Source organism: Rhodococcus sp. AC861 (genome assembly GCF_979256035.1).
Genome location: NZ_CEEDMW010000002.1, coordinates 799,210 through 855,108, shown reverse-complemented (window position 1 = coordinate 855,108; position 55,899 = coordinate 799,210). Strand labels below are relative to the sequence as shown.

Below are 55,899 nucleotides of genomic sequence, written 5' to 3'. Positions count from 1 at the left end.
GTCGATGTGTCCGACACAGTCGATGTAGAAGCGGTAGGTACCCAGATGTGTTCGTAGCGGCCGTGATTCGATGAACGTCAGGTCGATGTCACGGGTGCTGAACTCGGCGAGCGCCGACACCAGGGTGCCCGGCCGGTCCGGCGGAGTGAGCACGACGGCGGTGCGGTCGGCGCCCGTCGGCGCCGGCGGCGGGCAGGGACGAGTGACGTAGACGAAGCGCGTGCGCGCGTTCTGCACATCGGCGACGTCGGCGGCCAGCACCTCGAGGCCGAAGCGTTTGCCTGCCAGACCGGTGGACACGGCGGCGTCCGCCAATCCCAGTGAGACATCCTCGGCAGCAGCGGCATTCGACGAGGCGAACTCGACCTGTGCGTCGGGCATCGCCGAGGCGATCCAGTGCTGCACCTGGGCGGCCGCGTGCGGGTAGGCCCGGACGGTCCGCACGTCGGCCAGCGACGTTCCCGCGCGAGCGACGATGGTGAAGGACACGTCGAGCTCGGTCTCCGCCATGATCTGCAGGCGGTCACCCGTCGCCAGCGCGTCGAGGGTGGGCGGAACGGACCCCTGTACCGAGTTCTCGATGGGCACGACGGCACCGTCGACATCGCCCGACCGCACGAGGTCCAGGGTCGCGGGCGGACTGGACGCACTGACGCGTTCGACGTCGTCGCCCAACACGCCGTCCCCCTCGAGCTTGGCCAGAGCCATCTCCGTGAACGTTCCCGACGGTCCGAAATAGGCGATACGCACGTGCGCCACGCTACGCGTTCCGTGTGGTGGGAGGCCCGTTCTCGACACTCCGCACGTGTCTAGCCTTCGTGCCGGGCGCCGGCGACGCGCTCGGTGAGAGTGGCGGCGATACCCGGTGCGTCGGGGACCAGGATGCCGAGCAGGACACCGCGGGTCGCTGCGGCGGCATCGGGATGGAGCGAGACGAGTTTCTGCAGGTCCGGTGCGCGCAACGCGGCGCGGACGTCGTCGCCGCGCAGAGCGGCGACCGTGCCTGCGAGAACAGCGAGCACTCCGGCCGCGTCGGATGCTGCGGCGAAGAACCCGTGCTCGGCATGGGCGACCACGGCCAGCGAATCTGCGACGACGTCCTCGTCGGCGCCGAAGTCGATGCCCGTGTGATGACCCGCGCGATCGATCGTCGCCGTCGTCTCCACGACGTCACCGCCCGAGCAGAACACGACGAGGGGTGATCCGGTGTCGAGCGCGATCGCATCGTCGAGTTGCTCACCGGTCGCATGCACCAGGTACGCACGGGCGGGCGGGGGTGAGAGCGACGGAGCGATGTCGAGAGTGACGACCTTGTCCGAGACGTCGTCCGATGCGCCGACCGCACTGGCCGCGATGCAGGTCGACCCGATCATGGAATGCGGCTCGGCCGGGACGTTCGGGGCGTTGGCGACGAGGAGCCCTGCGAACAGAGCCTCGGGGTCTCGGCGTGGGCGGACACCCAGGGTCAGCATCGTGGGCACGCAGTCAGTCTAGTTTCTTCGTCTTGCGCACTCGCGCCGTGGCTGCTTAGCTAACCCTTACCTAAGTACATCCGAGTTCGACCGCACAGACCGAGGGGGCCGTCATGAACGGTGTCGTCACCACCGTCCCGTCCACTGCCGAGCGCGTCCGAAGCGTGTGCCTGCGCGCCGAACACACGGTGCTCGCAGTGGAGGGAAGCGCCCCGGTCGCCACCACGATGCACTTCCTGCGCTCGCCCGGCGAGATCGTCATGGTCGTGCCCGCGGACAGCACCGTCGGCGCCGTGACGTTCCAGGCGGGTTCGGCCGGCGTTCCGGCCGTCCTCGAACTCACCGACCACGCGCCCCTCGACCTGCGGGAACCCGTGCGTTCGCTGGTCTGGCTGAGTGGCGAGCTCCGCCGGGTTCCCGACAACGCCGAGCGCGCCGTGGCAGCAGCCGTCGCCTCGCAGTACCCGCACGCGGGGCTTCTCGACGTCGGACACAGCGGAGTCCTGCTGCGCCTGATCCTGGAATCGGTCGTCGTCGCCGACGCCACGGGCGCCGAACCGCTGTCCGTCCGAGACCTGATGGCAGCCGAGCCCGACCCGTTCTGGGAGGTGGAAGGCGGATGGCTGCAGCATCTGGACAGCGACCACTCCGACATGGTGCACCAGATCGCGCGACGCCTCCCGCCGTCACTGCGCACGGGCCGGCCCCGCCCCCTCAGCATCGACCGCTACGGCGTCGGCATCCGAGTCGAAGGTCCGTCCGACGACCACGACGTCCGCATCCCCTTCGCCTCCCCCGTCGACGACGTCACCGAGTTGAGCAAGGCGCTCCGCGTGCTCGCAGGCTGCCCGTTCATGAACGGGCTCCGCGCGCGCGATCACCACTGACCCACCGACGGGCACAATCGACGGAGTGAATCCGGAGAAGCCACCTGTCACCGAGTCGCCCCGGTCGATCCGGATCGAGATCGTCGTCGTCCTGCTGTTCACGTTCGGACTCAGCGGCCTGTCCAGCATCCTGTCGCTGATCGAGAGCGCGATGGAACAGGGCGCTCTGTCCCAGCAGACCGTGGCGATCAACGTTCCACAGTCGACACTGGGGCCGATCGACTTCCTCCGGCAGATCCTCGGCGCCGTCCGGCTGTTCGCGTGGGGCGCGTTGGGCCTGTACCTGTTGTGGCGCAGCGGAATCGGGCCGCGGGCCATCGGATTCGCTCGACCGCGGCTACGGCCCCACATCCTGCACGGCGTCGGACTCGCCGCCCTGATCGGCATCCCCGGACTGCTGTTCTACCTCGCCGCCGTCGCACTGAACCTGAACGTGACCGTCCTGCCCAGCACCATCGACGACGTCTGGTGGCGTCCGATCACCCTGACGCTGTCGGCGGTGGCGAATTCCGTCGCCGAGGAGGTCCTGGTCGTCGCCTGGCTCATCTCACGGCTCCGCGCGCTGGGCTGGGGAGAGAACAGGTCGCTCATCGCATCGGCTCTGCTGCGGGGCAGTTATCACCTGTACCAGGGCTTCGGCGCCGGCGTCGGCAACCTCGTCATGGGACTGATCTTCGGCAAGTACTTCCAGCGCACGGGCCGACTGTGGCCGCTCGTCGTCGCGCACGCACTGATCGATGTCGTCGCCTTCGTGGGGTTCGCCGCGCTGCGCGACCACGTTTCATGGCTGCCGGGATGACGGACCGGCCGGTTAGAGTCGCCGGATGAGCCAGCAACCTCCGTACGACCCCCGGCGGCGGCCGCCACCGAGTCGTACGGGGCAGGGACGTCCGGGCCCGGAACAGCCTCCCGTCGTCCGACGTCGTGCCGGCACGCCCCCTTCCTGGGCGGACAACACCCGCCAGCAACGACCGGACCGGCACCATCCGCCCCAGCAGGATCCGCGCGCCTGGTCGGCCGTCCCGCAGCAGGGACGGACTGACGCTCCCCGCCAGGACCCGCGGGCATACGCACCGCCGCCGCCCCGGCGGACCGGTCCACCCGCGCCTCCACCCACTCCACCGCAGCAGCGCAGACGTCGTCCACGGTGGGGTCGACGCATCGGTATCGGGCTCCTGGTCGTCCTTCTTCTCCTCGTGGGCGGAGCCGTGTGGGCGGACACATCCCTCTCACGTGTCGACGCGTTGGCGAACTACGACGGCCGACCCGGCGACACACCAGGGACAAACTGGCTTCTCGTCGGATCGGACAGCCGTACGGGCCTGACGCCGGAACAGGAAGCGGCCCTCGCTACCGGCGGCGACATCGGCGCCGGCCGCACGGACACGATCCTGCTCATCCACATCCCGTCCAGCGGGCCCACGACGATGGTCAGCCTTCCGCGTGACTGGTACGTACCCATTCCCGGGAACGGCGAGGACAAGCTGAACGCGTCGTTCTCCCTCGGCGGGGCGCCACTACTGGTGCAGACGGTGGAAGGTGTCACCGGGCTGCACATCGACCACTACGCCGAGGTCGGGTTCGGCGGATTCGCGGACATGGTCGATGCGATCGGCGGCGTCGACATCTGCGTCCCGTACGACATCGTCGACCCGCTGGCGGGAATCGATCTCCGGCCGGGGTGCCAGGAATTGTCGGGACCGCAGGCTCTCGGATTCGTCCGGAGCCGGGCCACGGCGCTCGCCGACATCGACCGGATGAACAACCAGCGACTGTTCCTGTCGTCGCTGCTGTCGAAGGCGACCGGCCCGTCGACGTTCCTGAACCCGTTCCGCGCCGTGCCCCTGGTTCGCGGTGTGGTGCGGTCCCTGCAGGTCGACGACGGCGACCACATCTGGAATCTCGCGTCCCTCGGCTGGGCTCTGCGCGGAGAGATGGTGACCACGACCATCCCGGTCTCGGGTTTCGAGGACGTCGACGGCTCCGGCAACGTCCTGCTGTCCGATCGCGAGAAGGCGTCGCGGTTCTTCGACCTCCTGGCGAACGATCAGCAGTTGCCTCCGGATCTGATCGGCGGCGGCTGACCGCAGGTCACCGATCGGAGATGATCCTCTCGATGTTGCGCTCGGCGAGCGCGCTGATGGTCAACGACGGATTCACGCGGCCGGTGCTGCCCGGGACCAACGCACCGTCGACGACGTGGAGACGGTCGTAGCCGACGACGCGCCCGTGATCGTCGGTTGCACGTCCGATGACCGCGCCGCCCAGCGGGTGTGCGGTGAACGAGGTGTTCACGTCCGGTACCCGCAACAGCGGATAGCCGACACCGATACCCGAAGTCTGCGCGATCCTGTCGTGCACCGGGCGCAGTGCGTCCTCGACGGCTCGATTGCCGCTCTCGGGCCAGTCGAGCCGCACCGAACGGGTCGCCTCGTCCCAGGCGAACGATCCGCGCGTCGAGTCCATGACCATGCCCAGCGACCCGATCAGCGTCAGGTCCACGGGCGAGCCGGGCACGTACCAGTTCTCCAGGGTCACGGGCGCGCCGGAATCGTCGGAGATGCGCGATGCGGACGGTGAAGCCTGCACGATGCCGATCCCGTCCGGGGACATGCCGCGCACCAACGCGGCGTCACCGTTGGTCCCCCATCCTTGTCCGACATGTTCGTTGAGATCGGGCAGGCGGCCGGTGTCCCGTGCGTGGACCAGAAGCCTGGATGTGCCCATGGACCCGGCACCGAGGAAGAGGTCGTCACACGTGAGGGTCCTCGTCGACATCACCTGCGCCGACGGATCCAGCACGTCCACGGTCAGCACGTACCGCCCCCCGGAGTCGCGCTCGATCGCGGTCACCTCGTGGCGGGGGTGGACGGTGCAGCGGCCCGTGGCCCGCGCCGCGGCCAGATAGTTGCGGTTCAGGTCGAACTTGGCACCGTTGGAATTACCGAGGTTGGATTCCCCGATCACCGCGGACGGCCGCGAGCGCCCGGACAGTTCGGCTCGGACGACGTCCCAGTCCCAGATGCCGTCGATGCGCTCCGGGGTGTAGCCGGCGCGCCGCACCTGGCGGTCCCACACTCTCGAATGCGTGAACGGTGTCGACTCGTAGATGTCGTCCGGCATGGAGGACAGTCGCAGTTCCGATCGGACGCGCGGGTAGTACACCGAGTTCATCTCGTCGTACGACACCGTGCCACCGAAGATCGCCTCGAAGAACCGTCGCTCCGGTTCGATCATCACCCCGGTGAACACCATCGACCCGCCGCCGACGACGGCCCCGCACCAGACGTCGATCGTGCCGTGTTCGGTGACGTCGAAGACTCCACCGAACTGATCCGTCGGCACCATGGGCAGGCCGGTCATTGGCGCGAGACCGCCGCGCCGCCAGAACGCTCGGCCGTCCGGAGCGACGTCGTTGGCGAAGATCTGCCGCCGTGGGTCGGTCGGCCACTGGGATCCCCGCTCGAGAACGGTCACCTGCACCCCGGCGCGCGCGAGACGTGCGGCGGTGATGGCGGCGCCGAATCCGGACCCCACCACCAGCGCCTCGGAATGTTCAGGAGCGGGATCGACCGGCGCGAAGAGCTCGGGAACGAACGTGCGGTAGACACCGTCGAGTGCGGGCGCAGCCGCGGACGAACCCTGCGCCGCCGTCCCGGCGGCTCCCACGAGACCCGCCACACCCATCGCGCGGAGAAACTGCCTGCGGTCCAGCTCCATGACGTCTCTCCCCGCCCCGGCGCAGGTCACGCGGCATTCGCGTCGGGCAGCGGGGTCGGGGAGAGACTTTCTTACTCACCGGTAAGTTGTCCACCCGCCGGGGCTGGATGAGAGCAGATCGCGGACCGGGGCCGAGGGTGCCGCACGACACGCGACCCACGTCCGGCACCCGACCCAGTACCGTGTGTCGTCATGAGCCGCGACCGAGGGACCAGCGAATTCCACGAACTCCTGCGCCGACAGGTGCGCCACGAGTTCACGGCGTCGCAGCAGTACATCGCGATCGCGGTGTACTTCGACGGTGCTGATCTACCGCAGCTCGCCGCCAGGTTCTACGCGCAGGCGGACGAAGAGCGCGGCCACGCGATGATGATGATCCAGTACCTGCTCGACAACGACCTCGAGGTCCAGGTTCCCGGAGTGGACGACGTCGTCACGACCTTCGCCACGGTGCGCGAACCGGTGGAACTCGCCTTGCAGCAGGAGAAGAAGGTCACCGACCAGATCACGACGCTGGCCCGCACCGCCCGCGACACCGGGGACTACCTCGGCGAGCAGTTCATGCAGTGGTTCCTCGGCGAACAGATCGAAGAAGTGGCGTCGATGACGACACTGCTGACCATCGTCGATCGCGCGGCGCAGAACCTCTTCCACATCGAGGACTTCGTCGCCAGAGAGATGACCAGCGAGTCCCGCGGCGGCGGCAACGCGCCGAAGATCGCCGGGGGACTCGCCTGACGGTCAGCGCAGAGTGACCTGACGGCTGCGCAAGCCGTCCCGGGCGCGTCGCTGCTCGGAGGAGAGCTCCGACGTGTCGGCCAGTGTCTCGTCCAGTCGCTTACCCAGTTCTGCTGTGCCCGTTGCCCATTCGTCCGGGTGGACCTCCGGGTCGAGGTCGAACACCGGAACCAGCAGCCCGTGGGTGCGGAACGACCCGGCGAAGCGCGAGCCCTCGCCCACGTGGAGCGCGCCCTCGGACTGCAGGCGTGCGAGGGCGATCATCAGCTGGTCCTCGTCCTCGGGACGGACCCAGCGGATGTGCGCCTTGTCCCCGGCGTCGACCCACCATGCTGCGGACACACCGTCCGCGGTGATCCGTGCCGACGGGAGAATCGCACCGTTCGCGCGCTCGATGGTCGCGTCGACCTCGGGATCGGGGCTCGCCCCCTCGGGGATCCACCACGAGAAGTCCTTGTGCACCGTGATCTCCAGCGGCGACCCGGCATCGACCAGGTCGACCAGGCGCGCGGTGGTCTCCGACGGCGCGGACGCTGCCAACGACGTTCCCGGTGTCGCACCGGCGGTCCATTCGACGGCCGCGGCGAGATCGGCCGACAGGTCCTCGGAGAACGTCTGCACCTGCATCGCGACGAAGGCATCCTGCTTCTCGTCGTCACGCACCAAGGCGGCCACGGCACCCGGGAGAACGGTGGCCAGGGTGACCGGCCGCTCGCTCCCCGTCACGGGCAGCGTTGCCGTCGCGGAGGCTACGAACTCCCGCATGGCGACCATGTCGCATTCGAACGCCAGGCCTTCGAACGGCCGAACGGGAGCGGAGGACAACGCCTCACGCTCGACGCGGCGCTGTTCGAGCAGCTCGGCGCGTCGGCTGTCGGGCTTCGGACCACTGTTTCTCTTGCTCTTCTTACCCACGATGGTCGAACCTACCGGGTGAGGCTGTCGTCCAACCATGCAAGAGCCTGACCGGGGTGGTCCGTGGCGATCCACCGGACCCCGAGGTCGTGGCACAGATGCACGTCCTCCTCGGTGTTCACCGTCCAGCAGTACGTCGCGCGACCGGCTGCTGCAGCGTGATCGACCATCGCCGGTCGCTCGCGCAGAGTCTTGATGGACGGCCCCACCGCGGTGGCTCCGACCGTCGTCGCGGCTCCGCCGCCGATGTAGCGGGACGCAGTGCCCAACAGCACGGTCGGCAACATCGGGGCCGAGCGCCGGACACGCCACACCGCCGTCGGAGCGAAGGACATGACGACGGCTCGCGACATCGAGGCCGAGCCCGGACGCCCGATTCCGAACCTGTGGAGTTCCGCCAGCACGGCGTTCTCGATCAACCCGCCGTAGCGGACGGGGTGTTTGGTCTCGATGAAGATCTTGGCGGGTTTGGCCTTCCACGACATGACGACGTCGATGAGATCCGACAGCAGCAGCACCTGCGCCGGGTCGTCGGCCGTTCCGTAGTCGTGCCCGGCCAGGGCGTCGTAGGTCAGCGTGCTGACGATCCCCGACCCCGACGACGTCCGGTCGATCCGCCGGTCGTGCACGCAGACGACTCGGCCGTCGCGGGTCAACCGCACGTCGCACTCGACGCCGTCGGCACCCTCCCGCAGAGCTTGCTCGTACGCGACCAGGGTGTGCTCCGGCCGTGCACCCGACGCTCCCCGGTGTGCGACGACGAGCGGCAGGACGCTCATCGCGTGAGCTCCACCGGATCCGGTGCGATCGTCCACCGTGTGAGCGTTCTGTCGTCACCGCGCACGGTGCGGCCGTCGGATCGGCGGATCAGCACCAGTGTCAGAGCCGCGAGTCCGGCGGCGACCAGGTCGGTGAGCGCAGTTGCCAGCACACCGTTGGCACGGGCCTGGATACCGTCCGCGACGCGGAAGGCGAGCGTCGCCGCCAGCATGAGCCAGTTGACGATCCACGCGGTCCACCACCAGGGAAGCACCCGTTCGAGCGACCATCGCTGCGAGCTCACGCGTGCCAGTTCGGTGAGGAAGACACCGGGGGCGACGAGATTGACCAGCGGTATCAGCGATCCGGCGAACAGGGTGCGTGGTCGTCGAGGATCCACCTCGCCCCGATCTGCGTACGCGCTGCGCCGGGCACGGACGAGCCACGCCACGCTTGCGACGGCGGCCACCAGACCCACGCCCACGGACAGGAAGGACAGGCACCAGACAGCGGCGTCCGACAGAGCGAGGACGGCGGCCGGAATCAGCGAGTCACGGCTGACCAACAACACGGCGTACCGGGCGAACTCCGCGAGCGCCGCGGCCACGAACAGGAAGAACGCCACGCTCACCATCGACGTGACGCGGCCCGCGAGTCGGTCCCCAGCGCTCTCGGTAGGTTCGACCGTCGCTCGGCCGACGACCGGCAGGCCCCACGTCGGCATCGTGTCGTAGCGGGGTGTGGGCGACGGTGCCCGGACGACCCGCGTGCGGCGTGCGCGCACGGGACTCGAGGCGACCCAGCGGAAGTTGCGACGCACCCCGGTAGGAACCTGGCCCACGGGCACGGGCGAGAGCAACACCCCTCGGCAGACCGGACACCACTGTTGCGGACGCGGTCCGACGTCGATCCGCGTCGCGCAGCGCGCACAGATCTGGAAATAGTTCATTCGCGCTGCCGGCTCAGTAGACGGTGGCGGGTCTGCCGGCGTCGTCGACGACGGGGAGGCCTGCTTGTTGCCACGCGACCATTCCGCCGTCGACATTGACCGCTTCGACGCCCGCGTGCTGCAGGTATTCGACGACACGCGCCGAACGTCCCCCCACCCGGCAGACGACGTACAGGGGTCCCGAAACCTCGACCTCACCGATCCGGGCGGGCACATCACCCATCGGAATGTGGATCGCGCCGGGAGCATGGCCCTGCTCCCACTCGTCCTGCTCACGAACGTCGAGGAGGACGGCCTCCGAACTCTGTGCGGGCACGTCGGCCACGGACACGGACGGGACGGATCCGGAAGTCACGGCTCGATCCTGTCACGGCGTGCGGGACGGTGCCACCATCCGCTCTCCGTCGACCGGTTCGTCGTCGTTCCGCCATTTCGCCGATGGCCGCCGGGGCGCTCGCGCCACGATCCATGTCGACCCGACCTTCGTCGCCGCCAACGAGCCCGATGCGATCTGTTGCAGCACAGCTTGACGCGAGACAGAGGTACCGGCCGCGACCTCGGACACCGACGCCCAGCCCTCCGTCGGCGGCAGACCGGACACCAGGACGAAGTCGCGGGAGCGATGGATCGCCAGAGACACCAGTTCTCGACCGAGTGCAGACGACCGCAACACCGCACCGGCGACCGCCGTCGCCTGCGTCAGGTCGTCGGCCTGCACCGTCACCACCAACCTGGCGCGGCCGAGCAGGCTGCGGGTCACGCGCCCGCGGTAGGGGGTGACGGCGTCGGACATGTCGTCCAACTCGTCCTCCGTGAGCTGGTCGACGCGGCGGTCGATCTCGGCCTCGGCCGTGAATTCCATGCGCCGAGTATTGCTGATCGACAACTTCTTTGCGCCTATTACTTGTCGATCAGCAAGTTTACTCCCCACCATCCACAGAAACATCCACAGAAACCGAACTCGATCCCGTTTCCGGCGTGAGCGGGCCGGTGCGCTCTAAGGTCGAGTCATGGATCTCAGAATCTTCACCGAACCGCAGCAGGGTGCCACCTACGACGACCTGCTTCGCGTGGCTCGTGCCGCCGAGGACTTCGGTTACGACGCGTTCTTCCGCTCGGACCACTACCTGGCGATGAACGTCGACGGGTCACCCGGACCGACGGATGCGTGGATCACCCTCGCCGGACTGGCGCGGGAGACGTCGACCATCCGGCTCGGCACGCTGGTCACCTCCGCCACCTTCCGGTACCCCGGGCCGCTCGCCATCTCCGTCGCGCAGGTCGACGCGATGAGTTCCGGCAGAGTCGAACTGGGTCTGGGTGCGGGGTGGTACGCGGAGGAGCACGCCGCCAATGCCATTCCGTTCCCGCCGGTGGGCGAACGATTCGACCGGTTCGAGGACACCCTCGCCATCGTGACCGGCATGTGGGGCACGCCGGAAGGCGAGTCCTTCTCCTACGAGGGTCGGCATTTCAGCGTGACCGATTCACCGGCTCTGCCGAAGCCGGTGCAGAGCCCGCCTCCGATCATCATCGGCGGAATGGGCAAGAAGCGGACCCCCGAACTGGCGGCGCGATACGCGCAGGAATTCAACCTCCCCTTTGCCGACACCGATTCCACCGCAACACAATTCGAGCGCGTTCGCAGTGCGTGCGCGGACGCCGGGCGCGACGCCGACTCGATGATCTTCTCCAACGCACTGGTGCTCTGCTGCGGGCGTGACGACGCGGAACTGGCCCGCCGTGCCGGCGTCATCGGACGCGAGGTGGACGAACTGCGCGCAAACGGAGCCGCGGGTACGCCCGCCGAGATCGTCGACAAGCTGGGAACGTACGCCGAGCTGGGAGCGACCCGGTTCTACCTGCAGACCCTCGACCTGACGGATATCGACCACCTCGAGTTGGTCGCGAGCGAGGTCATGCGGCAGTTGAGTCGGTAGCGGGTGTCGCGCGCCCCGACCAGTGGCGCGCGATCCACCGCGCCGCCGGTGTCTCCACGTAGCGATAGACGACGTCGGACAGCGCTCCGGTGGCGAGTGCGAACACCAGCACGGCCATCGTCGGCCCGAGATGCGGTTCGACGAGCGAGTAGATGCGGTAGAGCACCAACGTGTGCACCAGGTAGATGGTGTAACTCCGAGTCGCCAACCAGTGGACGACGCGTGAACGACCGAAGGCTGTGTCCGTCGGTGCAACCAGGACCACCGCCACGATCAACACCAGCACCGTCCACAGATGCCCCTGCTGGCCGACGTGGAAGGCGTCGACGGTGATCGCGTACTGGATCACCGCGAACTGCGCCAGGGCGGCAGCGGTGAGTGCACGCCACGACGCCAGCCGCGCGAAGCCCATGTAGGCCAGTTGCCCCAGGAATACCGTCGGGAGGGTCGCCGCGACCTTGTCCACCATCGGCACGGTCCAGGAGTACGGGACCAGGTCGGTGTAGAGAAGCACTGCCCAACAGAGCGCAGCACCGATCACCGGGACCAGCACCGGACGGGACGCGAGGACACGGCGCATGGACACGGCATAGACGTAGAAGACGCCCTGGACGATGAGGGTCCACGTGACGCCGAGCACGACCACTTCGGGACGGACGAAGAATCCGCCCAGCACGAAGCTCATGGCAGCCTCGGCGTTGCTGATACCGACCGTCTGCGAGAACATCCCGTTCACGCCCAGGCGCACCAGGACGATCGCCGCGAGCACGGACAGCCAGAAGACGGGGAGGAGTCGCGCGGCCCGCCCCACCAGGAACTTCCGGGGTGAATGCCGGACGACCGACGCCGTCGCGACCAACCCGGTCAGCATCATGAAGAAGGCGACGCCCACGAAGGACAGGTGGTGGTTGAGTCCACCGTGCTCGACCATGACCACCGTGACCACGTCGATCAACCACCACGAGGTGCCGAGGTCGTCGACGAGGAAGTACGAGATGTGCGAGTACACGACGGTGAGCACGGCCAGCGCGCGGAGAATGTCGACGCCACCGAACCTGATTCGCGGCGGTTCGGACGGCGCCGCGACCGAGACCACCCCGTTGTCCGGGTTCGGCGTCGGGTGTGTCATCACCCCAGATCTTAAGGTTCCGTTCACCCGGAGGTCGAGTTCGCCGGTGTAAACAACAATCGTCGCCAAGAGGACCGCAGTCCGGAAGCGCCTCCACCACTGCACTCCGCGTGCGCCGAACTGTTGCGCGAGGTGTACGAATGATATTGGCTGGGTAGAGCCAGCCGTCAGCTATGACACGTCAGACAACACTGACGCAAGAGAAGGGAAACACGTGTCCGAGTACACACTGCCCGACCTCGACTACGATTACGCAGCTCTCGAGCCCCACATCTCCGGTGAGATCAACGAGCTGCACCATTCCAAGCACCACGCCACCTACGTGGCCGGCGTGAACACCGCGCTGGAGAAGCTGGCCGACGCCCGTGACAAGGACGATCACGGCTCGATCTTCCTGCAGGAGAAGAACCTCGCGTTCCACCTCGGTGGCCACGTGAACCACTCCATCTGGTGGAAGAACCTCTCCCCCAACGGTGGCGACAAGCCCGAAGGCGAGCTTGCCGCAGCTCTGGACGATCAGTTCGGATCGTTCGACAAGTTCCGCGCGCAGTTCACCGCCGCGGCCAACGGCCTGCAGGGATCCGGCTGGGCCGTCCTCGGCTACGACACGCTGGGCAAGAAGCTGCTCACCTTCCAGCTGTACGACCAGCAGGCGAACGTGCCCCTCGGCATCATCCCGCTGCTGCAGGTCGACATGTGGGAGCACGCCTTCTACCTGCAGTACAAGAACGTCAAGGCCGACTACGTCAAGGCATTCTGGAATGTCGTCAACTGGGCCGACGTGCAGCAGCGCTTCGCCGCCGCCACGTCGCAGACCTCGGGTCTGATCTTCCCGTAGTTCTCGCCAACACGTCGAGCGCCGCCGGACAGCGGGCGCACCCCAGCGGGTGCGCCCGCTTTCGTGTGCGGTAGGTGGGTCGGTGCGCGCTGGCCTGGCCTGCGACGGGTGCGCACACCCCTTCTGCGAACCGCACACCCCCAACAGCAGGCTAAAAAGGGGGTGCGGTCACCACCAGGGGTGTGCGCTTCCTCGGCCCGCCGTGCGGCACCTCGACTGTCACGGCAGGCAACACCTGGCACTCGCAACCACTTGTGTGCCAGGTGGGCGCTGGTGTTTCCTTCATTCACCCGACGATGTGTGCCGATGGTCCGCGCACGTTCCGCGCGGCCGTCTCCCCTACAGGGGAATGCATCTGCCGGCCAGTGCGAGGAGAACGCCGTGACCTTCCATCCCGATCGTCGTGTCATCGGAGTCGCCCCGTTCCACTCCGGAGGCACGCTGCGCGGCTTCGTCATCTCCGGCCGTTGGCCCGACACGACGAAGGAGTGGGCCCAGCTCCTGGCCTTCACCGTCCACGTCGCGTCGACACCCGGCCTGTTGGTCACCTCCACCGTCTTCGGTGTGCGGGAGGAACTTCCGGACGATCCGCACGAAGGCACCGTCGGGATCGTGTTGTCCGAGGGTCCCGTGATCGGTGACCACGCGGTGACCCCGGAACGGTTCGCCCTGCATCAGCCCGCTGCGCTGATGATGCTGCACCCACCGTCGGAAACCATGCCGACCTTGCCGGAGTGCGCGGGCGCCGCGTCCGGCTGCGTCCTGCTTCCCGGCCTGCCCCATCTCGGACTCGATCACCGCGCGGCATGGGTCGAAGCCGAAGCAGACGGGACTGTGACGTCGATGGTCAGTCGTGTGGGTCTCGACCCCATCAGCGACCCCGACACCGCGGTGCTGGCGATGCTGCTCGCCGCATGACCGTGGACGGGACGCGGAAGTCGAAAGTTCGGTCGACCTAACAGGAAAGTCGAAGTTGCAGAAGCCTGACCTGCGGTTTAGCGTGGAGAACAGCGAAGGGGAGTAGCCCCCAATCGCCGAGTCGACATACTGGCGCGGATCGCACGTCCATCCGTTCCCGGCCCGGTGAACCGACAGCCGTCTCGAGTGAGACCGCGAATCGGTGGGCGAGACCTTCGGTCCGATGACCGCACGGCGTACTTCCGAGTGCGCCGAGCGCCGGCCGTGAACTCCCCTCGCAACGGTCTGCGCGCCCTGCCCTGGAGGTTTCCCGTGTTCGCCGCGCTGCTGCTCAGCTTCGGTGTCATCTTCGTCGCCGAGCTCGGTGACAAGTCACAGCTGATGGCCATGACGTTCGCCTTGAAATACCGCTGGTGGGTCGTTATCGGCGGCATCACCGTCGCCACGACGCTGGTGCACCTGGTGTCCGTCGCCGTCGGTCACTACCTCGGTGTCGCCCTGCCCACGCATCTGATCGGCATCGTCGGCGGCATCGCGTTCCTCGTCTTCGGACTGTGGACGCTGCGCGGCGACAGCCTCGACGACGACGAGGCCTCCAAGGCCGACCGCGTCACCAAGTCCGCCTTCATCGCCGTCGCCTCCGCGTTCTTCCTCGCCGAACTGGGCGACAAGACGATGCTCGCGACCGTGACGCTGGCGTCGGACAACGACTGGGTGGGCGTCTGGATCGGATCGACGCTGGGAATGGTCGCCGCGGACGCCCTGGCCATCATCGTCGGCGCGACGCTGGGCAAGCACCTCCCCGAGCGCCTCATCACCCTGGGCGCGGCGACTCTGTTCTTCGTGTTCGGTGTCTGGCTGATCCTCGAAGGCGTCTTCCCCGGCTCACCGGTCGGCCTGATCGCTGCGGCCGTCGTGCTCGTCGCCGGCATCGCATTGACGACCTGGCGGCTCAGGCGCTCTCCGCAGGAAGACCGGCGTTCCGACGATGAAGCGATCGCATCTCCGCGCTGACCTCGTCCACCGGGCCGTGGACTCGGATCGACGGCGCGACCTGCTGGATCGGTAGCGCCGCCACCGGGCCCGCGTCTAACGACCATTCCTCCCGCCACGCCGTCAACTGTGCGCCGGTCACCGCGACGACGATGTCGCCGAGCCCCACCCACGCGTGCGCCGCCGAGCACATCGGGCAGTGCTCCCCCGACGTGTAGACCGTCGCCGACGATCGAGCCTGCGCATCGAGGTTGCGGACGGCCCACTCCACGATGGTGAACTCCGGATGCCGGGTCGCGTCGCCACCACCCGTCCGGTTGCGGTCCTCGAACAACACACGACCGTCCGAGTCGACCAGCACCGACCCGAACGGCTCGTCACCGGCCTCGAGGGCTTCGCGCGCGAGTTCGACGCAGCGGCGGACATGGTGCAGATCGATCGAACCGAGAGACGACATTAGTCCAGTGTGGACCACCGACTAGGGTTCCTTTTCAGTGAGCGGCCGGTAACCGACATGGTCGTCGAACGAGAGGACACGGCAGTGGAGATCGCAGGAACAGCAGCATTGGTCACCGGAGGCGCCTCGGGCCTCGGCGCAGCGACAGCGAAGCGCCTCGCCGACAACGGCGTCACCGTATTCGGCCTCGACCTGCAGCAATCCATCGACAAGGCCGGCGACTCCGTTCCCGATGGCGTCACGTTGATCGCCGCCGACGTCACCAGCGACGAGGAAGTCCGCGCAGCACTGACCCAGATCGGTGAGGCAGGCGTTCCCCTGCGCATCGTGGTCAACTGCGCCGGTGTCGGCTGGGCGGGTCGCATCCTGTCGAAGAAGGGCGTCCACGACCTCGAGCTCTTCCGCACCGTCATCACCATCAACCTGCTCGGCACCTTCAACGTCATGCGTCTGGCAGCGGACCACATGCAGTCGCTACCCACCGTCGACGAGGCCGGCCAGCGCGGCGTCATCATCAACACCGCCTCCGTCGCGGCCTTCGAAGGACAGATCGGTCAGATCGCGTACTCGGCATCCAAGGGTGGCGTGCACGGCATGACGGTTCCCGCGGCGCGCGACCTCGCGCAGTTCGGCATCCGCGTCAACACCATCGCCCCCGGCATCGTCGACACCCCGATGCTCGCCGGCGTCACCCCGGAGTACCGCGCCGGCCTCGAGGCGGGCGTCCCGTTCCCGTCGCGCCTGGCTCAGCCCACCGAATACGCGCAGCTCGCACAGATGATCGTCGAGCACGACTACCTCAACGGCGAGACCATCCGCATGGACGGCGCGCTCCGGATGGCGCCGCGCTGACCTCCGCGACAACCGCGGAGAAAATCTTTTCCGACTCGACCCATCCGTCACCGGTACTGGGACGAATCACATCTCGAGACGCTCGTCGTCGCTGCCAACCCCCGACTGGTAGCGATGGCGAGCGTTTCACTATACGGAGGTCGCCGCCTCACGGGACCGACGCAGGGCATCGACCGTCGGAATGTCACCCGCCGCGCCGTTCTCCATCCACACCCGCAAGGCGCGCGTCGCCTGGACGTCGTCCTCGTTGTACTCGAGCAATCGGGTGCGCTGCGTGTCGTCCACAGGTCCCTCGTACCCGACCGCTTGCCGGTACCAGACCATCGACGCTTCGCCGCCGGCCTCGTCGTCTCGCCAGGAGAAGCCGGCCACCGGAGCAACCTTCTTGAGCCCCTTGCCCGACGGACACACGAAGTTGTCGGACACCGCGATGTACATGTCCACCCAGTCCGGGCCGTCGATGAACGCCCGGACCTCCGCTTCCGTGGGTACACCCGGCATGCCGACGAACCTGCGTGCCGAGTTCAGCAGCCACTTGTCCTCGGCCGCACGCGAGTAGCAGTACGCGGCAAATGTCAGGCCTCGGGCATGGGCGTCGTCACGCACGGACTGCAGCCATGTCCAGAACTCGGCGAACGAGCGACCCTCGTCCATGGTCGGCACGGGCTCCCAGGTGACGAAGGCCCGATACTCCGGGTCGGTGCCGTCCCGCCTGTCCAGCAGCGTGCCCCACATGTAGGCACCGTGTTCCTGGTAACTCTCCATGTCGACATCGACCTCGACGTCGGCGCGATGGACGGTGACCTCGTCATGGCGCCGGACCAACGGGAGATCCGAGAGCCACGCCTCCGCGATGACGACGGTGTCGGCGAATTCCCCGTGCGGCCACTCCTCCGGCGGTCCGGCGGTCCAGGTCGCGAGGTCGTCGATGGTTCGGATCCCGGCCGAGCGCAGGGCGTCGGCTCGAGACCCGGTCGCCACCAGACTGACGTCGTGGCTCTGGCGGAGTGCCTCCCCGCACTCGTCCCACCAGGGACAGGAGCGGCACTCGGACACCTTGGACGGCACCGTCACCGCCTCGCCCGCGGCGATGGCGGCGCGATCGGCGAAACGAGTGTCGTACTCGCGCGACACGGCCGCCAGATCGTGCACCAGCACGACCTCGGCGCCGAAGCCGATGACCCCTGCCGTGGCGGACGCGCCCGCGTGCCCGATACGTGCGAGCAGCCGGTGGATGTGCACGCCGCCGAGCTGGTCACGCAGCTGGGCACGGACCTTCCGAGTGGCGTCGACGGCGGGAGCCCACGTGTCGAACGGCGTGGTCACGGCCCCGCTACCCGGATCCGTCACCTTGTGGTTGACGACGAGGACCGGGATGTATCCACCGGCCGGGTCTTTGACGAGCATGTCGCAGCGACCACGACGTCCTGCGTCCTCGTCGTCCGCGAACACCGCGTTCCAGATGCGCTCGGCTCCCTCGTCGCACGCGCGCCGAGTCGCACGGACCTGCAGGTGGCGCGGCATGGACGGCGACACCACGACCCATGCGTCGGGGTCGGCGGAGACCAGGGACTCGCGAACTGCGGCTCGGTAGACAGTGGCCGCTTCCCGACGCATCTGCACCCCCGCGTTCTCCGCGGTGCCCGTGAGCAGCGACCGGTAGGCCGTGTCCAGGTACACCCGATGGCGGCACCGCGTGAGAGACGACGCGTCGACCATCGAGCGGCCGAGGGCCGGTCGGGATTCACCGGGAAGGCCGGAGGCCGGTCGAGAGGGACCGGGTGAGCCAGGCGTGGACATATCTGCAGCGTAGATCCAGGGGGTGACACCTCACGCGGATGCAGACATCCCGAGTGGGACCGATAGGCTGGCGGCAAGTATCGCGACGCCTGTTGTTCGATCGAACGGGGCGTCCTTCTCGGACACGAAGGGGCACGTTCACCATGGCTCTGCGCAAGAAGCGTTCTCGCCGTGCGACCCGGAAGGCCGAGGCCAAGGCACTCCGCCACAAGGCGGGTCTCGAGGCGAAGTACGGCGCTCGCAACGACCGTAAGCACCTGAAGAAGCTGGCGAAGAACGACGCGAAGGCGCTCGCCAGCCAGCAGAAGGTCGATCAGGCCCACATCAAGACTCTCGCGGCTCGCGAGAAGGCGGCGCGCGAGGGCAAGGTCAACGCGGCGAAGGTGCGCAAGTACATCGGTATCGGCCGCGTTCTGGCGCCGGTTCTGGTTCCGATCGCCTACCGCGCGGCCACGCTCCTGCGTGGGCAGCTGGATCAGTACCGCGCCGGTCGTATCGGCGTGCCGGTCCAGGAACTGGGCCAGTACACCGGGCACGGTGCGAAGCTCAGCGCCCGGATCGTCGGCGCGGAGAAGTCCGTGGCCGAGGTGTCGGCGGCGAACAAGGACAGCGAGACCGCGGCGTTCGCCGACGCGATCCGTGGACGTCTGACGCAGCTCACCACGGCGGTTCATGCGGCCGAGCAGATGCCGCCGTCGCGTCGCAAGCTCGCTCACGGTGCGATCGCGGACGAGCTGGACGGCATCGAGGCCGACATCCTCGCGCGCCTCGGCGTCCGCTGACCCGACCGGCGTCGAAGGAATGAGCACCGGCCGCGGGAGTGGTTTCCGCGGCGGAGCTGTGGGCGCACTCACCGCGGCCCTCGCTGTCGCTGCTCACGGGGCCGGCGGCGGTGAGATTCCGGGATCCGACTCACTGACGTTCCTTGTCGTCGCGTCCCTCGGGGTCGGCGTTCTCGCCGGCAGTGTCGGCACGGGACGCTCCGGCCGTCTCGCGCTACTGCCCTGGCTCGCCGGAGGACAAGTCGTCGCGCACCAGGCACTCGCACTGGCTGCCGACCACTCGCACCCGGTGGGCCCGTCGATGCTGACTGCCCACGCCGTCGCGGTCGGTGTGTGCGCTCTGCTGCTGGGCGCGGCCGAACGGCTGCTGCGAGCCATCACATCGGTCCTCCGCACACCCACCCGGTCCGTCACTCCCCCACCGCGTCGGGCGACGATCTCCGCCACCGCGCCGCTGGGGATGCCCACACCCGTCCCCGCCCTGACTGCCGTATCGAGACGAGGCCCGCCGTCGGTGTCCACACCCTGACGTCGATTCAGCCGGTGCTCGGCGCCGGTTCACCTCTCTTCTCTAGGACACAACCACATGAGTAGTTTCTCCACGCGCGCCCTCGGAACGGGCGCCCTCACCGCGGCAACCCTGATGGCAACGGCCGGCATCGCGTCGGCGCACGTCGTCGTCTCCGCACCCGACGCAGCGCAGGGCGGGTACACCGTCCTGTCCTTCCGCGTTCCCACCGAGTCCGACACGGCGTCGACCACCGCGGTCACGGTCGAGCTTCCCGCCCTGACGTCCGCCCGGACGCAGCCCATGCCCGGCTGGACGTCCGTCGTCCAGAAGGGCGTCGACGAGAAGGCCACCTCGGTCACCTGGACCGCCGATCCCGGGAATCCGGGAGTCGGGCCCGGACAGTTCCAGCAGTTCCTGCTCTCGGCGGGGCCCCTGCCCGAGGAGGAGAGCGTGTCCTTCCCGGCAGCCCAGACCTACAGCGACGGTGAGGTGGTCCGCTGGGACCAGCCCACTCCCGAGGACGGCACCGAGCCCGAGCTGCCCGCGCCCACACTGACTCTCGCCGAGGGATCCGACGATCACCACGGAGCCCCGTCGGTGACCGCCGCGTCCTCCGAGACCTCGACGGCGACGGCGGCATCGTCGGACACCACCGCGCGGTGGTTGGGCGGCGTCGGCCTGGTCCTCGGTGCCCTCGGTGCGGCTCTGGGAATCGGAGCGACCGTTCGGAGTCGACGCTCGTGAGACGTTGTGTCGCAGTGTTGCTCACGATGTTCGTCGCGTTGATCCTCGGAACGTCATCGGCGTCCGCGCACTCGGTCGTGGTCGGCAGTTCACCGGAGAACGAGTCGTCGGTGGATGCGGGCCCCGCGGAAGCGACCGTCACGTTCAACGAGGCGGTGCAGTCGGATTTCGCCTCGCTGACAGTGGTCGGGCCGGACGGCAACCTGTGGTCGGAAGGTGACCCTCGGGTGTCCGGTTCCACGGTCGCCATCGATGTCCGCGAGCTCGGGCCGACCGGGACGTACACGATCGCGTATCGCGTCACCTCGGCGGACGGGCACCCGGTCAGCGGTACCCGCACCTTCGAGCTGACGACGGCCGGTAACGGAACACCGGGCGCAGCAGCCGATTCCGATGCGTCCGGTGCATCGGGAGGCGGCGTTCCACTGTGGCCGTTCCTCGTCGCGGCAGCGGTGGTGTTCCTCGGCGGACTGGCGTTCGCACTGCGGAAGAAGGACTGACGGATGGCCGGGACGACTGCGCGGCCCTGGTGGCCGGCCGTGGTCGTTCCGGCCGCTCTCGGTGGGGTCCTTCTGGCATGGGTGCTCGCCGTCGACCCGGTCCTGATCGACACCGGCATCCGGAGTGTCGCCGATGTCGCGGGTGCGGTGCTGCTGGGCATCGGGCTGCTGACACTGCTCGCGCAGCATTCACGCCACGTCGACACCTCGAGAGTCTGGCGTATCGCCGCTGTCACAGCGGGATGCTGGGCGGTGTGCGAGGCAGCGTTACTGGTCTTCGGCGCCGCACGGTCGGGAGCGGTTGCTGCCACCGATCTTTCGCTCGCGATGTTCGCCGACTATCTGCAGAACATCGCCGGGGGACGGATCGGCACCGCTGTCGTGGTGGTGTCCGTGGCGATGACGATCCTGGCCATCACGACCGTCCGACTCGATCTCGACATCTCCGGCATCGTGGTCGTCGTCCCGACCTCGATAGCCCTCATCGTCCGACCGATGACGGGACACATGTCCCAACAGCCCGCCGGAGCGCTACTCGTGGCTCTCCACGTTCTCGCCGCGTCGATCTGGCTGGGGCTTCTGCTGGCGATGGCCGTCGCCCTCCGCACGCGAACGGCGTGGGCCGAACTCCTGCCGCGCTATTCGACGATCGCGCTGTGGTGCGTCGTCGTGGTGACGATCACGGGTGCCGTCGACGCGGCGGTGCGCCTGGGATCCCTCGACGCACTGACCGGAACCGATTACGGCCGACTGGTTCTCGCGAAGACTGCGCTGGTGGTCCTGCTCGTCGCTGCCGGTGGGTGGCAACGACGGACATGGGTGCGAGAGATCGGTTCACACCGAACCGATGCGGCGGTCTCGATCAGGCGAGCCGTGACCGAGACCGCCGCCATGGCAGTCGCTTTCGGAGTAGCCGCCGCACTCGCGACGACCGCGTGATCACGCGGGTTGCGGGTCCGCGCTCGGAAGCAGTCTGACCAGGACGTCCGACATCGTGATCACACCGAGGACGCGCGATCCGTCACGCACCACGGCCAGATGGTTACGGGTCTCACGCATCTCGGCCAACGCCACGTACACCGGAGTCTCTGCCGCGAGCTCGAACGCAGGTCGTACGAACTCGGCGATCGACCGTGCCGGGTCCGCTTGCAGCGTGTCCCGAACGTGCACCACGCCGGCCACGTCGCGACCGGAGTCGCCCTGTCGGCCGACGAGAATGCGGAGGTGGCCGGTCCGCAACGACGCGTCGCGCACGTCGGACACCGACGCCGTGTCGTTCACCACCGTGGGTACGGAGGTGTCGTCGACGAGGTCGGCGACGGTCAACTTCTGCAGTTCGAGTGCCCCGACGATCTGGTCGGAGTACCCCTTGTCCAGCGATCCGACGCTGACCGAGTGCGCGACGAGTTGCTCGAGCCCGTCCGGATCCTGACCCGACACCACCTGGTCGGCCGGCTCGACGCCCGCCTTGCGCAGGCACCAGTTGGCCATTCCGTTCAACGAGATAAGGATCGGCCGCGTGAACCACATGAACGCGCGCATCGGCAGTGCCAGCAGCGTCGCCGACTTCTCGGGATGGGCGATGGCCCACGACTTCGGAGCCATCTCGCCGACGACGAGGTGCAGGAACGTCACGACGATGAGGGCCAGCACGAAGCCCAGGACGTCGGATGCCCAGTAGGGCAACCCGATCGACTCGAACAGCGGCCGCAGCCAGTAGTGGACGGCCGGCTTGGTGAAGGCACCGAGAGCCAATGTGCACAGCGTGATTCCGAGTTGGGACCCGGCGAGAAGGACGGTCAGCTCGGTCGAGCTTCGCAAGGCCGCGCGAGCCGAACGCGACGTCGCCGCAGCATCTTCGAGCCGGTGACGCTTCGCGGCCAGAAGTGCGAACTCCACGGCGACGAAGAACGCGCTGGCGGCGATCAGTCCGACGGTGACCACCAGGAACACCCAGATGTTGCTCATCGTGCGGCCTCCGTCTCGGACGTCGTCGCAGCGTCGCCACTGTCGCGCTCGCCCACCTCGAGGGTGAGTTCTGACGGAACGTGATTGTCGATCTCGCGTACCTCGATGGTCAGGAACCGGCGCGGCGGTTCGGCGTCCGCGGCGAGATCGCCGTGGTCGAGCGGCAGGTCGAGCTCGATGATGTCGCCGACCTCGGGCAGTGAGCCGTGCGTGCTGATCGCGAGACCGGCGATGGTCTCGAAATCTCCTTCGGGCAGGTCGCGCCCCAACGCACGCTCGATCTCGTCGAGATGGACGTCGCCGGCCACGGTCCAGACACCGTCGTCGCCCTGCACGGGCTCGGAGCCGTCCATGTCGTCGTGCTCGTCGGTGATCTCGCCGATCAGTTCCTCCGCGAGATCCTCGAGGGTGACGACTCCGGCGAACGAGCCGTATTCGTCGATCACACAGGCCAATTGGTTCTTCGAGGCGCGCAGCTCGTCCATCGCGTCGGGAAGCATCTGACTCTCCGGCACGATCAGCGCGTCACGGGACAGCACCGATACCGCGGTGTGGCCCGGCAGGTCCGTGGCGAGGATGTCGCGAAGGTGGACCACGCCCTCGATGTCGTCGTCGACGGTCAGCACCGGGTACCGCGAGTGCTCGACGCTCATCAGCGCACGAACTTCGGCGATGGTGGAGTCGACGCGTACGACGGCCACCTTCGACCGCGGAATCATGGCGTGTCCCGCTGTGCGGGTGGGGAAGTCGAGGATGCGGTCGAGGAGCGTCGACAGTTCCTCGGGGAGGTCACCGCTGCCGCGGCTCTCGGCGACGATGTGCTCGAGGTCGCGCGGGGTGGCCGAATGCTCCACGTCGTGCACCGGTTCGATCTTCAGTGCCTTCAACAGCAGATTCGACGACGCATCGAAGATACGGATGAGCCATCCGAACAGCTTGAGGTAGATCGTCGTCGACAAGGAGAGCCATCGTGCGACGGGTTCCGGCCGAGCGATGGCGAAGTTCTTGGGGAACAGCTCACCGAAGAGCATCTGCACGAACGTCGACACGACCAGCGCCGTGATCGCTCCGACGGCGAGGCCGATTCCGCTGGGGATACCGACGCCGCCCAGAATCGTGCCGAGTGACTGCCCGATCAGCGGCTCGGCGAAGTTACCGACGAGCAGCCCGGTGACGGTGATGCCGAGCTGGGCACCGGACAGCATGAACGACGTCCGCCGGGTCACCGCGAGAGTGCGCTCGGCGACAGTGTCACCGTCCTTGGCCCGAGCTTCCAGGCGGGAGCGGTCCACCGTCATGTAGGCGAACTCTTGAGCGACGAAATAGCCTGTCGCAGCAGTGATGCCGATAACCACGACGAGGCCGAGCAGAAGTGTCAGCACTGCGCTCACGTGCCGGTCACCGCCCGTGTCGTGTCGAACACTACGTGGGGAGCCATGACCGGCCCGGGTCTGTCGCTGTCCATTCGTCCTCTGTCGCTGCGGGTGTTTCGCCCGATTCTACGGCACCCGCAGCGACAGGAACGTCACTAGCGTCCGGGGACGTACTTCAGCGCGCGGATGAAGATCGGGAGCGTCTTGGCCCAGAGCTTCGGCGGCAGACGTCGACCACCGAGGTTGATGAGCCGCGTGGTCGAGACGGTCTGGGACTCGGTGTACTTCAGGATGCCGTCCGGTCCGTGACGACGGCCGACGCCGGAGACACCCATTCCGCCCATCGGTGCGCCGGTGCTTCCCCAGGTCGGGGCGTATCCCTCGTCGACGTTGACGGTTCCCGCATGCAGACGCGCGGCGATGGCCTCGCCCTGCGACTTGGTCTTGGCCCACACGCTGGCGTTCAGGCCGTAGTCCGTCGCGTTCGCGCGGGACACGGCCTCGTCGACGTTCGCGACGGGGTAGATGGACACCAGCGGACCGAAGGTCTCGGTGCCGTAGCACTCCATGTCGTCGGTGACCCCCGTCAGGACGGTCGGCTCGTAGAAGAGCGGGCCGATGTCGGGTCGAGCCTTGCCACCCGCCACGACGGTGGCGCCCTTCACCTTGGCGTCGTCGACGTGGTTGGAGATGGCCTTGACCTGGTCCTCGGAGATGAGGCTGCCCATCTCGACACCGAACTCGTAGGTGGCGGCAAGGCTCATGCGGCGGACGCGCTCACCGAACGCGGCCGTGAACTTGTCGGCGATCGACTTCTCGACGTAGATGCGCTCGATCGAGATGCAGAGCTGGCCGGAGTTGGAGAAGCAGGCACGCACCGCGGCGTCGACCACCTCGGGGATCTTGGCGCCGGCGGCGACGATCATGGCGTTCTTGCCGCCGAGCTCGGCCGAGAACCCGATGAGACGGCGTCCGGACTGCTCCGCGAGCAGCTGCCCCGTGGCCGTGGATCCGGTGAACATCAAGTAGTCCGCGGTGTCGACGATCGCGGTGCCGACGACGGAGCCCGGGCCCGGCACGACGGCGAACAGGTCGCGGGGAAGACCGGCGCGGTAGAGCAGTTCGACGCACGCCAGAGCGCAGTAGGGGGTCTGGCTGTCCGGCTTGAGGACGACGCCGTTGCCGGCGAGCAGTGCGGGAATGGCGTCGGACACGGCCAGGGTCATCGGGTAGTTCCACGGCGAGATGATGCCGATGATGCCCTTGGGCTGGTAGTTGACCTGCGTCTTGGTGAGCACCGGCAGCATGCCCTTGACGCGCTTGCTCTTCAGCAGACCCTCGGCGACCCGGGCGTAGTGCCGTGCCGTCATGGCGATGTCGAGCACTTCCTCCTGAGCCGCGGAACGGGACTTGCCCGTCTCGGCCTGGGCGAGGTCGATCAAGGAGGCGCGGTGCTTCAGGATCAGGTCGCGGTACTTGTGGAAGATCCGGGCGCGCTCGCCGGCCGACGTGGCGGCCCACTTCTTCTGCGCGGCGCGGACCTTCTCGTTGGCGGCCAGGACGTCGTCGCGGGTGCCCACGGGAATGGTGGCCATTTCGCGTCCGGTGAAGACTTCGATGACCGGCTTGGTGTCGCGGCCAGGGGCCACCGACGCGAGTGCTGCTAAACGAGTGAAGGTGTCTGCAGTCGGCGCTGACATTCTGGGCCCCCTGGCGCGAAATGAGTGTGACGATGATTGACGGGTAGTGCCGTCGATATCGACACGGTACGCCAGTCGTGCGCGAGCTCACACCCCGTCGCGGAGAATGGAGACTTGACCCTCACGCAACGGGAGGCATCACAGTGTCCGGTGTGAACGATGCACTCACGGTCGGACAGGTCGCACGGTTGGCGAACGTCAGCGTGCGCACTCTGCACCACTACGACGCCCTGGGCCTGGTGGTTCCCGGCGGCCGGACCGAGGCGCAGTACCGCGTCTACTCGTCCGCCGACGTCGAACGGCTCTACGCCGTGCTCGCCTACCGCGAACTCGGCTTCCCGCTCGACGAGATCCGGACGCTTCTCGACGCACCCGACGCCGACGCCGTCCATCACTTGCGGCGCCAGCGCGCCGTCCTGGGCCACCGCATCGCTCACCTGACAGCCATGGCTCGCGCCGTGGACACCGTGATCGAGGAGAAGACGATGGGACGAGACTTGACGCCGGAACAGCAGCGCGCCATCTGGGGCGACGACTGGGTCGGAGAGAAGTACGAGGACGAGGCGCAGGAACGCTGGGGCGACACCGACGCCTGGGCGCAGAGCAAGGAACGCACGTCAGCCATGACCGAGACCGACTGGCGGTCGATCAAGAGCGACACCGACGCCCTCGAAGCCGACCTCGCCGCGGCCATGAGCCGCGGAGTGCTGTCGGGCAGCCCCGAGGCCGACGCGCTCGCCGAACGGCACCGCGCGTCCATCCAGCGCTTCTACGACTGCGACCACGACATGCACGTCTGCGTCGCATCCATGTACGTCTCGGACGACCGGTTCCGTAGCCACTACGAGAAACGAGCCACCGGGCTGGCCCGGTGGCTCGTGGATGTGGTGGAGGCGAACGCTAGAAAAGTCCCGCGATCCGCGCCACCAGCCCGAGAGCGATGAGGACGACGATCACGCCGATAGCGACCAGGAACACGATGGCGGGCGCCCTGGTGCGCTGCGGCGGCTCGTGGTTGGGACCGGCTGCGGACGTCGACATGGGAGGCGTGTCGCCCGGCTGCACTCCGCCGCCGGGCTCGAGGCCCGCGGTCTCCGCCGGGTCGGGGTTCTGCCCGTCGTCGTAGCCGGGAACGGGAGAGTTGTTGTCGGAAGCATCGTTCTTCGGGGTGGTCTCGCTCGGGGATTCGTCACTTCTGCGACCTGCGGTGCCGCCCTGACTGGTACTCATAGCTCATGGGTTCCCCCGACACGACACGTCCAACCGGCCTCGAGTACGTCGGTTATCAGTTCGGACGCACACTTCCCCCGTCCATGCAGGACTGGGTGAGGCGCGATCTGGTCGGGCCGGGATCCACGACGCGCTACATGGTGCGGTTCCTCGTGCCGGCCGTGCCGCTGCTCGCCCTGTTCCTGCTGATACCCGGTCCACTGTGGATCCGGCTCGCGATGATCGCGTTGCTTCTGCTCCCGTTCGTCTACTTCGCGTTCGCGCTGATGAACGTCTACCGACGGCATCGTCTGCTCAGCCACGGTCTGGACCCGGCACTGATCGGCGCGAAGGCGCAGCAACGTGTCGACGACGTGCGGGACGACTACGAACGTCGGCACGGCCGCGCCTGACGGCGGAACCCCCGCTAGCCTGTCCAGCCATGAGCACCTTCATCGCGACAGCGGACCTCGCCGACTCCATCGGACCCGACATTCGCAGCTGCGATACGCAGTTCCGTCAGCTGGGCGCGGTGTCCGAGTTCTGCGGACCCATCACCACCATCCGGTGCTTCCAGGACAACTTGCTGGTCAAGCAGACATTGTCCGAGCCGGGCAACGGCGGCGTCCTCGTCGTCGACGGTGACGCCGGCGTCCATACGGCTCTGGTGGGCGACATCATCGCCGGTCGCGGCGTCGACAACGGCTGGGCCGGCGTCATCGTCAACGGCGCGGTCCGCGATTCGGCGATCCTCCGGACTCTCGCGATCGGCATCAAGGCGCTGGGCACCAACCCCCGCAAGAGCACGCAGACCGGGTCCGGGGAGAAGAACGTCACCGTCGAATTCGGCGGCATCACCTTCGTGCCCGGCGAGTTCGTCTACAGCGATGACGACGGAGTGGTCGTCGTCTCCGAACCGCTTCCCGATCAGTCCTGAGCGCCCACCCGCGCGGACACTCCGCCGACGGTGACCACATCGTCGGCGCGGAGTTGGCGGCCTCGCCGTAGTTCGGTCTCGCCGTTCACCTCGACCAGGCCGTCGGCGATGACGGCCTTGGCTTCGGCTCCCGAGTCGATCAGGTTGGCCAGCTTCAGGAACTGACCCAACCTGATCACCTCGTCGCGGATAGGAACGACGTCGATGTTGTCGGTCACAGGAACGTCACCCCTTGTGCCAGCGGCAGCTCCGAGCTGTAGTTGACGGTGTTCGTGGCGCGCCGCATGTACGACTTCCAGGAATCGCTGCCGCTTTCCCGGCCGCCGCCCGTCTCCTTCTCCCCACCGAACGCGCCACCGATCTCCGCGCCCGACGGGCCGATGTTCACGTTCGCGATACCGCAATCGGATCCCGACGCGGACAGGAAACGCTCGGCCTCCCGGAGATCCGTCGTGAAGATCGACGACGACAACCCCTGCGGAACGTCGTTGTGGACGGCTATCGCCTCGTCCAGATCGGAGTACGTCATGACGTACATGATGGGGGCGAACGTCTCTCGACGCACCACCTCGGTCTGCGACGGCATCCGGACGATCGTCGGCTGCACATAGACACCGGCCTGCGCGCCTACCCGCTCGCCTCCGACCACGACGGTCCCGCCCTCGGCGACCGCCTGCTTCAGCGCCGCCGCGTACCCGTCGTAGGCAGCCTCGTCGATGAGCGGACCCACCAACGTCGACGCCTCCAGAGGTGACCCGATGGGCAGCGAGGCATAGGCGGCGGACAACCGCTCGACCAGGACGTCCGCGATCGACTCGTGGACGATGACGCGTCGCAACGAGGTGCACCGCTGACCGGCGGTTCCGGCTGCGGAGAACACCAGACCGCGCACCGTCAGATCGAGATCTGCGCTCGGGCAGACGATGGCGGCGTTGTTGCCGCCCAGTTCCAACAGGACGCGCCCGAACCGGGCCGCGACGCGGGGCGCCACCTCGCGGCCCATCCGCGTCGACCCGGTGGCGGAGACCAGGGCGACCCTGGCGTCGTCGACGAGCGCTTCGCCGGCGGCGCGCTCACCGATCACGAGTTGTGCGAGCAGGGGCGACACACCTGCTCGGCGGGCGGCCTCTTCGAAGATCGCCTGCACGGCGAGGGCGGTGACGGGCGTCTTCTCCGACGGCTTCCACACCACGGAGTTGCCGGTGACCAGGGCGAGGACGGTGTTCCAGGACCAGACGGCCACCGGGAAGTTGAAGGCCGTGACGACGGCGACCACTCCCAGCGGATGCCACTGTTCCATCATGCGGTGGCCGGGCCGTTCGGTGGCGATGGTGTTGCCGTACAGCTGGCGGGACAATCCGACGCCGAAGTCGCAGATGTCGATCATCTCCTGCACTTCGCCGAGTCCCTCGCTGACGATCTTGCCCGCCTCGATGGAGACCAGCTCGCCCAGCGCGGCCTTGTGTTCGCGGAGCAGTTCGCCGATCTCCCGTACGAGCCCACCTCGTACCGGCGCAGGAACCGACGACCACTGCGAGTACGCGTCGGACGCTGCGTCGACGACCGCTCCGATGTCCTCGGTGACAGGGACGTGGCCGAGGACGTCACCGGTGATCGGACTGGTCGCCGGCAGGCCGCCGTCCTGTGCGAGCGGCGCGGCACCCATCGCGGCGAGCAGCTCGGACGTGCGCGTGGACAGATCGGCGGTCGATGTCATGGCTCCATTGTCTCCGATGGTCGTTACCGGATATTTTCCGGCGTTACTGTTGTTGGACGATAATTTATCGCGTAGTTTGCCATTCATGACGCAGGTACTGCCAACTCGCCCCGACTCCGTCCACGACGTTCTGTCCCGTCACATCCTCGCGGACGGGTTCGACATGGTGCTGGATCTGGCTCGCTCGCAGGGATCGACTCTCGTCGACGAACGCACCGGCGAGCACTACCTGGACATGTTCACCTTCTTCGCCAGTAATGCCCTCGGCATGAACCACCCTGCCCTCGTCGACGACGCCGAGTTCCGGGCCGATCTCCTGACGGCTGCGCTCCACAAGCCGAGCAACTCCGACATCTACACCGAGCCGATGGCCCGGTTCGTCGATACGTTCGCGCGCGTCCTGGGCATCGCGGAGATGCCACACCTGTTCTTCGTCGAGGGCGGGGCCCTCGCGGTGGAGAACGCACTCAAGGTCGCGTTCGACTGGAAGAGCCGCCTCAACGAGTCACGCGGACTCGACCCCGCACTCGGCAGCCGGATCATGCATCTGGAGCACGCGTTCCACGGCCGCTCCGGGTACACGATGTCCCTGACCAACACCGACCCCGTCAAGGTGGCGCGGTTCCCCAAGTTCGACTGGCCGCGCATTCCGTCTCCGTACGTGCGCGACGGTACCGACATGGATGCCCTCGAGTCACTGTCCCTCGCCGCCGCTCGCACTGCCTTCGAGGCCTACCCGCACGACATCGCGGCGATCATCGTCGAACCGATCCAGGGAGAAGGCGGCGATCACCACTTCCGGCCCCGCTACCTCCGCGCACTGCAGGATCTGTGCCACGAGTTCGACGCGCTCTTCGTCGTCGACGAGGTGCAGACCGGCGCGGGTATCACCGGAACACCCTGGGCTCACCAGCAACTGGGCATCGAGCCGGACGTCCTGGCCTTCGGCAAGAAGACTCAGGTGTGCGGGATCATGGCCGGGCGCCGAGTGGATGACGTGCGGGACAACGTGTTCCGGGTCGGATCGCGCATCAACTCGACCTGGGGCGGCAGCCTGACGGACATGGTGCGGGCTCGCCGCATCCTCGAGGTCGTCGAACGTGACGGGTTGATCGCTCGCGCGGCGCAGATGGGCGAGGTCCTGCGAACTCGACTCGACGATCTCGCCGCACGGCATCCCGCGGTATCCGATGTCCGCGGCCGTGGGCTGTTCCGCGCGTTCTCCCTACCCGACGGCGCCACCCGCGACCGCGTGATCGAACGGCTGCTCGTCGACGAGCACGTCATCATGCTCGGGTGCGGATCCCGCAGTGTGCGGTTCCGTCCCGCGCTGACCGTCACCGAGGAGGCGCTCGCGGCGGCCGTGGATGCGCTGGACGCGGTGCTCGGGACATAACTGTGTGTGCACGCCGGTGACAGGCACTGACGTAGTATCCGCCGCATGACTCTGAAGTACGACGTCGCGGGCACCGGCCCCACCCTTGTCCTGGTCCACGGCGTCGTACATCGCCGCCAAGCATGGGATGCCGTTCTGCCTCTGCTGACTCCGTATCGACGCGTCGTCACCGTGGACCTGCCGGGCCACGGCGAGTCGGCACCACTGCGTGAGTCCGGTGAGAACGTTCTGGTGAGACTGCAGATCGAACTCACCGAATTCGTCCGGGAGGTCGAGGAACCGGATCAGCAGGTGCACATCGCCGGTAACTCCCTCGGCGGTTTCGTGGCACTGTGCCTCGCGGCGCAGGGAGAGGTGGCGTCCGCGACGGCGCTGTCCCCCGCCGGCTTCTTCCTGAACACCGCCGATCAGGCACGGACGATGGCGACCTTCCGCGGAATGCGCGCCATCGCCCGCACTCTCGGTGGTTCGGCGCCCACCGCGCTGAAGTCCCGTGCGGTGCGCTACCCGTCGTTGCTGCCGTTCTTCGCTCGCCCCAGCCGGGTCCCGTACGAGGCCGCCGTCGCCGACGTCGACTCCCTGACCACCAACGCCATGATCGACGCCGGAATCGACGCGCCTTTCGAATTCCCGACTCTGACAGAGCCTTTGGTGCCGGTCACGGTCGCCTGGGGTACGCGCGATCTGATCCTCCCGCGCTACCAGAGCCGCAACGTCCGACGCGTCTTCCCGCACGCGCGCATGATCTCGGTGCCCGGCGTCGGCCATGTGCCGATGACGGACAATCCCGAACTGATCGCCTCGATCCTGCTCGCGGGGAGCGAGAACGCTGCCGAGTCGAACGCCGGAGCGATCTAGGCCGACTCCATCTCTTCTCGCGGTCCTGACCGTTCTCAGACTGCGAGAACGACCCTGGACGACGATCACGGAGCAGGTGTGATCTGGGTGGGAATCATTCACCGAGTCAAGGAGGACTCCATGAGCGAGAACCCACGCGTTGCCGTCGTCACCGGAGCTGCCCGCGGAATCGGCAAGAGCATCGCCGAACGCCTCGGCCGAGACGGCCTTCACGTCGTCGTGGCGGACCTGTCCGGGTCGAAGGCCGGTATCGACGACACAGTCGAGACGATCACTGCGGCCGGAGGTATCGCGACCGGCGCAGAGGTCGACGTCGTGGACGAGTCGTCGGTCGACGCTCTGGTGCGCACCGCGGTCGACGCGGGTGGAAAGCTGGACGTCTTCGTCGCCAACGCCGGCATCGCACAGGTCGAAGAACTCTTGAAGTACGACAGCGCGGACTTCGACAAGATCTTCGACGTCAACGTCAAGGGCGTCTTCAACTCGTACCGCGCCGCCGCCAACCAGTTCATCGCACAGGGCGGAGGGGGCAAGATCATCGGCGCCGCGTCGATCGTCGCGTTCCGCCCCTTCGCGCTTCTCGGTCCTTACTCGGCGACGAAATGGGCCGTTCGCGGTCTGACTCAGGCCGCGGCCATGGAATGGGCCGAGCACGGGATCACCGTCAACGCATACGGACCCGGCATCGTCGGCACCGCGATGTGGGACTTGATCGACGAGAAGCTCGCAGCGAAGCACGGGCAGCAGAAAGGCGAAGCATTGGCAGAGAATGCCCAGTCGATCCTGCTGGGCCGGGTGTCCGTACCCGACGACGTGGCCAAGCTCGTCAGTTTCATGGCCTCCCCGGATTCCGACTACGTGACGGGTCAGACGATGCTCGTCGACGGCGGTATCCAGTTCTCCTGATGCGCAGGATCAGCCGGTACGCAGCCACCGGCTGATCTCGTTCGCGGTGGACCGTAGTGCGCGCTCGACCTCCGCCGCACGCCTACGGTCCACTTCCCGGTCGGGTGTACTGATCGCCACGGCACCGGTGACCGCCCCGGACGCGTCGTGCACGGCCACCGCCGCACATGCCGTCGACGGCACGAATTCCTGCCGCTCCCAGGCAACTCCGCGACGCGACACCTCGGCGAGATGGCGTGCGAGTTCGGTGCGATCGGTGATCGTGGTGGGGGTGAGCCGCTCGGTTCCGTGGCTGTCGAGGTATTCGGTAGCGTCCTCGAGGCTCATCGCCGCCAGCAGGATCTTCCCGAACGCCGTGGCGTGACCCGCCTCGTGGAAACCGAAGTTCATCGGGGTGATCCGGGGGTGCGCGGGGCAGTCCACCACATGCGCCACGACGACGTCGACACCGCGATACACGGCGTAATAGCTCGCAGCGCCGACCAACTCGTGCAACTTCGCGATGCGCCGGCGAACCGACGCCGGTACGCCGACCTGTCGGTGCAGACTCACACCCAGTCGATCGAGCTTGTACCCCAGCTCGAACCGCTTCGCTGCCTTGAGATGTACGAGGTACTCGCACCCGACCAGAACCTGGAGCAGCCGGTACGTCGTCGGGATGGGGAATCCGAGAGCTTCGGATACTTCCCTGGCGCTGGCGCCGCCGCGGTCTGCGACCACTTCGAGCACTGCGAGCGTCTTCTGCACCGTGGCAACCCCGGCGTTGCCGGCACGCCCGGGTCGAGAGGCGGTCGCGCCGGTCGTGATGTCGTCGAGCACCATTACATTCTCGCGTATTTCCGCCGCTGCGATAGTGAGACGGCGGAACTAGGCCGACTCCATCTCCGCGACGACGCGTGCCACGATCTCGGCGGCGGGCGCGGCGGTGACGGCGCGCCAGCCGGTTCCGGCCCACAGGTTCGGAACGTCCGCGCGGCCGGCGGCCGTCGCGGCCTTCCTGATGGGACCGGTGATGGCGTTGACGTCGGGATACCCGGCGGGTGCGGTGTCGGTGTGCGTCTGTGCGAACTCGTTCTCCAGCCCGCGGGCAGGCCGACCCGAGAATGCCCGCGTGACGACGGTGCGTCGATAGCGCCCGTCGAGCAGCGCGGCACGGTGGACGTCGGTGGTCCCGGCTTCGTCCGAGCACAGGAACGCGGTGCCCATCTGTGCCGCGACCGCCCCCAGTCCGAGGGCGGCGACCACGGCGGACCCGTCCATGATGCCGCCGGCGGCGATCAACGGGACCTCCACCGACAGCCCGACGGCGACGAGCAACGACGCCAGCGACATGGCGGGTCCGCCGCGCATCGACGAGGTGTCGTCGGTGAACACTCCGCGGTGACCTCCCGCCTCGCTGCCCTGAACGACGAGCATGTCGGCGCCGTCCTCGACGGCCATCTGCGCCTCGGCCACCGAGGTGACAGTGCCGACCATCAGGGCGCCGATGTCGTGAACTCGTCGGGTCAGCTCTGTCCCGGGACGACCGAAGGTGACGGACACGGCCGCCGGCCGGTGCGCGCAGACGACGTCCACGACATCGTCGATGTCGTCGGCGCCGGGCGTGGCCGGGCCTGGCTCGACACCCAGTTCGGCGGCAAGCGCGGTCAAGGACTGGCGGTACGCCTCCATCTCGTCCGCCACGGCGATGTGCGCTGACGGAAGAAACAGGTTGATTCCGTACGGCGCGGACGTCAGGGTCTCGAGCTCGGTGAGCCGCTCGTCGAGCTGCTCGGGGGTCAGCAGAGCGCCGGCGAGGAACCCCAGTCCGCCGGCGTTGCTGACGGCAGCGGCGAGAGCCGGAGTCGACGGACCACCCGCCATGGGCGCGAGGACGACGGGCAGGCGTGCGGGAAACGACGCGGTCACCCGCCGATCGTAGTGGCCGGACCACGCGGGATTCCAGGGTGCGAATCCGAGCATGTACCGGTTAACGCCCACACAAACAAACTGCACGTACACTGGAGTCGCACATAACACTGCCCGTACCGTCATCACGGCGTCGAAAGTGTGCACACACCGCGTCGGGGGCCGCACGAGAGACTCGAAGGAGTCCAGCTTCATGCCTCATCCGACCCACCGTCCTCGGACGCCCCTTCCTCGGGCGTACCGGGAGCAGCGAGTGCAGGGTCGTCACAGTGGCTCCCGCGGGCGACGGACATCGACGCGATCGACTCTCACGCACCGTCCGAGGGACAGTGCCCTCCGGGTCGTCCACCGCTGGTTGACCACCCCGCACGATTTCGACTGGATCTTCACGCACCACTCGACCCGGCCGATTCACGGAATGATTCGCGGCGTGTTCGCCGCGGCAGTGGTCCTGAACATCACCGTGTCCATGCTGATGCTGTTCTCCCCGAACGGTCCGTCCGGCACGTGGCAGGTTGCCTGGGTTCTCTTCGTGCTGGTGCTGCAGATCGCCGTGATCGTCTGGGCTCTGACGGGACCCGTTCCGGACACGAAACTGCAGTTCTTGGCATTCCTCGTCTTCGGAGACGTGGGCATCACGTCGGTCATCCTTCTCGACACCCCGACATCGGCCCTGATCGGCTCGTTCCTGTTCGCGATCAACGGCGCGCTGTGCACGTTCTTCCTCAGTCCGCGAGTCCTGGTCGCCCACATCGCCTTCACCAACTCGGTGATCATCCTGATCGGCGCGATGGCGTACTACCAGGGTCTGTGGGGGCCGTACGACGCCATCGCCGCCGTTCTGGTGGCGGCCGGCGCGTCGAGCGGCGTCTCGATCTTCGCGTCCATCGCGTGGTCGTTGGTCTCCACCGATGCGAAGGCGTCGGACATCGATTCGCTGACCGGAGTGGCGAACCGTCGAGGGCTGCAGAACTCCGTGGAGGACCTGTGGCTCTCCGCGATCGATCGATCCGTTCCGCTCGTCGTCGTCATGGTCGACATCGACCGTTTCAAGAGCGTCAACGACAGATTCGGGCACGAGCAGGGTGATTCCGTCATCGTGCTGTTCGCCGCGCGTCTCGCCGACCTGTTCTCCGACCACGGGGTCGTCGCCCGGACCGGCGGTGAGGAATTCGTGGCGGTGATGACCGACGCCGCGGGCAACCTCGAGTCCGTAGTCGCCCGGATCAACGACGCCGTGCACGATCGGGAGGATCCGATTCCGGTGACGGCCAGTGTGGGCGTCGCCGTCCTGACCCCGGACTCACCGTTGTGGCAGAGCGGTCCCTCGGCCATCGAACGCGCCACCCGTGGTGCCGACTCGATGATGTACCGAGCCAAAGCAGCAGGTGGCCACCGCCTGCTGTCCACGTATTTGTGATGAAGGGCCGACGCTCCGCATGAACCAGATCTTCCACTCGCTCGTGGTGCTGAACGCGCTGTTCGCCGCGTCCGCGTGGTGCCTTGCGCGCCCCAACGCGCTGTCGGTCGTCGCACTGCTCACCGCGTCGGTGGCCGAGGTGTTCTTGAACGGCCCGCTCGAGGGGCGGGTATTGGTCGTGTTCACCCGCTACCACGGCATCACCGAGTCCGACCTGCTGGCGGTCGTCGGTGTGGCCATCGCCGCGGCCGGCCTCGTCCGCATGAAGCGAAGGGCCGACCGCGAGAAGGTCAGACGGTGATGCCGAAGTCCCGTGCGATTCCCGCGAGACCCGAGGCGTAACCCTGGCCGACTGCGCGGAACTTCCACTCGGCGCCGTTGCGGTACAGCTCGCCGAAGACCATCGCGGTCTCGGTCGAGGCGTCCTCGGTGAGGTCGTAGCGGGCCAACTCGGTGCCGTTCGACTTGTCGATGACGCGGATGTACGCGCCGCGCACCTGGCCGAAGGACTGCGAGCGCGCATCCGCCTCGTAGATGGAGACGGGGAACGTCACGATGTCCACGGTGGACGGCACGGCGGCCAGGTCGACGTCGATGACCTCGTCGTCGCCGTCGCCCTCACCGGTCTTGTTGTCACCGGTGTGCTGGATGGAGCCGTCGGGCGTCTTCAGGTTGTTGAAGAAGACGAAGTACTCGTTACCCGGAGCCTTCTTGTCCGGTCCCAGGGCGATCGCACTGGCGTCGAGGTCGAAGTCGGTTCCCGTGGTGGTCCGCAGATCCCACCCCAGACCGACGGACACGGCCGTCAGGTTCGGTGCTGCCTTGGTGAGTGAGACATTGCCGCCCTTGGTCAAGCTGACGCCCATGGTGATGAATCCCTTCGTCGTTTTCGACCGATAAGTCCTGTTGGACCGGTGCTGTCCCGCCAACGAACCCGACGGCGATCCGGTTCCCCCGGGCGACGTCACCGGAACAAGCACGCGCCGTGGGGCAAGTCGTTGCATAGTTGTCTTCGCACGCCGCGCTGTAGGAGGAGCTCACATGTCCACGACCCAGACGGCATCCCCGCTGTCCGACGCGACGCGGGTCGCCAAGGCGGACCGACGCTCTCGCCACAAGGGCCGGTTCCGCAACGTTCCGCACCACGTGGGTCTGGCACTGGGCATCTACGCGACGATCGTCCTGCTGTGGAGTCTGTCGCCGGCACTACGCGCCCTCGTGCGTGTGCCGCGGGAGTGGATCGACGCCTACGTCATCGATGCGCCGGACACGAGCCTGTCGTTCGGACTGGTGCTGGCACTGGTCGCCGCCGCCCTCTCCACGCGCAAGCGGATCGCCTGGTGGATCGCGGTGCTGTACGGAACGGCGTCCGCGGTCGTCAACGTCCTGACCCTCGTCGACGACGTCCGCAGCGCAGGGTCGTGGATCGGGCTGGCCCTGCAGGTGGCGGTCGTCGCGTTGCTGATCGCAGCACGCCCGGAGTTCGACACCAAGGTTCGACGGGGTGCCGGCTGGAAGGCGATCGGCGTGCTCGCCGTGGGTCTGGTGATCGGAATCCTCATCGGATGGGCGCTGCTCGAAGCCTTTCCCGGCAGCCTCCCCCGCGGAGAGACGTTCCTCTGGTCACTGAACAGAGTGGCCGGCCTCGCTCTGGTGGACAACGAGCAGTTCAGCGGGCGGCCTCACGGTTTCCTGAACTTCCTCCTCGGCCTCTTCGCCTTCCTCGCTCTCGCAGCGGCCGTGGTGACGCTGTTCAGGTCGCAGCGGGCAACCAACGCGCTGACAGGCACCGACGAGTCCGCATTGCGCGGGCTCATCGCTCGATCGGCGAACGACGACTCGTTGGCCTACTTCGCGACGCGTCGTGACAAGGCGGTCGTGTTCGCCCCCAACGGACGAGCGGCGATCACCTACCGCGTCGAAGTGGGCGTCTGCCTGGCCAGTGGTGACCCCATCGGGCACCAGGAAGCATGGCCGCACGCGATCGAGGCATGGCTCGAGATGTCGTCGCAGTACGGATGGGCCCCGGCGGTGATGGGGGCGAGCGAGACCGGTGCCGCGGCGTTCCGGAGAGCCGGTCTGACCGTCCTCGAGCTCGGTGACGAAGCGATTCTCCAGACGCGGTCCTTCGCCCTGAACGGGCCGGAGATGCGGCCCGTCCGCCAGGCGGTCAATCGCGCGAAAGGCAAAGGCGTCACGGTACGGATCCGACGGCACCGGGACATCCCCGACGAGGAGTGGCCGGCCATCGTCGAGCGGGCCGACGAGTGGCGCGACACCGAGACCGAGCGCGGGTTTTCGATGGCTCTCGGTCGCCTGGGCGATCCGCTCGACGGTGACTGCCTCCTCGTCGAAGCGGTGCTGGACGAGAACCGGGTCGTCGGCACCCTGTCCCTGGTGCCCTGGGGGAGCAACGGAGCATCGTTGGATCTGATGCGCCGAGATCCGCACTCGCCGAACGGCACCGTCGAGCTGATGGTGTCCGAACTGGCGGCGCGCTCCGACACGGTGGGGATCACCAAGGTCTCGCTGAACTTCGCGGTCTTCCGGTCCGTCTTCGAGGCCGGTGGCAGGATCGGCGCGGGACCCGTTCTGCGCCTGTGGCGTTCGACGTTGGTGTTCTTCTCCCGATGGTGGCAGCTCGAGGCCCTCTACCGATCGAACCTGAAGTACCAGCCCGAGTGGGTGCCCCGGTACCTCTGCTTCGAGGACAACCGCGACCTGCCCAAGGTGGGCACGGCGTCGGCCATCGCGGAAGGATTCCTGACTCTGCCGGGCCTGGGTGCGAAGGCACACACCGGAACCCGCGAGGCAGTTCCGGCCGCACTGCTCGAGGCGGGCTCGCTGCACGCGGACGGAAGTGAGCCCGACGACGTCGCCACCGTCGATCGCGCCGGACCCCGACGTCCCGAGCAGGTGCGCGTCAGGTTGGCCAAGCTGGACCGGCTCTCCCGCAGCGGTGTCGACGCGTATCCCACCGCACACCCACCGACCCACACGATCGTCGACGCGTCCCGGTCACCCGAGGGGACGACGGTGCGGATCGCGGGAAGATTGCTGCGGGTGCGGGACTACGGCGGCGTCGTGTTCGGCCTGGTCCGCGACTGGAGCGGTGACCTGCAGATCTTGCTCGACCGCGAGCGTGTCGGGCGAGATCGCCTGACGCAGTTCGCCTCCGACTTCGATCTGGGTGACCTGATCTCCTGCACCGGCGTGGTCGGACGCAGCCGCAACGGCGCCTTGGCTCTGCTGGTCGCCGACTGGCGGATGAACGCGAAGTCGCTGCATCCGTTGCCCGACAAGTACCGCGGCCTGACCGATCCCGAATCGCGGGTCCGCCAGCGGTACGTCGACATGGAGATCAACCCTCGCGCGCGCGAGTTGATGCGCGCCCGCAGTGCCGTCGTGAAGTCGCTTCGTGACACCCTCGGCGAGCGCGGCTTCATGGAGGTGGAAACACCTGTGCTGCAACAGATCCACGGCGGGGCGAATGCTGCTCCGTTCCTCACCCACATCAATGCCTACAACCTCGACCTGTATCTCCGCATCGCGCCCGAGCTGTATCTCAAGCGACTGTGTGTGGGCGGTATGGAGAAGGTGTTCGAGATCGGTCGGGTGTTCCGCAACGAGGGCGCGGACTTCAAGCACAATCCCGAGTTCACGATCCTCGAGGCCTACGAGGCGCACAGCGATTACGAAGAAGCAATGGTGTTGTGCCGTCAGCTCATTCAGCGAGCTGCTACCGCGGCCTACGGCCGCGAGGTCATCTATCGCCCGGCCGAGGACGGAACGATGACCGAGATCGACATCTCGGGCGAGTGGCCGGTGAAGACCATGCACGGCGCGGTGGCCGAGAAGATCGGAGAAGACGTCGGACCCGAGACGTCCCTCGAGGAGCTCCAGCGGCTCTGCGACCTCCACGACGTTCCGTATCAGTCGACGTGGGACAAGGGGGCGGTCGCCCAGGAGATGTACGAACACCTCGTCGAGGACTTCACCGAGTTCCCGACGTTCTACACCAACTTCCCCACGTCGATGTCGCCCCTCACCCGTCCGCACCGCAGCATCGACGGTGTCGCCGAGAAGTGGGATCTCGTAGCGTGGGGTGTCGAGCTCGGAACCGCGTACAGCGAGCTGACCGACCCCGTCGATCAGCGAGCCCGGTTGACCGAGCAGTCGATGCTCGCATCGGGCGGTGACCCCGAAGCCATGGAACTCGACGAAGATTTCCTCCAGGCTCTCGAACACGGGATGCCGCCGACGGGCGGTCTGGGAATGGGTGTGGACCGCGTCGTCATGCTCATCACCGGCGGCAGCATCCGGGAGACGTTGGCGTTTCCGCTCGCCAAACCCCGTACGTGAACGCTGGAATGTTTCACATGAAACCGAGCCATCGACGGTTCGTCGACGTCCTCGGGACGTCGGTACACGTAGTCCTGGCGGGGCCGGAGGAGTCCGATCACCCGCCCGTGATCCTGTGCGGCGGCCTGGCGTCCACGTGGCACGACTGGATCGACGTCTCCGCTCTGCTGACCGACGCCGGCCGTCGAAGCATCGTCATCGACCGACCCGGGTTCGGTGAGAGCGAGCCCCTTCCCGCCGGTCGCGTACCCACCGTCGACGAGGAAGCCCGACGCATCGAGGCGGTGCTCGACGCGCTCGGCATCGACGATCCGGTCGTCCTGGTCGGCCACTCGATGGCCGGGTTCTACGTCGAAGCATTCGCCCGCCTGTGCCCTGAGCGGACGGCAGGCTTGGTGCTCCTCGATGCCAGCGTCGAGAAGCGGCCGGGGGCTCTCGTTCCTCCTGCTGTCCGGATCCCGATCGCTCGTGCGCTGGCGCGGGTGGCCTCGGCGATCGGCGTGCAGTGGCTGTTGGCCGACGCGGTCAGGCACGTGCTGACGCAGGCGATCCCGCCCGACGGCTATGCGCCCGAGAGGATCGACGACCTGCGTCGCATCTATCGCCGACCGTCCTACCTGACAGCGGCGACCGTCGAGTACGCCGTCTACGTCGACCTGGCGATCGAGCTGAATCGTCTTCGCCGTCGGACGCCGATGCCGGCAGTTCCTGTCGTCGTCGCCGCGGCGCACACCGGACGCCGGACGCCGTGGGGAGCGCAGTGGCTCCGCCGCCAGCAGCGACTGGCCCGCTACCTCGGCGGCCGCTTCGCCGTGGTGTCGCCGTCGCACCACCACGCCATGATCGATCAGCCTCGGCGAGTCGCGGCGCTGGTGAGAACTGTCTCCGTCGGCTGATCGCCGCGCGAGCGCACACTGGGGAGATGAACCCTCTCAGTTCCGTCCAGCAGCGCGTCGGCGAGACCATCTTCGCTCGCATCGCGGGCGACGAGGGCCCGGCACGACGCGACCGCATCCACCTCTCCACCGGGCCCCGGCGCTACGGCCCGGACTCCGCGGTGCATCACGTGCACAGCGACGCGTCGATGTTCGTCGGCGGCATGCGCGCTCTCCTGCTGCAGTCATTGCACCCTCTCGCGATGGCGGCGGTCGACCAACACTCGGGGTACCGCGGCGACCCCTGGGGACGGCTGCAGCGCACCAGCACCTTCCTCGCCGAAACCACGTTCGGCACCATCGAGGACGCCGACCGAGCCATCCGCATCGTCAACGCGGTGCACAAACGCATAACCGGCACCGCGCCGGACGGTCGTCCCTACGCGGCGTCGGATCCCCACCTGATCCGCTGGGTCCACGTCGCCGAGATCGACAGCTTCCTCCGTGCGCACGACCGCTACGGCGCGCACCCACTCGACGCTGCCGGCCGTGATGCGTACGTGCGAGAGACCGCCTGGGTCGCGAGGGGGCTCGGAGCGGTCGACGTTCCGGAGACGGTGGCCGAACTGGAAGAGATGCTGGCCCTCTACCGGCCGGAACTGAAGGGCACCGCCGCGGCACGCAGCACCGCTCGCTTCATCCTGCTCAACCCGCCGATTCCGCTCGCGGTACGGCCGGCCTACGGGCTCCTGTCCACGGTGGCGGTGTCGATGATGCCCTGGTGGACGCGACTTCCTCTCCGGCTCCCCTACCTGCCGCTCACCGAGGCGACGGCAGTGCGTGCCAGCGGAATGGCCGTCACGACGGCGATCCGGTGGGCACTCGGATCCGTACCGCCGCCCCAGCACGACGAGGGTGCTCGACAGGCGAGCTGAACCCGATCGCCCGGCGGCTGTTTCCGGGGACGATCGCCGGGTATGCGGGGCTCACGCAGACCCGAGGAGTGCACGTGAGCATCGTCGATACAGCGCGGAACGCAGTGAAGGCGGCGGCCGAGACCGCCCTGAGCAGCCAGGCCGTCCAGAAGGTCACCGGTCGCGGCCAGACGGAGCCCGCAGGGCCGGTGACGCTGACGATCGCGGTCGACATCCCTACGGCTCGCGGGTTGTGGCTGGACACCGAGCGGTTGTCGTCCGTGCTCGGTGACGTCGCCACGGTCTCTCCTGGTGAGGGCGACGTCGTGGTGTGGACACTCGACGGTGCGTCGGACGACGGTGGGTCCGGTAACGACCCGAGCGTCGACACCACCCGCTCCGAGGACGGGAACACCGTGCGCTTCGCCCGAGCAGACGGAGGCACCGACCTCGCCGTCGTTCGGTTCGCCGAAGCCCCCCTCGACCTGGGCACCGAGGTGACGCTGGATCTGGCCCTCCCCGTAGTTCCCGACGTCGCTGCACGGGTCGCGGCCTTCAAGGTGCTCTATCGAGCCCGAGCCCTGCTGCAGACCGGCGAGATACCCACGCTGGTTCCCACCCCGGCCGCCCGACCGGGCGAGAAGTAGGAGACCGACGTGCGCGCACTCTGCTGGACCGGTGTGAACCAACTGTCCGTCGAGACGGTCGACGATCCTGTGATCGTCAATCCGCACGACGCCATCATCGAGGTGTCGGTCACCACGACCTGCGGGTCGGACCTGCATTTCCTCAGCGGCTACCTGCCCGGCATGCGGGAGGGTGACGTCATCGGCCACGAGTTCATGGGCCGGGTCGTCGAGGTCGGGGCCGAGGTGTCGGCCACGAGCGTCGGCACGCGGGTGGTGGTGCCGTCCTTCATCGCGTGCAACAACTGCTGGTACTGCGACCACGAGCAGTACTCGCTCTGCGACACCACCAACCCGAATGCCGATCTGCAGAGACCGCTGCTGGGGTATCCCACCGGCGGCATCTACGGCTACACGCATCCGTTCGGTGGCTATCAGGGGTCGCACGCGCAGTACATCCGCGTGCCGTTCGCCGACCAGAACTGCTTCACGGTTCCCGACGGGGTGACCGACGAGCAGGCACTGTTCGCCTCCGACGCCATCCCGACCGGCTACATGGGTGCGGACTTCTGCTCGATCACGGGCGGCGAGACCGTCGCCGTGTGGGGTGCGGGCGGGGTCGGACTCATGGCTGCGCGCAGCGCCCAGTTGATGGGTGCGGGCCGCGTCATCGTCGTCGACCGGATCCCGGAACGCCTCGCCATGGCGCGTGAGGAGTTCGGTGCCGACACCGTCGACTACTCCGCTACGGACAGCGTCACCGACGAGATCCGGGAGATGACCGGCGGTCGCGGACCCGACGCAGTGATCGAGGCGGTCGGGATGGAAGGCCACGGCACGGGCGTCGGGCAGGTGTACGACAAGGCCAAGCAGGCGTTGCGGCTCGAGTCGGACCGAGCGACCGCCCTCCGTGAGGCCATCCGAACAGTGCGGAAAGGCGGCATCGTCTCGGTGCTCGGCGTCTACGGCGTCACCGACAAGTTCCCGATGGGTCTGGTCATGAACAAAGGCCTCACGCTGCGCTCCGCTCAGCAGCACGGACAGCGATACGTTCCTACCCTGCTCGATCACATGCAGTCCGGCGAACTGGACCCGACGTTCCTGATCACGCACGATATGTCCCTGGAGGAATCGCCCGCCGGGTACGCGATTTTCAAGGAGAAGAAGGACAACTGCGTCCGCGCGATCTTCCGCCCGTGATCAATGGCATCATTCGATCGTGACGCGCGACGTATCGGCATTTCTCGACGTACAGATCGTCGACCCCAGCAACCTCGAGTTCCAGATCGCCGTGGCCGAACTTCCGGGCGCGACGGTCACCGAATCACTGTCGTTCCGACTCGACGGACGTGACATCGCACCGACGGTGATCCGCACCGAGACCGGCGGGCGCATCCACCGATTCGATTGCGACCGTGGAACTCTCATTGTCGACTACCGCGCCAGGATCGAGGGTGACGCCGATCCTGTACCGGTCGTCGAACGGGACCTGTCGATGTACCTGCGTCCCAGTCGCTACAGCGAGTCGGACAAGTTCCTGGGATTCGCGGCCACCGAATTCGGTAAGTACACCTCCGACGCGGACGTACTCGAACGCGTGTCCGCGTGGGTCGGTCGTCGTCTGAGCTATGTCCCCGGCAGCAGCGACCCCATCGACGGCGCCACCGACACCCTCCTCGCCGGAAGTGGTGTCTGCCGCGACTACACACACCTCGTCGTGGCTCTGCTTCGTGCGATGACCGTGCCCGCCAGGCTCGTCGCGGTGTACGCGCCCGGATGCGATCCGATGGACTTCCACGCCGTCGCCGAGGCGTACGTCGACGGGGCGTGGCGCGTGGTCGACGCCACCCGGTTGGCTCCCCGCCAGAGCCTGGTCCGCATCGCGACCGGCCGCGACGCCGCCGACACGGCCTTCCTCGACAACCACGACGGCTACATCCTGTTGAACCGGATGCAGGTCATGGCCACGGTCGACGGGAAGCTGCCGTACGACGACGTGACCGAACTCGTGTCCATGCGCTGACATGCCGACGTTCCGGCGAGTCACCGAGGACGACTTTCCGCTGCTCGCGCAGTGGCTGTCCCGTCCCCACGTGGCGCGCTGGTGGAACCACGAGTTCACCGCCGAGGCGGTCGCCCGCGACTTCGGGGCGTCGGCGCGGGGTGAGGAACCGTCCGAGGACTTCCTCGCCCTCGAGGACGGCGCCGCGTTCGGCCTGCTGCAGCGCGCTCGCTGGCACGACTACCCCGAGTACGTCACCGAACTGGCGCCCTACTGGCCCGTGCCCGTGGAGGCCGTCACCGTCGACTACTTGATCGGCGAGCCGCAGATGGTCGGGCACGGTCTCGGAACTCGCATGCTCGCGGCGTTCACCGCCGACACGTGGCGGCGGTACCCGGCCGCGACGTGCATCGTCGTTCCGGTGGCGGCCGGAAACGTCGCCTCGTGGCGGGCGCTGGAGAAGGCCGGTTTCCGACGCGTCGCCGACGCCCACCTGACCCCGGACAACCCGATCGACCCCACCGACCACGTCGTGATGTCGATCGACCGCCCGAGCGCCTAGTCTTCTCGGTCATGGCGCATCCGGTGCGATTCGACGACGGTGATCCCCTGCTGAGTCGAGTGCGCGAGCTGGCCCTCCGGCTACCGGGTGCCGGCGAGAAGGTGTCTCACGGACGCCCGAACTTCCACACCGTCAAGGTCTTCGCGATCTACGGGGCCACCGTGAAGGGCGAGCACCGGTCCACTCGCTGGGACCGGTCGCTGCAGATCCTTCCCGACGCCGACGAGCGAGCCGCCCTCCTCGGGGACGAGCGATTCTTCGAGCCGGCCTACACCGCTACCGGCGGGTGGGTGGGCCTCGACCTCACGATCGGCCGACCGGACTGGGACGAGGTCGCCGAGCTGCTGGACATGTCGTATCGGAGGACAGCGCCGAAGCGCCTGGTGGCAGAACTGGACAGTCGTGACTGAACTCGTGCGACAGTGTCCGGTGTGCAACTGCTGCTGATCCGCCATGCTCTCCCCGTGCGTTCCGACGCCGATGCCGACCCGTCGCTCGCACCCCTCGGCCGGGAGCAGGCGGCCGCGGTGCCGCAGGGGTTGCTGCACTATCCGGTAGCCCGCATCGTCAGCAGCCCGCAGCTGCGGGCGCGGCAGACCGCCGAACCACTGGCTGCGCACACCGGCCTGCCCGTGGACGTGTTCGACGGGCTCGCGGAGTACGACCGCGACTTCCCCGGCTACCTCCCCATCGAGGAGGCACGTGAAGCGTTCCCCGACGAGTTCGCGCGCATCAAGGCCGGACACCTCCCCAGCGCGGTCGACGCGGACGCCTTCGCCGAGAGGGTGCTGGCCGACATCGCCACCGTCGCGGACGACGCCGATCACGACGACACGGTCGCCGCGTTCGCCCACGGCGGTGTGATCAACATCTACCTGCACCACCTGCTGGGCACGCAGATGCCGTTGACCTTCCCGATCGACTACTGCTCGGTGACCCGAATCCTGTTCTCCCGCAGCGGAAGGCGTACGGTAGCGTCGATCAACGAAACGGCGCACGTGTGGGATCTGCTCCCCCGGCACCGCGGCAAATCCTCACCGACTTCTTAATCGGCCAGGTCACGGGTAGTACGGATACGTCGATCGCCTCGCACACGGTGTCGACCACCGTCGTTCACCCGTTAGCCTGAGGCTCATCATGACTTCTCCCACTGCACACGGCGCTCAGCGATCCGGTCTCGCCTCGACCTTGTCGCGGCCCGTGATCGTCATCCTGGTGATCGCGCTCCCGTTGATCCTCGCCGGCCTCTTCGCCTCCCTCAGCGGACGCGACGTCCGACCGGTGTCGTCGTCCACCAGCTCGAGCGACGCAGGAACCGACTCGGGTGATCAGACCGGTGGCACCGCCGCTGCAGCGGATCCGCTGGCCAAGACGCGCTCGGCGCTGTCGCAGACGCAGCTCCCGCTCAGTCTCCTCAGCGGTGGCCTGACGCAGCTCACCGACTCGGCGCCGCTGCTGACCGACGGCGTGACGCAGCTGTCCGACGGGCTCGGCCAGGCGCGGACCGGCACCGTCCAGCTCGCCGACGGCAACACCCAGCTGGCAGCAGGTCTGGTGCAGCTCCAGGGCGGCGTGGGGCAGCTCGGTGACGGTGCGTCGCAGATCAGCGGCGGCGTGAACCAGTTGACGACGCCGTTGCTCGCGCTGGGTGAGAAGCAGGCAAAGGTCACCTCGTCGATCGCCGATGTGGCCAACACGATCGAGACACTGAACAACCCGATCACCACCGATGCCGCACGGCAACTGCGCGACCTGATCGCCGAGCTGAACCGCCAGGGCATCGGTCCCGACGCGATCTCCCAGATCAACCAACTGCGTGACGGCGCTGCGCTGCTCGCCTTCCAGCTCGACGATCCGTCGAGCGAGTTCGTCACCGGCGTCGCCACGGCAGTGGACGGCAGCAACCAGTTGGCGACCGGCTCGAACCAGCTCCTCGACGGCATCGTCCAGCTCGACGACGGCGGCAAGCAGCTGAAGGCGGGCACGGACCAGCTCACGACCGGCATCGCGCCGATCCAGGGTGTCGTCACCAGCCTGCAGACCAACGTGAAGACGGCCACGACCTCGCTGCCCGCAGCGAACGCCGTGGCCACCACGACGACGACGGACGACAACGGCGGGACGCAGACGACGATGGTCGTCTCGAGCAGCTCGACGTCCAGCTACTACCTGATCGCCGCGCTGGTGGCGGTCGCTGCCGCGGCTGCGGTCAGCCTCATGCGTCTGCTCACCCGCCGTGACCGGATCGCGCGTCTCGCGCCCGTGATCGGTGCGGTTGCCGTCACGGCCGCAGCCGGTGTCGTCTACTGGTTCGTCGGAGACGGCCCGAGCTTCGGCTCGCTGCTCGGCGGCATCGTCTTCCTGCTGCTGTCCTCGGCGGCGTTCCTCGCCGCGGCCGGAGCCGTCCAGATGGCCTTCGGACGCGTCGTCGGACAGTCGATCAACTTCGTTCTGTTGCTGGTCCAGCTGGTTCTGGCCGGTGGGGCACTGGTGTCCTCGCCCGACAGTTCGATCTTCGGCAAGGCCGCGGCGTTCACGCCCGTGGGCTGGCTGGCCGCCGGTCTGGAGCGCATCGCTGCCGACTCCATGGACTCCACGGGCTGGCTCGCCGTGCTGGTCATGGTCGCGCTGCTCGCGGTCGCTGGAGTGGTGTACTCCGTGGTCGCGCGGTCCGAACCGGGTGACGACGCATCGACGTACCGGGACGAACCGCGCTACGCCTGAGTCAGGCGGGGGTCAGCGGATGGATCGCGAGGGCCCCCAGCTTGGCGCCGTGCTTACCCATGACGTCGGCCATGTGCGGCGACGCCATGTGCCCGTCCAGCGCGGCCTGATCTCGCCACAACTCGACGGTCACGATCGTGTCGGCCGCAGCGTTCGAGGTGTAGACGTCGTACTCCAGGCACCCGTCCTCGTCGCGCGTGAGGACGGCGAACTCACGCATCGCCTGCAGCACCTCGTCGAATCCCTCGGTCACCGGGATAGTCGCCACCACGTGTAGATCGCTCATGTCGTTCCTCGTTCCGCTAGTCCTCATCGGTCCACCCGAACGTACGGCGACCGGAGACGCGGCGGTCGGGATTCGCCCCGTCCGGTGTCACGGAGCTGGACAACCACGGCGGTTCTGTATTCGGGAAGAACAGTAAGAAGCGATGTGTCGTAGGCTGAGACGGTGAACGCACCCGCCTTCTACGACGAACTCCGCGCCCTCCGCAGGGAGCGCCTGCTCGACGCCGGTGTCGCCATCATCGTCGAGGAGGGGTGGGATCGACTGTCGATGACGCGGGTAGCCACACGGTCGGGCATCCCCCGCCAGAGCCTCTACAAGGAGGTCGGTACCAAGACCGAACTGGGCGAGTCGATCGTCGCTCGCGAGGTCGAGCGTTTCATGGCCGGGGTACTCGACAGCTTCGACGCCCAGCCGGACTCGGTGGTCGACGGTCTGTCGGCCGGCGTCCGGTACGTCCTCGAACACGGCCAGGACAACACCGTGCTGAAGGCGGTCCTGACCCCGGGTCACGACCCGGAGCTGCTCCGACTGCTCACCGTGCGCAGCGACGCCGTGCTCGAACAGGCGGTGCAGGTGATCACCGAGAGCCGCGGTCTTGCCGAGGCGACGGTGGACACAGTGGTCCGACTCACGCTCAGTCACCTTCTGCAGCCGACCGTCTCGATCGACGAGGCGGTCACCCGCATCCGCCGCGTCGTCTCCGCCCTGGTGTGACGACGCAGCCTCACATATCGAGGATCAGCTTCGCGGACAGCGACCTTGAGACGCACGGCATCATCGTGGTGCCTCGCTCGTGCTCCGACGCAGTCAGGATCGAGTCCCGGTGGTCGGGCGTGCCTCCGAGGACGTCGACCTCGCAGGTTCCGCAGACACCTTCCATGCACGACCCGAGCACGTCGACGCCTGCTCTCTCGACCGCGTCGAACACGGACACACCCGCAGGTACCGACACCGTCACGCCCGATCGCGAACACTCCACCTCGAACGAGTCGAGTGCACCCTCGGCCGGCTCGACTTTCTTCGCTGCGAAACGCTCGATGTGGAGGCTGCCGTCAGGCCACGCCGCGCACCTCTCCTCCACGGCGTCGAGCAGCGCGCCGGGACCGCAGGCGTAGACCAGGGTGTCCGGCAGCGGCGTGCCGAGCGCGGACGCCAGATCGAGCAGGCCCTTGTCGTCCTGCGGCCAGACCGTGACCCGCGGATCACCCTCGAGCCGGTCGAGGAACGCCATGGACTCACGGGATCTGCCGCCGTACAGCAACGACCATTCCGCGCCGACCGCCTCGGCCGCGTCGATCATCGGGAGGATCGGGGTGATCCCGATTCCGCCGGCGATGAACAGGTACCGCGGCGACGGAAGGAGTCGGAAGTTGTTGCGTGGGCCGCGCACTCGCACGGTGGCACCGTCCACGAGAGTGTCGTGGACGTACGCCGATCCGCCGCGGCCGTTCGGTTCGCGGAGAACCGCGACTGTCCACGACGACGTGTCGGCGGCGCGTCCGCAGAGCGAGTACTGCCGTTCCAGTCCGTTGTCGAGGACGAGGTCGACATGGGCGCCGGCGGTCCAGGACGGCAACGTCGCGCCCGCCGGGTCGGTGAGCGTGAGTTCCACGATCCCGTCGGCCACCTCACGGCGCTCGGCGACTCGGGCCGTGAACTCACCGACGGAGGTGACGGCGGGGGCGCGGCGCGGCGCGGCGGATCGGTCGCGGCGACGGGCACCGGACCGGGGCGGACGACCGATCGGTGTGAGGGTCACCATCATCTCGGTGTAGCCCCTGACGAAGTTCGACTGCAGGTATCCGGGTTCACCGAGCACCTCGATGTCCTCGAACCGCGCGAGCAATTCCTCCCAGAGAATCCGGAGCTGCATCTCTGCCAGCCGGCTTCCCATGCATCGATGGACACCGATTCCGAACGACAGGTGCTGGCGCGCATTCGGGCGGTCGATGACGAAGTCGTCGGAATTCTCGAACGTCCGTTCGTCACGGTTGGCCGACGCGTACCACATGACAACTTTGTCGCCCTTGCGGATGAATTGGCCGTTCAACACGGTGTCCTTGGTCGCGATCCGACGCATGTGTGCCAGCGGGGTCTGCCACCTGATGATCTCGTTGACGAGCTTCGGGACAAGGCCGTGGTCCGCCCGCAGCCGATCGAACTGATCCGGGAACTGATTCAGTGCGTACACGCCGCCCGTCATCGAATTCCGCGTGGTGTCGTTGCCGCCCACGATGAGCAGGGTCAGGTTGCCGAGAAACTCCATCGGCCGCTCGATCAGGTCCTTGGTGTCCTCGGACATCTGCATCAAGGTGATGAGGTCGTACCCCGGCTTCTCGCCCGCCGCGAGTCGCGCGGCCTTGTCGTGCCACAACTCACTGAAGCTGCGCGCCATGTCGGCCACTCCGCGGTAGACCTCGTCCATGTCGTTCGAGCCCCCGGTGGCCGAGGCGCTGGCAGCTGCGAGTTCGGTCCAGTACACGAGCTTGCGGCGCTGCTCGTACGGAAAGTCGAGCAGTGTCGCGAGCATCCGGGAGGTCAGTTCGATGGACACCTTGTCGACCCAGTCGAAAGGCTCGTCGACCGGGAGCTCGTCGAGCACCTCCTGCACGCGTGAGCGGATGAGGCCTTCCATCTCCTCGAGATTCCGCGGGCTCACGACACCCTGCACCGCGTCACGCTGTCGATCGTGACGTGGCGGGTCCATCGCGATGAACATCTCGACGTCCAGGCCCTCCGGCGGCGTACCGATGACGATCTGCGGCTCCGCCGAGAACGTCTCGAAGTCCTTGTCCACCGCGAGGATGTCGGCGTACCGGGTGACCGACCAGTACGGCCCGAATGCGCTGTGGGCCTGGTAGTGGACCGGTGCCTCGTCCCGCAGGCGGGCGAAGTAGGAGTCGTACTTCCCCTGGCCGTACAGGAAGGGATTGCTGACGTCGATCTCGGTCAGATCCAGCCCGTCGACGTCAGGGATCACGTCCTCGACGAACGTCGGTTGGCGCTCCCCCAGCACGAGCCTCTTGGCTTTCTGCGCCAGACGCAGGCCCTGGACCTGCTTGTCCATCGGGACCGTCGCCCGAGCTTTGTCGAGGACCCTGTCGAGAACGCTCATGACTGCAACCGCCTTGCGCTGGTGACTTCCTTGTCGGACAGAAGTACAACACAAGTCGGAGTCGATGACAATGATCGTGTTTTTGTCGCACCGCTGGACATGATCGGTCACAACGTACGGAGTGGTACCCGATTCAGTCCTGAGATTCCCGATCCGCCTCGAACGCCGTGACGACGGCCGACAGGTCGTCCGCCCCATGCCCGGAGGTGCCGGCGTCGACGTACGCGCTACGGATCGCCTCGAGCAGTCGGCCGGTTCGCGGAGGAACGGCGTCGATCATCAGACTCACGTCCTTGACCACGCCGTCGACTCCGAACGACGGTGTGAAGTCACCGGCGATCATGGCCTTCCCCTTGGACTGGGTGTACGGCGCGTTCACCGGCCCGCCGTCGAGCGCCTCGAGCACCAGAGCCGGGTCGAGGCCCAGCTCGGAGGCCATCGCCACGGATTGTGCGGTGGCCGCTGTCAGTGTGGCCACCATGGCGTTGCAGGCCAGCTTCAGGGCGCTGGCGCTACCCGGCTCACTGCCCGCCGTCACCGTCTTCACCGTCATCGACTCCAGTGCCGGCCGGACGGTCTCGATCGTCTCTGCCGATCCCGAGATCAGGGCAGTGAGCGTGCCCGACTCCGCGGGCGCCTTGGTTCCGAGCATCGGGCAGTCGACGAAAGCCCGCTCGCGCGCCGCAGCCAGGTCTGCCAGTCGGCGTGCCCCGGCCGGACCGACGGTCGCGCTCTGCAGCCACACCGCGTCGGGGCGCATGGCGGAGAGAAACTTCTCCGCGGTGTCGGCCGTGGCCGCTTCGTCGAACAACATGGTGACGACCACGTCGGCGCCCTCGACACACGACTGCGGATCCGACGCGACGGTCGCACCCTGCTCCTCGAGGGGCCGCGCCTTCTCGGCGTTGCGATTCCAGACGGTCACCTCGTGGCCGCCGCGGAGCAGCGACCCCGCCATGCCCGCGCCCATCGTTCCGATGCCCAGTACTGCGACCTGCATGTCCGACCCCTCTCGTCGACGACGTCGATTCTCTGTCGACCCCGTCCGTGTGTTCCCATCAAGGTGTACCCCACACGCACCGAAGAACGGACCACGCATGTCCAGCACCGACACCGACACCACGACCGAGCGGGCAGGGCGTCGCGAGTGGTGGGGTCTCGCGGTGCTGGTCGTGCCGATCGTCCTGGTGTCGATGGATATGTCCGTGCTCTACCTGGCGCTGCCCTCGCTGACCGAGGATCTGCAGCCGAGCAGTTCGCAGCAGCTCTGGATACTCGACATCTACAGCTTCATGCTGGCCGGCCTGCTGGTCACGATGGGATCGCTCGGTGACCGCATCGGCACGCGCAGACTGCTGATGATCGGCTCGCTGGTCTTCGGCATCGCCTCCGTCGCCGCGGCGTTCTCGCACTCACCCGAAGCACTGATCGCGTCCCGGGTGTTGCTGGGCGTCGGCGGCGCGACGCTGGCCCCGTCGACACTGTCGTTGTTGCGCAAACTGTTCGTCGACCCCGTGCAGCGCGGCGTCGCCATCGGCATCTGGACCGCCGGATTCGCCGGAGGCGGATCGTTCGGGCCCGTCATCGCCGGCACTCTGCTCGAATACTTCTGGTGGGGTTCGGTCTTCCTCATCAACATCCCCATCATGATCGTTCTGCTGATCGCGGCGCCGCTGATCCTCCCCGAAGCCAAGAACCCCGCTCCGGGCCGTTTCGATCTCCCCGCCGTCGCAGCGTCCATCGTCGCCATGCTGGGAATCGTGTACGCGCTCAAGCACGCTGCGCAGAGCGGGCTCGACTGGCAGGTGGCCGCCGCGCTCGCGGTGGGGCTCCTGGTCGGCTGGTGGTTCGTCCGACGTCAACGCGCGAGCACGCACCCGGTCATCGAGTTCGACCTGTTCCGCACCCCAGCCTTCTCGGTCGCGGTGATCGTCATCCTGGTCTCGGTCTTCATCATCACCGGCTTCAATCTGATGCTGTCGCAGTATCTTCAGCTCGTCATGGGCCTCGGAACCCTCGAGGCCGGCCTGTGGTCCCTGATCCCTGCGATAGCGACGGCCGCCGCGTCCCTGAGCGCGCCGCTGATCATGAAGCGCCGCCGACCGTCGGTGATCCTGGTCGGCGCCATCTCGGTGATGGTGCTGGGCGCGGTCGTCATCGGATTCGTGGCGGTCCCGTCGAGTGTCGGGTCGGGTGCGACGCTGGCGATCCTGCTGTGCGGCATGGTGATCGCCGCGGTCGGGGTCGGTACCGGAACCACCTTCGGGTCCGATCGGGTGCTGGCCACCGCGGCCCCGGAGAAGGCGGGCGCGGCCGGCGCGGTGTCGGAGACGGGCGCCGAACTCGGTGGCGCACTGGGCATCGCGGTGCTCGGATCCATCAGCGTCGCCACGTACCGCATCGTGTTGGGTCCCGCCGATGCGGCCGGCGACGGCACTCTCGCCGCCACCCTGTCGGACGCACGGCAACTCGATCCCGACCTCGGTGCCGACCTCGCCGGTCGCGCACGCGAGGCGTACGTCGACGGCATCGTCGCAGCCTCCGGCGCCACGGTCGTCATCCTGCTGATCGCTGGGGCAGCCGCTGCGGCGTTGTTCCGCCGATCACGCTGAAGCTCACACGATGACACCCCCTGCAGCGTCGCTGCAGGGGGTGTCGTGGTCGTTCGGGAGTGTGAACTCCGTCAGCGCTGGGGCGCCTGCGTCGGGACGATCGGCGCCGGCAGAGCAGTCTTGCCCATGAGGAACGTGTCGACCGCCGAGGCGCAGGAACGGCCCTCGGCGATGGCCCACACGATGAGCGACTGACCGCGACCCATGTCTCCGGCCACGAACACGCCTTCGACGTTGGTGTTCCACTGATCGGTGCGGGCGACGTTGCCACGCTCGTTCAGGTCGACACCGAGATCGGTGAGCAGTCCCGGCTGCTCGGGTCCGACGAATCCCATGGCGAGGAAGACGATGTCGGCCTCGAGATGGAAGTCGGAGCCCTCGACCTTGGCGAAGCGACCGTCCTTGAACTCGACCTCGTGCGCGTCGAGTCCGGTGACGTAACCGTTCTCACCGGTGAAGCGCTCGGTGTTGACGGAGAAGACGCGTTCGCCGCCCTCCTCGTGAGCCGAGGACACGCGGTAGACCAACGGGTACGTCGGCCACGGTGTGGATCCGGCGCGCTCCTCGGGCGGTCGCGGCATGATCTCGAACTGGTGCACGCTCGCGGCACCCTGGCGGTGCGACGTACCGAGGCAGTCCGCGCCGGTGTCGCCGCCACCGATGATGATGACCTTCTTGCCCTTGGCGCTGATGGGCGGCTGACCGTAGTCGTCCACCACGTCGTCACCGAGCTGCACTCGGTTGGCCCACGGCAGGAATTCCATCGCCTGGTGGATGCCGCCGTACTCACGGCCGGGCACCTCGAGATCGCGAGCCTTGGTAGCTCCACCGGAGAGAACGACCGAGTCGAATTCGGCGCGCAACTCCTCGGCGGTGATGTCGACACCCACGTTGACGCCTGTGCGGAAGATGGTGCCTTCGGCTTCCATCTGCGCCAACCGGCGATCGATGTGGCGCTTCTCCATCTTGAACTCGGGGATGCCGTAGCGGAGCAGGCCACCGATACGGTCCGCCCGCTCGAACACGGTCACCGTGTGACCGGCGCGCGTGAGCTGCTGTGCGGCGGCGAGTCCCGCGGGACCCGAGCCGACGACGGCGACCTTCTTGCCGGTCAGGTACGTCGGGTAGACGGGCTGGACCCAGCCCTCGTCGAAGGCGCGGTCGATGATCTCGACCTCGACCTGCTTGATGGTCACCGGGTCCTGGTTGATGCCCAGGACGCACGATGCCTCACACGGAGCCGGGCACAGCCGACCCGTGAACTCGGGGAAGTTGTTCGTCGCGTGCAGACGATCGATGCTCTCGCGCCACCGGTCCTTGTAGACCAGGTCGTTCCACTCGGGAATCAGGTTCCCCAGGGGACAACCGTTGTGGCAGAAGGGAATGCCGCAGTCCATGCACCGACTGGCCTGGGTGCGGAGGGTGTCCGCGGAGAAGTCCTCGTACACCTCCTTCCAGTCCATCAGGCGCAGGTCCACGGGACGCCGCTTCGGCAGCTCTCGTGACGTGTTCTTCAGAAATCCTT

Annotated in this window: 58 protein-coding genes (2 of these 58 cut by a window edge); 34 read left to right on the top strand and 24 right to left on the bottom strand. The window is 67.5% G+C overall.

The features are described from left to right. Both pheA and AC0IX4_RS09455 read right to left on the bottom strand, forming a co-directional pair. Positions 1–750 carry the 5' portion of a prephenate dehydratase gene (pheA, locus tag AC0IX4_RS09460; RefSeq protein WP_471828781.1) on the bottom strand. 162 nt of this gene lie to the left of the window's left edge, so the window shows 750 of its 912 coding nt (coding positions 1–750); it begins with the start codon at positions 748–750; its stop codon lies beyond the left edge, outside the window. Positions 751–809: 59 nt separating this feature from the next. Next, the gene (locus tag AC0IX4_RS09455) at positions 810–1,481 is read right to left on the bottom strand and encodes a hypothetical protein (protein WP_471828780.1); all 672 of its coding nucleotides are present in this window, start codon (positions 1,479–1,481) and stop codon (positions 810–812) included. A gap of 104 nt (positions 1,482–1,585) precedes the next feature. Here AC0IX4_RS09455 and AC0IX4_RS09450 point away from each other — a divergent pair, with 104 nt between their 5' ends. Genes AC0IX4_RS09450 through AC0IX4_RS09440 form a run of 3 tightly spaced genes read left to right on the top strand, consistent with a single transcriptional unit; the run spans position 1,586 to position 4,443 of the window. Beyond that, a complete protein-coding gene (locus tag AC0IX4_RS09450) occupies positions 1,586–2,359 on the top strand; it encodes a DUF2470 domain-containing protein (RefSeq protein WP_042573537.1) in 774 nt (257 codons plus the stop codon). A gap of 25 nt (positions 2,360–2,384) precedes the next feature. Beyond that, positions 2,385–3,158 (top strand): CPBP family intramembrane glutamic endopeptidase, encoded by a 774-nt coding sequence (locus tag AC0IX4_RS09445; protein ID WP_235579597.1) that lies wholly within the window; start codon positions 2,385–2,387, stop codon positions 3,156–3,158. Positions 3,159–3,183: 25 nt separating this feature from the next. Then, positions 3,184–4,443, top strand: coding sequence for an LCP family protein (locus tag AC0IX4_RS09440; protein ID WP_082518455.1), 1,260 nt, complete (start codon positions 3,184–3,186; stop codon positions 4,441–4,443). Between the two features lie 7 nt (positions 4,444–4,450). Here AC0IX4_RS09440 and AC0IX4_RS09435 read toward each other — a convergent pair whose 3' ends face one another. After that, positions 4,451–6,079: a GMC oxidoreductase gene (locus tag AC0IX4_RS09435; RefSeq protein WP_471828779.1), complete on the bottom strand. Its 1,629-nt coding sequence runs from the start codon at positions 6,077–6,079 to the stop codon at positions 4,451–4,453. 192 nt (positions 6,080–6,271) lie between these two features. Between AC0IX4_RS09435 and AC0IX4_RS09430 the strand changes: the two genes are divergently transcribed. Further along, positions 6,272–6,817 carry a ferritin gene (locus tag AC0IX4_RS09430; protein ID WP_042573535.1) on the top strand — a complete coding sequence of 182 codons (546 nt, stop codon included), beginning with the start codon at positions 6,272–6,274 and terminating at the stop codon, positions 6,815–6,817. A gap of 3 nt (positions 6,818–6,820) precedes the next feature. Here AC0IX4_RS09430 and AC0IX4_RS09425 read toward each other — a convergent pair whose 3' ends face one another. Genes AC0IX4_RS09425 through AC0IX4_RS09405 form a run of 5 tightly spaced genes read right to left on the bottom strand, consistent with a single transcriptional unit; the run spans position 6,821 to position 10,302 of the window. Next, on the bottom strand, positions 6,821–7,732 hold the full coding sequence (locus AC0IX4_RS09425) for a DUF5926 family protein (RefSeq protein WP_042573534.1): 912 nt from the start codon (positions 7,730–7,732) through the stop codon (positions 6,821–6,823). A gap of 11 nt (positions 7,733–7,743) precedes the next feature. Next, the gene (locus AC0IX4_RS09420; RefSeq protein WP_042573578.1) at positions 7,744–8,511 is read right to left on the bottom strand and encodes a glycerophosphodiester phosphodiesterase family protein; all 768 of its coding nucleotides are present in this window, start codon (positions 8,509–8,511) and stop codon (positions 7,744–7,746) included. Beyond that, on the bottom strand, positions 8,508–9,440 hold the full coding sequence (locus tag AC0IX4_RS09415; protein ID WP_056074257.1) for a DUF4328 domain-containing protein: 933 nt from the start codon (positions 9,438–9,440) through the stop codon (positions 8,508–8,510). Before AC0IX4_RS09415 ends, AC0IX4_RS09420 begins: the two co-directional genes overlap by 4 nt. Before the next feature lie 13 nt (positions 9,441–9,453). Next, positions 9,454–9,795: a rhodanese-like domain-containing protein gene (locus AC0IX4_RS09410; protein ID WP_200933477.1), complete on the bottom strand. Its 342-nt coding sequence runs from the start codon at positions 9,793–9,795 to the stop codon at positions 9,454–9,456. 12 nt (positions 9,796–9,807) lie between these two features. Continuing rightward, positions 9,808–10,302 carry a hypothetical protein gene (locus AC0IX4_RS09405; protein WP_471828778.1) on the bottom strand — a complete coding sequence of 165 codons (495 nt, stop codon included), beginning with the start codon at positions 10,300–10,302 and terminating at the stop codon, positions 9,808–9,810. 148 nt (positions 10,303–10,450) lie between these two features. Here AC0IX4_RS09405 and AC0IX4_RS09400 point away from each other — a divergent pair, with 148 nt between their 5' ends. After that, the gene (locus tag AC0IX4_RS09400) at positions 10,451–11,380 is read left to right on the top strand and encodes an LLM class F420-dependent oxidoreductase (RefSeq protein ID WP_471828777.1); all 930 of its coding nucleotides are present in this window, start codon (positions 10,451–10,453) and stop codon (positions 11,378–11,380) included. Here the strand turns inward: AC0IX4_RS09400 and AC0IX4_RS09395 are convergent. Next, positions 11,358–12,509 carry an acyltransferase family protein gene (locus AC0IX4_RS09395; protein ID WP_471828776.1) on the bottom strand — a complete coding sequence of 384 codons (1,152 nt, stop codon included), beginning with the start codon at positions 12,507–12,509 and terminating at the stop codon, positions 11,358–11,360. The genes AC0IX4_RS09400 and AC0IX4_RS09395 overlap by 23 nt on opposite strands. A 214-nt stretch (positions 12,510–12,723) precedes the next feature. On the opposite strand from AC0IX4_RS09395, the gene AC0IX4_RS09390 reads away from it, so the two are divergent. From AC0IX4_RS09390 to AC0IX4_RS09380, 3 genes are all read left to right on the top strand, one after another. Then, entirely contained in the window at positions 12,724–13,347 is a 624-nt protein-coding gene (locus tag AC0IX4_RS09390) for a superoxide dismutase (protein WP_042573529.1), read from the top strand. Between the two features lie 381 nt (positions 13,348–13,728). Further along, a complete protein-coding gene (locus tag AC0IX4_RS09385; RefSeq protein ID WP_042573576.1) occupies positions 13,729–14,265 on the top strand; it encodes a hypothetical protein in 537 nt (178 codons plus the stop codon). Between the two features lie 312 nt (positions 14,266–14,577). Further along, positions 14,578–15,279, top strand: coding sequence for a TMEM165/GDT1 family protein (locus AC0IX4_RS09380; protein ID WP_042573575.1), 702 nt, complete (start codon positions 14,578–14,580; stop codon positions 15,277–15,279). Here the strand turns inward: AC0IX4_RS09380 and AC0IX4_RS09375 are convergent. Continuing rightward, positions 15,218–15,715: a nucleoside deaminase gene (locus AC0IX4_RS09375; protein WP_471828775.1), complete on the bottom strand. Its 498-nt coding sequence runs from the start codon at positions 15,713–15,715 to the stop codon at positions 15,218–15,220. The genes AC0IX4_RS09380 and AC0IX4_RS09375 overlap by 62 nt on opposite strands. Positions 15,716–15,799: 84 nt before the next feature. Here AC0IX4_RS09375 and AC0IX4_RS09370 point away from each other — a divergent pair, with 84 nt between their 5' ends. Then, positions 15,800–16,567: an SDR family NAD(P)-dependent oxidoreductase gene (locus AC0IX4_RS09370; RefSeq protein ID WP_471828828.1), complete on the top strand. Its 768-nt coding sequence runs from the start codon at positions 15,800–15,802 to the stop codon at positions 16,565–16,567. A 129-nt stretch (positions 16,568–16,696) separates the two neighbouring features. Here AC0IX4_RS09370 and AC0IX4_RS09365 read toward each other — a convergent pair whose 3' ends face one another. Next, complete coding sequence (locus AC0IX4_RS09365; RefSeq protein ID WP_471828827.1) at positions 16,697–18,286, bottom strand: TM0106 family RecB-like putative nuclease; 1,590 nt, start codon at positions 18,284–18,286, stop codon at positions 16,697–16,699. A 224-nt stretch (positions 18,287–18,510) separates the two neighbouring features. On the opposite strand from AC0IX4_RS09365, the gene AC0IX4_RS09360 reads away from it, so the two are divergent. The 5 genes from AC0IX4_RS09360 to AC0IX4_RS09340 are packed head-to-tail and all read left to right on the top strand — an operon-like array spanning position 18,511 to position 21,843. Next, on the top strand, positions 18,511–19,149 hold the full coding sequence (locus AC0IX4_RS09360) for a DUF6474 family protein (protein ID WP_042573526.1): 639 nt from the start codon (positions 18,511–18,513) through the stop codon (positions 19,147–19,149). 19 nt (positions 19,150–19,168) lie between these two features. Further along, the gene (locus tag AC0IX4_RS09355; RefSeq protein ID WP_471828774.1) at positions 19,169–19,678 is read left to right on the top strand and encodes a hypothetical protein; all 510 of its coding nucleotides are present in this window, start codon (positions 19,169–19,171) and stop codon (positions 19,676–19,678) included. Between the two features lie 57 nt (positions 19,679–19,735). Then, positions 19,736–20,404: a YcnI family copper-binding membrane protein gene (locus AC0IX4_RS09350; protein ID WP_471828773.1), complete on the top strand. Its 669-nt coding sequence runs from the start codon at positions 19,736–19,738 to the stop codon at positions 20,402–20,404. A gap of 26 nt (positions 20,405–20,430) precedes the next feature. Next, complete coding sequence (locus tag AC0IX4_RS09345) at positions 20,431–20,904, top strand: copper resistance CopC family protein (protein WP_471828826.1); 474 nt, start codon at positions 20,431–20,433, stop codon at positions 20,902–20,904. Positions 20,905–20,907: 3 nt separating this feature from the next. Next, complete coding sequence (locus tag AC0IX4_RS09340; RefSeq protein WP_471828772.1) at positions 20,908–21,843, top strand: copper resistance D family protein; 936 nt, start codon at positions 20,908–20,910, stop codon at positions 21,841–21,843. Here AC0IX4_RS09340 and AC0IX4_RS09335 read toward each other — a convergent pair whose 3' ends face one another. The 3 genes from AC0IX4_RS09335 to AC0IX4_RS09325 all read right to left on the bottom strand — a co-directional run bounded on the left by AC0IX4_RS09335 (position 21,844) and on the right by AC0IX4_RS09325 (position 25,945). After that, on the bottom strand, positions 21,844–22,872 hold the full coding sequence (locus tag AC0IX4_RS09335; protein WP_471828771.1) for a hemolysin family protein: 1,029 nt from the start codon (positions 22,870–22,872) through the stop codon (positions 21,844–21,846). It lies immediately after the preceding gene. Beyond that, positions 22,869–24,263, bottom strand: coding sequence for a hemolysin family protein (locus AC0IX4_RS09330; protein ID WP_471828770.1), 1,395 nt, complete (start codon positions 24,261–24,263; stop codon positions 22,869–22,871). Before AC0IX4_RS09330 ends, AC0IX4_RS09335 begins: the two co-directional genes overlap by 4 nt. A 137-nt stretch (positions 24,264–24,400) precedes the next feature. Continuing rightward, positions 24,401–25,945 carry a succinic semialdehyde dehydrogenase gene (locus AC0IX4_RS09325; protein WP_042573520.1) on the bottom strand — a complete coding sequence of 515 codons (1,545 nt, stop codon included), beginning with the start codon at positions 25,943–25,945 and terminating at the stop codon, positions 24,401–24,403. 152 nt (positions 25,946–26,097) lie between these two features. Between AC0IX4_RS09325 and AC0IX4_RS09320 the strand changes: the two genes are divergently transcribed. Further along, entirely contained in the window at positions 26,098–26,889 is a 792-nt protein-coding gene (locus tag AC0IX4_RS09320) for a MerR family transcriptional regulator (protein ID WP_471828769.1), read from the top strand. Here AC0IX4_RS09320 and AC0IX4_RS09315 read toward each other — a convergent pair. Further along, positions 26,846–27,175: a DUF6480 family protein gene (locus AC0IX4_RS09315; protein ID WP_042573519.1), complete on the bottom strand. Its 330-nt coding sequence runs from the start codon at positions 27,173–27,175 to the stop codon at positions 26,846–26,848. The genes AC0IX4_RS09320 and AC0IX4_RS09315 overlap by 44 nt on opposite strands. A gap of 5 nt (positions 27,176–27,180) precedes the next feature. Here AC0IX4_RS09315 and AC0IX4_RS09310 point away from each other — a divergent pair, with 5 nt between their 5' ends. Both AC0IX4_RS09310 and rraA read left to right on the top strand, forming a co-directional pair. Beyond that, on the top strand, positions 27,181–27,567 hold the full coding sequence (locus AC0IX4_RS09310; RefSeq protein WP_042573518.1) for a DUF5313 family protein: 387 nt from the start codon (positions 27,181–27,183) through the stop codon (positions 27,565–27,567). A 29-nt stretch (positions 27,568–27,596) separates the two neighbouring features. Further along, positions 27,597–28,091 (top strand): ribonuclease E activity regulator RraA, encoded by a 495-nt coding sequence (rraA, locus tag AC0IX4_RS09305; RefSeq protein WP_042573517.1) that lies wholly within the window; start codon positions 27,597–27,599, stop codon positions 28,089–28,091. On the opposite strand, the gene AC0IX4_RS09300 is transcribed toward rraA, so the two are convergent. Both AC0IX4_RS09300 and amaB read right to left on the bottom strand, forming a co-directional pair. Continuing rightward, positions 28,082–28,309, bottom strand: a complete 228-nt coding sequence (locus AC0IX4_RS09300; RefSeq protein ID WP_042573516.1) for an RNA-binding S4 domain-containing protein — start codon at positions 28,307–28,309, stop codon at positions 28,082–28,084. The genes rraA and AC0IX4_RS09300 overlap by 10 nt on opposite strands. Further along, positions 28,306–29,808, bottom strand: a complete 1,503-nt coding sequence (gene amaB, locus AC0IX4_RS09295; RefSeq protein WP_042573515.1) for an L-piperidine-6-carboxylate dehydrogenase — start codon at positions 29,806–29,808, stop codon at positions 28,306–28,308. The genes AC0IX4_RS09300 and amaB overlap by 4 nt, the downstream gene beginning before the upstream one ends. Positions 29,809–29,893: 85 nt before the next feature. Here amaB and lat point away from each other — a divergent pair, with 85 nt between their 5' ends. From lat to AC0IX4_RS09280, 3 genes are all read left to right on the top strand, one after another. Next, complete coding sequence (gene lat, locus AC0IX4_RS09290) at positions 29,894–31,204, top strand: L-lysine 6-transaminase (RefSeq protein WP_156148803.1); 1,311 nt, start codon at positions 29,894–29,896, stop codon at positions 31,202–31,204. Positions 31,205–31,249: 45 nt separating this feature from the next. Further along, complete coding sequence (locus AC0IX4_RS09285) at positions 31,250–32,062, top strand: alpha/beta fold hydrolase (protein WP_042573513.1); 813 nt, start codon at positions 31,250–31,252, stop codon at positions 32,060–32,062. Positions 32,063–32,182: 120 nt separating this feature from the next. Continuing rightward, positions 32,183–32,968: an SDR family oxidoreductase gene (locus AC0IX4_RS09280; RefSeq protein ID WP_042573571.1), complete on the top strand. Its 786-nt coding sequence runs from the start codon at positions 32,183–32,185 to the stop codon at positions 32,966–32,968. A 9-nt stretch (positions 32,969–32,977) separates the two neighbouring features. Here the strand turns inward: AC0IX4_RS09280 and AC0IX4_RS09275 are convergent, their stop codons facing one another. After that, positions 32,978–33,787 carry an IclR family transcriptional regulator gene (locus AC0IX4_RS09275; protein WP_197074693.1) on the bottom strand — a complete coding sequence of 270 codons (810 nt, stop codon included), beginning with the start codon at positions 33,785–33,787 and terminating at the stop codon, positions 32,978–32,980. Positions 33,788–33,835: 48 nt separating this feature from the next. Further along, positions 33,836–34,876 carry an NAD(P)H-dependent flavin oxidoreductase gene (locus AC0IX4_RS09270; protein WP_231568604.1) on the bottom strand — a complete coding sequence of 347 codons (1,041 nt, stop codon included), beginning with the start codon at positions 34,874–34,876 and terminating at the stop codon, positions 33,836–33,838. Positions 34,877–35,231: 355 nt separating this feature from the next. On the opposite strand from AC0IX4_RS09270, the gene AC0IX4_RS09265 reads away from it, so the two are divergent. Beyond that, on the top strand, positions 35,232–36,296 hold the full coding sequence (locus tag AC0IX4_RS09265) for a GGDEF domain-containing protein (RefSeq protein ID WP_042573511.1): 1,065 nt from the start codon (positions 35,232–35,234) through the stop codon (positions 36,294–36,296). Positions 36,297–36,315: 19 nt separating this feature from the next. Next, positions 36,316–36,597, top strand: a complete 282-nt coding sequence (locus AC0IX4_RS09260) for a hypothetical protein (protein WP_042573510.1) — start codon at positions 36,316–36,318, stop codon at positions 36,595–36,597. On the opposite strand, the gene AC0IX4_RS09255 is transcribed toward AC0IX4_RS09260, so the two are convergent. Beyond that, complete coding sequence (locus AC0IX4_RS09255; RefSeq protein WP_042573509.1) at positions 36,587–37,162, bottom strand: TerD family protein; 576 nt, start codon at positions 37,160–37,162, stop codon at positions 36,587–36,589. The two genes, AC0IX4_RS09260 and AC0IX4_RS09255, sit on opposite strands and share 11 nt — an antisense overlap. A 202-nt stretch (positions 37,163–37,364) precedes the next feature. Here AC0IX4_RS09255 and lysX point away from each other — a divergent pair, with 202 nt between their 5' ends. The 10 genes from lysX to AC0IX4_RS09205 all read left to right on the top strand — a co-directional run bounded on the left by lysX (position 37,365) and on the right by AC0IX4_RS09205 (position 48,361). Then, entirely contained in the window at positions 37,365–40,658 is a 3,294-nt protein-coding gene (gene lysX, locus AC0IX4_RS09250; protein WP_471828825.1) for a bifunctional lysylphosphatidylglycerol synthetase/lysine--tRNA ligase LysX, read from the top strand. 17 nt (positions 40,659–40,675) lie between these two features. Beyond that, positions 40,676–41,554, top strand: coding sequence for an alpha/beta fold hydrolase (locus tag AC0IX4_RS09245; RefSeq protein WP_471828768.1), 879 nt, complete (start codon positions 40,676–40,678; stop codon positions 41,552–41,554). Positions 41,555–41,580: 26 nt separating this feature from the next. Further along, the gene (locus AC0IX4_RS09240; RefSeq protein WP_471828767.1) at positions 41,581–42,468 is read left to right on the top strand and encodes an oxygenase MpaB family protein; all 888 of its coding nucleotides are present in this window, start codon (positions 41,581–41,583) and stop codon (positions 42,466–42,468) included. A gap of 74 nt (positions 42,469–42,542) precedes the next feature. After that, positions 42,543–43,094: a hypothetical protein gene (locus tag AC0IX4_RS09235; protein ID WP_471828766.1), complete on the top strand. Its 552-nt coding sequence runs from the start codon at positions 42,543–42,545 to the stop codon at positions 43,092–43,094. Between the two features lie 9 nt (positions 43,095–43,103). Continuing rightward, positions 43,104–44,273, top strand: a complete 1,170-nt coding sequence (locus AC0IX4_RS09230; protein ID WP_471828765.1) for a zinc-dependent alcohol dehydrogenase — start codon at positions 43,104–43,106, stop codon at positions 44,271–44,273. A 19-nt stretch (positions 44,274–44,292) separates the two neighbouring features. Continuing rightward, complete coding sequence (locus tag AC0IX4_RS09225; protein ID WP_471828764.1) at positions 44,293–45,096, top strand: transglutaminase-like domain-containing protein; 804 nt, start codon at positions 44,293–44,295, stop codon at positions 45,094–45,096. A 1-nt stretch (position 45,097) separates the two neighbouring features. Further along, positions 45,098–45,637 carry a GNAT family N-acetyltransferase gene (locus tag AC0IX4_RS09220; protein ID WP_471828763.1) on the top strand — a complete coding sequence of 180 codons (540 nt, stop codon included), beginning with the start codon at positions 45,098–45,100 and terminating at the stop codon, positions 45,635–45,637. An 11-nt stretch (positions 45,638–45,648) separates the two neighbouring features. Continuing rightward, positions 45,649–46,047: an MmcQ/YjbR family DNA-binding protein gene (locus AC0IX4_RS09215; RefSeq protein WP_471828762.1), complete on the top strand. Its 399-nt coding sequence runs from the start codon at positions 45,649–45,651 to the stop codon at positions 46,045–46,047. A gap of 21 nt (positions 46,048–46,068) precedes the next feature. Next, positions 46,069–46,686 carry a histidine phosphatase family protein gene (locus AC0IX4_RS09210; protein ID WP_471828761.1) on the top strand — a complete coding sequence of 206 codons (618 nt, stop codon included), beginning with the start codon at positions 46,069–46,071 and terminating at the stop codon, positions 46,684–46,686. An 88-nt stretch (positions 46,687–46,774) separates the two neighbouring features. Further along, positions 46,775–48,361, top strand: a complete 1,587-nt coding sequence (locus tag AC0IX4_RS09205; protein ID WP_471828760.1) for a phage infection protein — start codon at positions 46,775–46,777, stop codon at positions 48,359–48,361. Position 48,362: 1 nt separating this feature from the next. Here the strand turns inward: AC0IX4_RS09205 and AC0IX4_RS09200 are convergent, their stop codons facing one another. After that, positions 48,363–48,647 carry a putative quinol monooxygenase gene (locus AC0IX4_RS09200; RefSeq protein WP_042573496.1) on the bottom strand — a complete coding sequence of 95 codons (285 nt, stop codon included), beginning with the start codon at positions 48,645–48,647 and terminating at the stop codon, positions 48,363–48,365. 162 nt (positions 48,648–48,809) lie between these two features. Here AC0IX4_RS09200 and AC0IX4_RS09195 point away from each other — a divergent pair, with 162 nt between their 5' ends. After that, complete coding sequence (locus AC0IX4_RS09195; protein WP_471828759.1) at positions 48,810–49,361, top strand: TetR family transcriptional regulator; 552 nt, start codon at positions 48,810–48,812, stop codon at positions 49,359–49,361. 10 nt (positions 49,362–49,371) lie between these two features. Here AC0IX4_RS09195 and AC0IX4_RS09190 read toward each other — a convergent pair whose 3' ends face one another. Together AC0IX4_RS09190 and AC0IX4_RS09185 are read right to left on the bottom strand one after the other, a co-directional pair. Then, complete coding sequence (locus AC0IX4_RS09190) at positions 49,372–51,762, bottom strand: cytochrome P450 (protein WP_471828758.1); 2,391 nt, start codon at positions 51,760–51,762, stop codon at positions 49,372–49,374. A 133-nt stretch (positions 51,763–51,895) separates the two neighbouring features. Further along, positions 51,896–52,861: an NAD(P)-dependent oxidoreductase gene (locus tag AC0IX4_RS09185; protein WP_471828824.1), complete on the bottom strand. Its 966-nt coding sequence runs from the start codon at positions 52,859–52,861 to the stop codon at positions 51,896–51,898. Here AC0IX4_RS09185 and AC0IX4_RS09180 point away from each other — a divergent pair. Continuing rightward, entirely contained in the window at positions 52,860–54,374 is a 1,515-nt protein-coding gene (locus AC0IX4_RS09180) for an MFS transporter (protein WP_042573492.1), read from the top strand. The two genes, AC0IX4_RS09185 and AC0IX4_RS09180, sit on opposite strands and share 2 nt — an antisense overlap. 71 nt (positions 54,375–54,445) lie before the next feature. Here the strand turns inward: AC0IX4_RS09180 and AC0IX4_RS09175 are convergent, their stop codons facing one another. Beyond that, positions 54,446–55,899, bottom strand: the 3' portion of a protein-coding gene (locus AC0IX4_RS09175; protein ID WP_042573491.1) for a glutamate synthase subunit beta. 13 nt of this gene lie beyond the right edge of the window; the window shows 1,454 of its 1,467 coding nt (coding positions 14–1,467); the start codon falls outside the window, past its right edge; its stop codon occupies positions 54,446–54,448.

Excerpts from the sequence above, each read along its gene's own strand:
- AC0IX4_RS09450 (WP_042573537.1), top strand. The coding sequence starts at position 1,586 with ATGAACGGTGTCGTCACCACCGTCCCGTCCACTGCCGAGCGCGTCCGA.
- AC0IX4_RS09440 (WP_082518455.1), top strand. The coding sequence starts at position 3,184 with ATGAGCCAGCAACCTCCGTACGACCCCCGGCGGCGGCCGCCACCGAGT.
- AC0IX4_RS09435 (WP_471828779.1), bottom strand. The coding sequence starts at position 6,079 with ATGGAGCTGGACCGCAGGCAGTTTCTCCGCGCGATGGGTGTGGCGGGT.
- AC0IX4_RS09430 (WP_042573535.1), top strand. The coding sequence starts at position 6,272 with ATGAGCCGCGACCGAGGGACCAGCGAATTCCACGAACTCCTGCGCCGA.
- AC0IX4_RS09420 (WP_042573578.1), bottom strand. The coding sequence starts at position 8,511 with ATGAGCGTCCTGCCGCTCGTCGTCGCACACCGGGGAGCGTCGGGTGCA.
- AC0IX4_RS09415 (WP_056074257.1), bottom strand. The coding sequence starts at position 9,440 with ATGAACTATTTCCAGATCTGTGCGCGCTGCGCGACGCGGATCGACGTC.
- AC0IX4_RS09405 (WP_471828778.1), bottom strand. The coding sequence starts at position 10,302 with ATGGAATTCACGGCCGAGGCCGAGATCGACCGCCGCGTCGACCAGCTC.
- AC0IX4_RS09400 (WP_471828777.1), top strand. The coding sequence starts at position 10,451 with ATGGATCTCAGAATCTTCACCGAACCGCAGCAGGGTGCCACCTACGAC.
- AC0IX4_RS09395 (WP_471828776.1), bottom strand. The coding sequence starts at position 12,509 with ATGACACACCCGACGCCGAACCCGGACAACGGGGTGGTCTCGGTCGCG.
- AC0IX4_RS09375 (WP_471828775.1), bottom strand. The coding sequence starts at position 15,715 with ATGTCGTCTCTCGGTTCGATCGATCTGCACCATGTCCGCCGCTGCGTC.
- AC0IX4_RS09365 (WP_471828827.1), bottom strand. The coding sequence starts at position 18,286 with ATGGTCGACGCGTCGTCTCTCACGCGGTGCCGCCATCGGGTGTACCTG.
- AC0IX4_RS09360 (WP_042573526.1), top strand. The coding sequence starts at position 18,511 with ATGGCTCTGCGCAAGAAGCGTTCTCGCCGTGCGACCCGGAAGGCCGAG.
- AC0IX4_RS09355 (WP_471828774.1), top strand. The coding sequence starts at position 19,169 with ATGAGCACCGGCCGCGGGAGTGGTTTCCGCGGCGGAGCTGTGGGCGCA.
- AC0IX4_RS09350 (WP_471828773.1), top strand. The coding sequence starts at position 19,736 with ATGAGTAGTTTCTCCACGCGCGCCCTCGGAACGGGCGCCCTCACCGCG.
- AC0IX4_RS09345 (WP_471828826.1), top strand. The coding sequence starts at position 20,431 with ATGTTCGTCGCGTTGATCCTCGGAACGTCATCGGCGTCCGCGCACTCG.
- AC0IX4_RS09340 (WP_471828772.1), top strand. The coding sequence starts at position 20,908 with ATGGCCGGGACGACTGCGCGGCCCTGGTGGCCGGCCGTGGTCGTTCCG.
- AC0IX4_RS09335 (WP_471828771.1), bottom strand. The coding sequence starts at position 22,872 with ATGAGCAACATCTGGGTGTTCCTGGTGGTCACCGTCGGACTGATCGCC.
- AC0IX4_RS09325 (WP_042573520.1), bottom strand. The coding sequence starts at position 25,945 with ATGTCAGCGCCGACTGCAGACACCTTCACTCGTTTAGCAGCACTCGCG.
- AC0IX4_RS09315 (WP_042573519.1), bottom strand. The coding sequence starts at position 27,175 with ATGAGTACCAGTCAGGGCGGCACCGCAGGTCGCAGAAGTGACGAATCC.
- AC0IX4_RS09310 (WP_042573518.1), top strand. The coding sequence starts at position 27,181 with ATGGGTTCCCCCGACACGACACGTCCAACCGGCCTCGAGTACGTCGGT.
- rraA (WP_042573517.1), top strand. The coding sequence starts at position 27,597 with ATGAGCACCTTCATCGCGACAGCGGACCTCGCCGACTCCATCGGACCC.
- amaB (WP_042573515.1), bottom strand. The coding sequence starts at position 29,808 with ATGACATCGACCGCCGATCTGTCCACGCGCACGTCCGAGCTGCTCGCC.
- lat (WP_156148803.1), top strand. The coding sequence starts at position 29,894 with ATGACGCAGGTACTGCCAACTCGCCCCGACTCCGTCCACGACGTTCTG.
- AC0IX4_RS09285 (WP_042573513.1), top strand. The coding sequence starts at position 31,250 with ATGACTCTGAAGTACGACGTCGCGGGCACCGGCCCCACCCTTGTCCTG.
- AC0IX4_RS09280 (WP_042573571.1), top strand. The coding sequence starts at position 32,183 with ATGAGCGAGAACCCACGCGTTGCCGTCGTCACCGGAGCTGCCCGCGGA.
- AC0IX4_RS09260 (WP_042573510.1), top strand. The coding sequence starts at position 36,316 with ATGAACCAGATCTTCCACTCGCTCGTGGTGCTGAACGCGCTGTTCGCC.
- AC0IX4_RS09255 (WP_042573509.1), bottom strand. The coding sequence starts at position 37,162 with ATGGGCGTCAGCTTGACCAAGGGCGGCAATGTCTCACTCACCAAGGCA.
- AC0IX4_RS09245 (WP_471828768.1), top strand. The coding sequence starts at position 40,676 with ATGAAACCGAGCCATCGACGGTTCGTCGACGTCCTCGGGACGTCGGTA.
- AC0IX4_RS09240 (WP_471828767.1), top strand. The coding sequence starts at position 41,581 with ATGAACCCTCTCAGTTCCGTCCAGCAGCGCGTCGGCGAGACCATCTTC.
- AC0IX4_RS09220 (WP_471828763.1), top strand. The coding sequence starts at position 45,098 with ATGCCGACGTTCCGGCGAGTCACCGAGGACGACTTTCCGCTGCTCGCG.
- AC0IX4_RS09215 (WP_471828762.1), top strand. The coding sequence starts at position 45,649 with ATGGCGCATCCGGTGCGATTCGACGACGGTGATCCCCTGCTGAGTCGA.
- AC0IX4_RS09205 (WP_471828760.1), top strand. The coding sequence starts at position 46,775 with ATGACTTCTCCCACTGCACACGGCGCTCAGCGATCCGGTCTCGCCTCG.
- AC0IX4_RS09200 (WP_042573496.1), bottom strand. The coding sequence starts at position 48,647 with ATGAGCGATCTACACGTGGTGGCGACTATCCCGGTGACCGAGGGATTC.
- AC0IX4_RS09190 (WP_471828758.1), bottom strand. The coding sequence starts at position 51,762 with ATGAGCGTTCTCGACAGGGTCCTCGACAAAGCTCGGGCGACGGTCCCG.
- AC0IX4_RS09180 (WP_042573492.1), top strand. The coding sequence starts at position 52,860 with ATGTCCAGCACCGACACCGACACCACGACCGAGCGGGCAGGGCGTCGC.
- AC0IX4_RS09185 (WP_471828824.1), bottom strand. The coding sequence starts at position 52,861 with ATGCGTGGTCCGTTCTTCGGTGCGTGTGGGGTACACCTTGATGGGAAC.